The organism is Planosporangium thailandense, from assembly GCF_011947195.1.
GTDB classification, from domain to species: domain Bacteria; phylum Actinomycetota; class Actinomycetes; order Mycobacteriales; family Micromonosporaceae; genus Planosporangium; species Planosporangium thailandense.
The window spans coordinates 396,606-453,703 of record NZ_JAATVY010000003.1 but is presented as its reverse complement, the minus strand read 5'-3'; the positions used below and the strand labels follow the sequence as shown (position 1 = coordinate 453,703).

The following is a 57,098-nucleotide window of genomic DNA, read 5'->3' as shown; positions in this document are numbered from 1 at the left end:
GCTGGCGGTGGTCGGCAACAAGGTCGACGACGCCGCGGACGTGACGTTCCTGCGCGAGCAGGTCGGCGACGACCTGCTCACCTGGATCGGCCGGTCGGCCTTCGTCAAAGCGGCCGAGCGCGGCCGGATCCTGCCCATCACCGACCTGGAGCCCACCAACGCCGCCGCATTGCGGGCCATCCGGATCGCCCTGGACAGCTGTGTCAAGGACTGGGCGCGCTACACCGCACAGGCCGTGGAGTTCCACCTACGCAACGCGACCGCGTGGGCTAACGAACGCGCCGGCGAAGACCTCGCCGACCAGATCGATCCCGAGTTCGTGCTCGGCACCGATGTCGTGCCCGCCCTCCGGCAGTCCTGGCCGGTGCGCTGATCTCGACGGGACGCGGAAATGCCGGCCCGCCCGGACCGGACCGACTGTCCAGTGGCCGGACGCGCCTACCCCTGAAAGCGAGCGTTCGACGCGTAACCTGTGGCCGGAAACCGGCGAGCCGGAAAGGACCGGTGGTGTGAGCGTCGACGAGCGAGTTCCAGCGGAAGCCATCGCGCGTCCACCGCGCGCGAACCGTCGGCCCACGCGGATGGCGGGCCCCTGGGGCGTGGAGATCCTCGCCGTCGTCCTGGTCGTGGCGATCGCGGCGCGCGGCTGGCTGGGACGCTCGGTCACGTCGCCCCGCGCGCAGGAGTGGGTGACCGTCTTCGTCGCGATCGTGGTCCAGGCGATGCCGTTCGTGGTGCTCGGCACGCTGCTGTCCGCGGCGATCGCCACCCTCGTGCCGGAGCGGTTCTTCGCCCGTGCGCTGCCGAAACGGCCCGCGCTCGCGGTACCGCTGGCCGGCGCCGCCGGGCTGGCCCTACCGGGCTGCGAGTGCGCTTCCGTACCGGTCGCCGGGGCGCTGATGCGCCGCGGGGTGACCCCGGCGGCGGCGCTGGCGTTCCTGCTGTCGGCTCCCGCCATCAACCCGGTCGTGCTGGCCGCCACCGCGGTGGCGTTCCCCGGCAGGCCGCAGATGGTGGTCGGCCGGCTGGTGGCCAGCCTGGCGACCAGCGTCGCGATGGGCTGGCTGTGGCTGCGGCTCGGGCGCGACGACTGGCTGCGGGCGCCCCGGCGGACAGCCGTGACCGGCAACCGGGCGGTGGCCTACCTCGGCGCGGTACGCCAGGATGCCGCCGAGGCCGCCGGTTTCCTGGTCATCGGCGCGGCGGCGGCCGCCACCCTGAACGTACTGGTGCCACCGCGCTGGCTGCACCTGCTCGCCGCGCACCCCGTGATCTCGGTGGTGGCGCTGGCCGGGCTGGCGGTGCTGCTGTCGATCTGCTCGGAGGCCGACGCGTTCGTCGCCGCGTCGCTGGCGCAGTTCTCGCTGACCGCGCGGCTGGCGTTCCTCGTGGTCGGCCCGATGGTGGACCTGAAACTGTTCGCGATGCAGGCCGGTACCTTCGGCCGCGGGTTCGCCACGCGCTTCGCGCCGGCCACGTTCGTGGTCGGCGTGGCGCTGGCGGTCGCCGTGGGGAGCCTGCTGTGGTGAGGCGCGGCGCGGCGCAGTCGGTGGTGCTGCTGCTGGTCGGCGGTACCCTGCTGAAGATCGCCCTGGCCGGTACGTACGTGCGGTACGTGAAGGTGGGGCTGCGCGGGTACCTGGTGGCCGCCGGTGCGGTCCTGGTCGCCGTGGCGCTGGCGAGCCTCGTCCATACATTGTGGACGGCCGGGTCGCGGCGCGCCGGCCACGATCACGACGTCGACGACGGGCACGGGCACAGCCATCGCGGGTTCGATCCGTCCTGGCTGCTGGTCGCGCCCGCGCTGGCGCTGCTGCTGATCGCCCCGCCCGCGCTGGGCTCCTACGCCGCCGCACGGGGTGGCACCGCGCTGGCCGCCGGCGCCGACTCGGACTATCCCCCGCTGCCCGACGGCGACCCGGTACGCATCTCCGTACTCGACTACGCCGACCGTGCCGTCTTCGGCAAGGGCCACACGCTGGGCCGGCGCGCGGTGACCCTGTCCGGCTTCGTGATGGCCGGTGACCACGGCCACCGGTACCTGGCCCGAATGGTCATCACCTGCTGCGCCGCCGACGCCCGGCCGGTCAAGGTCGGCCTCGCCGGGGACCTGCCGCCGGACGCCGCTCCCGACGCGTGGCTGGAGGTCACCGGCACCTACACCGCGCAGACCGACACGGATCCGGTCAACGGCCAGCCCATCCCCTACCTGGCCGTGACCTCCGCCCGGTCGATTCCCGCGCCGGCCCAGCCGTACGAGTCATGACCGCCTCCCCCTGGCGGCTACGGGCCGCCGCCACCGCCGCGCTGGCCGCCGTGGCTGTGCTGCTGGCCCTGCCCACGCCGCGCACCGCCGCGCCCGCCGCCCCCGCGGGACCGCTGACCCTGACGCAGGCCTGGCCGGCGGCGCGCACGGTCAACCTGGCCGCCACCATGCCCGACGGCAGCCGGTTCTTCCCGTCCGCCGTCCTGGATCCAGGGCACCTCGTGGGCACGGTCAGCACCGCCGATGGCAACCACACCGACCTGGTCGAACTCGCGGTCGCCGACCCCACCCACCCGCGGATCCTGCAGGGCTACGACACCGCTGCCGGCACCTCCATCGACGCGGTCACCGCCGCCGGTGGACGCATCTACTGGATGACCAGTACCCCCGACGACCTGGGCCGGCCCCACACCAGCCTCTACCGCGCCGAGGCCGCCGGCGGCCAGCCCCGCGACCTCACCGACGACACCGGCCGACCCGACTACTACGGCACGCGGTACGACCTCCAGGTTGCCGACGGACGCGTCTACTGGATCGCCACCCGCAACGTCGACCCGCCGACCAGCGAACTGAGGTCCATCGCCGTCGACGGCGGTCCGGTCTCGGTACGCCCGCTCGACAGCGCGTACGCCCTGACCGCCTGGCCCTGGCTCACGTCCACCCCGCCCCTCGGACAGCCCCTCGTCCAACTCAACGCCGTCACCGGCGAGCGCCGCACCATCGCGCCCAAGCCCGGCGAGCAGCTTTCCTGCAGCCCGACCTGGTGCCGGGGCACCACCTCCAACGCCACGAGCACCGTCATCACGATGCGACGCCTCGACGGCGGCGGCGAGGTCCGGGTCAACACCGACGGCGAGGGTTCGGCCACGATGGACGTGGCGGTGCTCGACCGCTTCGAACTCCTCGCCGCGCCGCTCGGGGGCCCGACCCCGACGAGCGAGGGCGGCCAGCGCGCCACCACGAGCGAGAAACTGACCGTGTACGACCTGAAGACCCGCCGGCGCGTCGCGGTCGCCGTCGCCACCGCCGAGGGCGTACACAGCCCGTGGCTGTGGTGGTCCACCGGCGACAACGAGACGCTCACCTGGCACCTGCTCGACCTGACCACCCTCAAATGAGGTCCGGGTAGCGGTATCCAGGCCTGTAAACCCCGTGGCTGGCCGGTGTAGAAACAAGTCATGGTCGCCGCCCCGTTCGTGGCAACGAACGCGCTCGATCTCGTACGGCATGCCACCGTGCAGATCCGCTCCGGCACCCGGACCGGCAGCGGCTTCTTCATCGGCCGGTACATCGTCGTGACGTGCGCGCACGTGCTCTCCGGACCGTCCGGGGCGCTCGACGTGTACGTGCAGGGTCAGGTACTGCGGGGGCGCATCCTGCGCCGCCTGCCGCCGACGCCCGACCGCGGTGGCGACTACCCGTTCCCCGACCTCGCGTTCATCGGCGTGGAGGAGGGCGTCGACCAGCCCAGCGTGGAGATCCGCTCGCTGCTGCTCAGAGCGGGTGAGGGGCTCGGCCGGCCCTTGATGGCCTACGGGTTCAACCGGGATACACCGGACCCGGCAGCGGTCCTGGACCCGGTGGCGCTCACCCTGGTCGGGACGAGCGGGTCCTACGTCAAGGCGGCGGCCGACGGGATCGTGCGGGGCATGAGCGGGGCGCCGGTGGTCGATCCCGAGACCGGGTACGTCTGCGGCATCCTCAAGAACTTCCGACCCGAACAGCGGATGGCCTGGTACATCGACGGCTTGGAGGTGCTCAAGAGACAGGACCGGTACCGGCACGAACTCGGCCGGCACCAACCCGACAAGCCCCGGCTGCTGCGGCCCGAGCCGGGGCATCCGCTGCACGGCATGCTGGTGGCCCAGCGAATGCTGGCCGAGGAGCTGCCGTACCGGGTCGTCGAGGGCGACGTCCCGCTGTCCACCGTGTACGTGCAGCAGCGCGCCGAGGCGTGGCGGGCCGAAGCCGAGCGCGCGGCCAGCGTCAACGCCACGGTGCCCGCCGAACCGGTGGTGATCTCGCCGTACGAGATGCTCGCCCGCCACCGCAACGCGCTGATCGTCGGCGGTCCGGGCGGCGGTAAGTCGACGCTGCTGCAGCATCTCGTGCTGGAGTCGGTGAACTGGTGGCTGCGCCCCGAGCCGGCCGCCAAAGGTGAGGAACCGCCGTTCGGTCCCGCGATCGCGATCCGCTGCCCGGCCACCCGGCTGCTCACCGGTACCTCGTGGTCGCAGGCGGTCGCCGACGCGGTCAACGCGGAGCTGCACGGCTACCAGCACACGGCGCTGACCGGCGCGACGTTCGAGAAGCCGCCGCTGCCCGGAGTCGAATGGCTGATCCTCATCGACGGACTTGACGAGATCCTCGACCGCGCCAAGCGGGAGGTCCTGATCAAGATCCTGGCGACGCGGGTGGCCATGTACGGCTCGCAGGCCCGGCTGGTTGTGTGCAGCCGGCAACTCATGGAGGCCGAGTTCCGCCGGCTGCGCGCCAGCCTCACCACCGGCCACGGTTCGGATCGGCTGGGCGAGTACAACCTGCGCCCGTTCGACCGTCCGGCCGTGACCACGTTCGCCGCGCAGTGGTTCCGGCTACGCGCACCGCAGCGCCCGACCGAGCTCGCCACCGGTTTCCTGAAAAGCATCGACCGCAGCCGGCTGATGCCACTGGTGTCGATCCCGCTGCTGTGCACGATCGCCGCCGACGTGTACCAGGAGAACCCGGACGCGCCGCTGCCCGTCGGGCGGGGCGGGCTGTACCGGCGGTTCGTCGACGGCCTGCTCTACCACCGCCGCGTGCACCTGGCCGCGTACGACAAGCTGATCGAGCAGTTGACGCCGCTGGGCCGGTCGGCGAAGGATTTCGGGGAGGAGCTGTTCGACCGGCGGCGCGAGTGCCTGACGTACCTCGCGGAGCAGCGCATCAACCACGACCGGCAGCCGAGCCTGGCGTTGGTGCGCGAGTGGCTGCGCCGGGAGGGTCTGCGGGTGCCGCACGGCGTGACCGACGACCACATCCGGGAAGCGCTGCTCAGCACCGGGCTGCTGGTGCTCCGCGGCGACGGGCTGGAGTTCACCCACCAGAGCATGGCCGAGTACCTCGAGAGCGAACGCCGGGCGGAGAACTTCGACGAGCAGGAGTGGCTGGCCGGGGTCGAGCAGCGGGGCGCGGACAGCACCTCGCTGTTCACGCTGGACCGCTACGCCGAGGCCGGCAACGACCCGATGCCCGTGGTGGCCGAGCTCGCGACACCGGGCACCAGGCGGGACTTCCCCCGCCTGCCGCAGCTCGCCGCGGTACTCCAGGACGGCGCGGGCGTCTCGGCCGACCGGGCCGAGGAGGTCTGCGACCTCACCCTGCGCGCCGTGCACGACATCGAGCCGGTGTCGGAGGCGGCGCTGCCGACGATCAACCACGCGCTGCGGGCGTTTCTGCAACGGGCGCCGGACAGCACACCGCTGGTCCAGCTCGCCGGCGCCCGGCGGACGCCGATAGCCAAGCGGATCGAGGCGGCGAAGGTCCTGGTGACCGACGGCCGTCCCGACGAGCGCGACGGGGGCATGCGCGTTCTGGCGGGGCTGGCCTACCGGGACCGGGTACGCCGGGAGCACCGGCTGCAGGCGCTCCACGCGATCGCCGAGGTGGGCGACGCGCAGGAACGGGGATGGGCGGTCGCACACCTGGCGCAGGCCGTGTCGACGGCCCGCCGGTACGACACCCGGATGCGGGCGATGCTCACGCTGAACGCCGTCGGCGGGACCGGTGCGGCGATCTTCGCGCTGCTCCGGCGGGTCGTCGACCCGCACCGACGCGTCGTCGACCGCAACGACGCGATCCTGGAGGCGGACCTGCTCGACGAGGCGGCCGACCGGCCGGAGCCGCGGGTGGACCGGTACGCCCGGCGCGAGCCGTCGCCGGACGACGTGTGGACCGCCGCGGTGGCGCGCGTACCGGCCGGGCCGCTGGACGACCGGTGGAGCTTCGTCAACACCGCCCCGGCCGCGCTCTGGATGGCCGGACGCTACGACCCGCAGCAGGCGTGCGCGGCGGTCTCCGCGCTCATGCACGACCGTACGCTGTCGTGGAGCGACCGCCTCCGGATAGCCGACCGGCTCGCGCCGGGCGAGCCGCCGTACCTCGGCGACGTCGCGTTCGAGGTGCTCGCCGGGGACACCCTCGCCGCCAACGGCACGACGCGGGTCGTGCACCGCTGGCGCAGCGTGTACCACACCAACCCGCCCGCGGCGGACGCGCTGCTGCGCGGGATCGTGCAGGATCCCCGGGTCGGCGTCGACGAACGCTGCTGTGCGCTGAACCTCCTACTCCTGCGCGGGTCGTGTCCGGCAGCGGTGGAGTTCGTGTCCGCCGCCGCCGGGGATCCCGCCCTGCCGCCACCGGTCCGGGTGGAGGCGGCGACGGCGCTGGGGCGTGACGGCGAGACGCGGCACCTCGCGGTGGAACTGCTGACCCGACTTGCCGGCGACAGCGGTATCGCCCGGCGGTGGCGCTGGAGCGCACGGCTGGCGCTGCTCGGTACCCGCGGGGAGCCGTTCACCCGGTACCTGACCACCGGCGGCGACCTCGACCGCTTCGTCGACGACACGTTGTACCGGCCGGTCGACGACGCGGTGGAGGGCCTGGTCGACCGTGCCGCCGACCTGGTGGCCCGGGTCAGGGAGCGATTGCGGACCTAGCGCGGTGCCAGAGTTCCGCGGCGCCCTGGCGCAGCTCCCGGGCACCCTGCCGCAGCGCCTCGGCGCCCACCGGTACCGGGTGCCGGCAGCGGTCGGACCGCGGGTCGTGCGCGCACCCGCTGTGGTTCCACCACAGCGCCGCGACCAGGATGGCGAGCACGAAGAAGCGGCCCCGTACCGTACGCAGCCGGCGCACCGACCGGACCAGTTCCCGCATGCCGGCCCGGACGCCGATCGCGGTGGAGATCAGGCCGTCCCCGGCGCCGTACAGCACCCCGGGCGGACGCCCGCGCACCGCCCGGAACGGCAGCGCGAGCAGCGCCTGGACGCCGAGCAGCAGCACCGCCGCCGTGTACGCGGTGGCCACCGCGGCCGGCCGGAGCACGTACTCCACCAGCGCGGGGGTCACCCGGCGCACCGCGAGCGCCAGCGCGGCGTACCCGACGACGAACGCGACCACGACGATCAGGGACGCCCGCGTACCGGGCGGCAACTCGTCGAGGCGGTCGCCGAGCCACCGCACGAAGCCGTCAGCCATCGCGGGCGAGTCCGGGGCCGGTGTACGCGTCCCCGCTGTCATCGGTCGACGGCACGGCGGCACGGACGTGTTCGACCCGCACTCCGACCGGTATGTCCACACTGGGCAGCGGACCGGTACCCAGCGCCCGGGCCAGCTCCCGTCCGGTGCTCCACGGCACCCCCCGCGCGGCGTCGCGCACCGCCGCCAGCAGGTACGGGTGTGCGACCGCCAGCACGTCGAACAGCCGACCCGCGACCACCCGTACCGGATCCACGACCTGCCACGACGCGGTCAGCTCCACGTCGACGGGCGGCCCGCCGGCCGCCGGCGGCACCTCGACGGCCAGCTCGAACGGATGCGCGGTCACGTCCACGCCGTACACCAGCCGGGGACCCAGCCACCACAGCTCACCCGCGGTCAGCCCACCCGCCGGGCAGTACAGCCGGCCGCCGCGACCGAGGTACACGTGCGCGCAGCCGGGTACCGGGGCGCGGCGCGGGCGCAGCGGGAACCGGCTCAGCTCCTCGATGTAGAGGACCGGGCTATGCGCCATCGGCGCCCGTGGCGTCGGTATCCGAGCCGAGGTCCCACTCCATCGTGAGGGTCAGCGACGCCTCACCCGAGGTCTCCGCGACGACGCCGGCCAGCACGCCGCCCTTCACGACCAGTTTCATGCCGACCTGCACACCGAGGCGGTCCGGCCGCGTCGGCACCGCCTTCAGCACCGCCTGCCGCGCCACCTCGCCCAGCTGCGCCGCGGCGGCGAACCGGTCCAGCTTGAACCGGTCCAGCAGCCCCACGTCGCCGCCGAGAACCTCGACCTCCGCGAGGAGGACCTCGCCATCGGGAAGTTCCACCTCGACGATCTCGGACTCGCGCTCGTACATCTGACGCTCTCCTCGTGGTCAGTGCCGGGCCGGGTCAGTATCTCCAATCACGCTGCGGATTGGAACCCATCGATCATGGTTACCGACGCGGCTTCACGCCGGCCGCGCCCCCTCGTTGACGGTTCGTCGCTTCCGTCGTGCCCCGCCTGACAAGAACCCGACGACCGGGACAGCCGTCTCGGTTAGAGATCTGGCTACAGCCGCTCGCCGGGACCGTCGACAACGCCATCGACGAACAGCAAACGCCTCCTGAGCGCGCCCTGACGCGCTTCCAGAGCCTTGGCGTACTCCGGCGATGCAATCCACTGCCGCGCCACGTCCATTGCTCGGTAACTCCACGACGACGATGCGCCGCTCGGCAGGCCAGTCACCCTCGAGCGCGTCGGGTAGCGCGCCACGGATGACGTACCGTCCTCCGTACGCAGCGATCGAGTCCTGCGCCAGCGAGCGGTACCGAGCGGCGAGCACCTCGTCCAATATCTCGACCTCGGAGATCACATACGCGACCATGAATCCAGCCTCGCAGGTCACCCAGCGAGGTGAAACCGTGGACTGAAGCGCGCCACCACCAACACGTTCCCCCTGGTAGTGATGGTTTTCCCCGGTAGCGACAAGGCCGCATCCGGCGCCCACCGATTCGATCGCGAAACGCACCAGTACAGTGACTTTCATGAATCTACGGTTGGCTGGCGTGGCCGTGCTCGCGCTGGGCCTTGCCGGCTGCGCCGGGCCGCGCGTCGACACTGCCGACACTGCGGATGCGGGCCCCGCAGCGACGGCCGTACCCGGCACCACCATCACGGCACGCGCCGACGACGACGCCCGCGCGACCCCCTCCCCATTCGCGACCGTGTTGGCGGCCTGCGTGGCTCCGTCCGCGGGCGCGGGCCTCGCCACCGACGTCCCGTCTCCAGCGGTGACCTCGGCGTACCCGGATCTGCCCACCTCGGGCCCGCTGAACGAACAGCAGCGGGGAGAGCAGTTCCAGCGCAACAAGGCGGCGAACAACGCGTTCCGTGAGCGCAGGCCACTGTCTGCCGCGGTGCAAGCGGCCAACAAGCCCTGCGTGGACAAGGTACGCGCGGGCCTCGACCAGCTGCGGAAGCAGAACCGCTACGACGCCGCGTCCGTCGAGCAGGTCCTCACGTCCGCCGGACTGACCAGCGTCACCGCGCGGCCGCCCGGACGACTCGACCTGGGTCGGGGCGGCGGATTGGTGTTCGCGGGCTCGACCGGGCAGGGCTGTGTCTTCGGTCGGCACGCAACGGACGAGACCACCGTCGAGTTCGGCAGCGGCATCGCCGACGGTGGCTGCCTGCCGGCGCCGGACTGACCCCCGCACTGCCCGGGAACGCGTGCCGGGCGGGCTGACTGCCGATCACGCGGATCGCCGGTCACCGCAGACGCGAAACGGCCCGTCAGCTGATCTCCGGCGGGCCGCTTTCCCTGGTAGCGGGGAGAGGATTTGAACCTCTGACCTCTAGGTTGTGAGCAGTCAGTCAAGCGTCCCAACCGACGCAACCGCTCCCCCGTCGCCCGGTGCGACCAGCACGAACACCAATTGGCGTCTCACACCGTCGCGCCCGTGTCGATCTGTCACAAGCGAGATCGGCTACACATCTGGCTACACTCTGGCGCTCGACTCCCGGCATCGAGGCGTGGGTCGCGGCAAGGTTGACGCCCAATGTCCTAGGAGTAAGCCCGCCCCCCATGTAGCAAGCCCGGACCGTAGATCCGTACCGCTACGCGCCGTCGTGAGCGCTGACGAGACGAAAGTCGTTGACACGTCCCTGCGCAGCGCAAACGACGCCGCGCTCAGATACGCCCGACGAATCACCTGTTCGGATTCACCTGTACCGATGATCGATCAGGGACGTACGTCCCATGCCGGGACATATCATCGGCCACGCCAGGCGGTAGCCAGAATGCTCGCATGACTTTCCCCCCGGAACCCCCTCCTACGTACACACCACCATCGGCACCGTCGACGAAGTCGAACAAGGGGCTCATAATCGGTGTCGTCGTAGGCGCCGTCGTACTGCTCCTCCTCTGCTGCGGCGGCCTCCTCGCCAGCGTCGTCAGCAAGAAGTCTGGCCCGAAGCCCGCAGCGGTCGCGCCCGCACCCTCGGTGCTATCCCCCACCACTGCGCCGACGACTTCGGCCGCCCTGCCGACTACTCCGCCCGCAGAATCCCCAACTCCGGCAGCACCGAGCCCGACGGCACCTGCCCTCGTTGCCATGCCGAATGTGGTCGGAACGAACGCCGCAGTAGCCCAGGACCAGCTACAGAAACTCGGCTTCAAGAAGATCGAGTTCGGTTCGGCGGACAAGGACCACTCCGTGGTACTGCTGCCCTCCAACTGGACGATCACCAAGCAGTCCGCACAGGCCGGCACGCAGGTCCCGACCGACACATTGATCGTTCTCACCTGCACCAAGGAGGGATAGCAGCACACCCGCCCGTTTCGCTCGTTACCGGCGGTGCAGGCTCAACGACCACGGTCTGCACGGCCGGCAGCGCTTCCGCGCCACCGGCAACAAACACGAAAACGCCCCCTCAGATGATCTCTGAGGGGGCGTTTTCCCTGGTAGCGGGGAGAGGATTTGAACCTCTGACCTCTGGGTTATGAGCCCAGCGAGCTACCGAGCTGCTCCACCCCGCGTCGCTGGATAAACGTTATCGCACCACTCGACCAATCACCAAACCGGCAGGTCGTGGCCCGGCTCACGCGGCCCATACGGCCAGATCTTGGGGAGTTCGACACCGTATGCGGTGTCAAACTCCCCAAGGTCCACGGACCGAGTACTCAAGATCCAAAGATCTACGGGCTCGTCGGCTTATGCGACGCCGACGCCGACGCTGACGCTGACGCCGAGGCCGAAGCTGAGGCGGACGGGGATGGCGACGTGCCAGCCGCCGCTCCCCCGCCGGACGCCTGCTGTGCCGCCTGGTACTGCGTCACCGCCTGGTCGAGCGCCTTCAGCGCCTGCCCGTACTTTTCGAAGTCGCCGCTCGCCTGGGCCGCCTTCAGGTCGGTGATCGCCTGCTGGATCTGGGCGGCCGCCTCGCTCACGGCGTTGGACGTCGGAGGCGTGGTCTGGGTCGGCGGCTGGCCGTCCGGCGGCGGTGACGTCGTCGGTGGCGCCTGACCGGTCGCCTGCTTGATCAGGCTGTCGATGGCGGCCGGCAGGTTGTCCTCGTACGCCACGTACTTGCCGAAGCTGACGAGCACCTTGCGCATCAGCGGGTACGACGTGTCGGTCGTACTTCGGATGTAGAGCGGCTCGACGTACAGCATGCCGCCGGCGACCGGCAGCGAGAGCAGATTGCCGAAGACCGGTTTGGAGCTGTCCGACCGGAACTGCGTCAGATCCTTACGTACGTCCGGCATGCTGGTCATGTTCTGCTGCACCTGGCTGGGCCCGTCGGTGATGGTGCCCTCCGGCAGCTGGAGCAGCTGGAGCTGCGGTTTGCCGTCCACGAGCGACGCCGAGATCAGTGATGCCAGGTTGGGCCGGCCCTTCGGGGTCATCGCCGCGGTGAGCTGGAACCGGGGCTGCGACTGGCCCGGAAGCTGGGCCACCAGGTAGTACGGCGGCTGCTTCTGACCCTGGGCGTCCGGGGACGGGTCGTTGGGGACCTGCCAGAAGTTCGGCCCGTTGAAGAACTGGCCCGGGTCCGTGACGTGGTACCGGGCGAGCAGGTCACGCTGGACCTTGAACATGTCCTCCGGGTACCGGAAGTGCTGCTGCAACTGTGCCGGGATGTCCTTGCTCGGCAGGATCAGGTGGCCGCCGAAGGCCTGGTTCCACGCCTTGAGCACCGGGTCTGAGTCGTCGACGGAGTACAGCCTCACCGTGCCGTCGTAGGCGTCCACGGTGGCCTTCACCGAGTTGCGCATGTAGTTGATGTCCTCGCGCGCCTGCGCGACCGTCACGGTACCCGTCTGGGTGTCACTGGTCGCGTCGCGCAGGTTGACCTGCTGCGAGTACGGGTAGGTCGACGAGGTCGTGTAGCCGTCGAGGATCCAGACGATCCGCCCGTTGACCACGGCGGGGTACGGGTCGACGTCCAGCGTCAGGAACGGCGCCACCTTCTGTACGCGTTCGCGCGGCTCGCGCACGTACAGCAGCTTGGAGTTCTTGTTGAAGACGTTCGACAGCAGGAAGTTCGTCTCGTGGTACTGCGCGGCGTACAGCATGCGGCGCCAGTACGAGCCGACGCTGACCCCGCCGTCGCCCTTGTAGGTGAAGTACTGGTCGCCACTGCTCGTCGGCCGGTCGAACTCCGCGTCCCGCGTGCCCGCGCTGCCGACGATCGCGTACTCGCTCATCCGCTCGCCGTAGTAGATGCGCGGCTGGGGGGTGTTGATCTGCTCGGTCGGCGACGAGCACGACTCACCGCTGCCGGAGGTGGGCTTCTTGGTGCCGTCGTCGAGGAAGCCCGAGACGAACTCCGGCTGACCGCCGCAGACGAGCCGGTTGGCGGGTGCCGCCACGAAGCCGTAGCCGTGGGTGTAGACGGTGTGCTTGTTCTGCCAGTTGCTCTGCTGCGGGCTCAGCTGCGAGTAGTTGATCTCCCGGGCACCGACCACGTAGTCCTGGGTGCCGCTCTGGAGGGTGTACCGGTCGATGTCGAGCTTCTCGCCGAAGTCGTAGAACTTGCGCGCCTGCTGGAGCTGGGTGTACGTGTCGGAGACGACCGTCGGGTCGAGCAGCCGGATGTTGGGCACGGTCCCCTTGTCCGTGGCGAGGTCCGCCGACGGTTGGGTGTTGACCGCGTCGTAGGACGTCGCCTTGAGGTTGTTGAGCCCGAACGCCTGGCGGGTGGCGTTGATGCTGCGCTGGATGTACGGCGGTTCCTTGCTCAGCGCGCTCGGCTTGACGGTGAACTGCTGCACCGCGTACGGGTAGACGCCGCCGATCGCGACCGCCGAGATGACGAGCAGGCCCATGGCCACGCCGGGCCACAGGAGGCTGCGCATCCACGCGTTGGAGAACACGATGATCGCGGCCGCGACGACCACCGAGATCCAGGCGAGGATCTCCTTGGCCGGCAGCAGCGCGTTGATGGCGGTGTACCCCGCGCCGGAGACGTCCGCGCTGTCGTTGTGCTCGAGCAGCAGACCGCGCCGGTCCAGGTAGTACGCGACGGCCTTGAGCAGCACGAACAGCGCGACGAGCGCGGTGAGGTGGGCGCGGGCGGCCACGCTCATCCGGTCGCCGGCGCCCTGCAGTCGCACGCCGCCGTACAGGTAGTGCATCGCGAGCGCCCCGAGCACGGAGATGACGACGGCGGTGAAGGCGGCCCCGAGCAGGTACCGCCAGAACGGGTACTCGAAAACGTAGAACCCGACGTCAGCGCCGAATTCGGGATCCTTCACCCCGAACGGCTGGGCGTTGGCGAAGAGCATCCACTGCTGCCAGCGCCCCTGGGCGGACAGGCCGGCGATCAGCCCCACCAGCAGGGCGAAGCCGCCGATCCAGGTGCCGATCCGGGGAGTCAGCAACATCCGGTACCGGTCGAGGGTCTGCTGTTCGAGTGAGTGGGGGCGCAACAGCGGACGCAGCCGGTAGGCCAGGTACAGGTTGACCGCGACGATCGCGCCCATCGCGGCGCCGAACGCGGCGAAGAGCACCACCCGCGTGGTCAGCACACCGGTGAATACCTGCCGGTAGTGCACCTCGTCGAACCACAGCCAGTCGGTCCATGCATTGATCACGCGATCGAACAGCGTGAACAGGAGGAAGAGCGCGGCCAGCACGATGACCGTCGCCCGGCCCCGCCGGTTGACCCTCGACAAGGGGGTACGCATTACCACGGTTGACTCCGCACGCTCGCGTCACGAAACGCCACCAGCGTACGCACTACCGTCTCGTACAGCGTCCGGCCTGCGGCTATCTCGACGAAATCGAGGCCTAACGCGTGCAGAGCGCCGGCTGCCGGTGGTCGCGTAGCGCCTGGAGCGCGTTCAGCGCGTCGTCCAATGTGGCGACCTTCACCAGCGGCAGCCCCGGCACCGCGTTCTGGACCGCCTCCGCGCAGTTGCCGGCCGGCGTGAGGAACACCGTCGCGCCGTCGCGCTTGGCTGCGATCAGCTTCTGCGGTATGCCCCCGATCATGCCGACCTTGCCGTCGTCGTCGATCGTCCCGGTGCCCGCGATGACCCGGCCGCCGGTCAGATCGCCGGGCTCCAGCTTGTCGATGATGCCGAGCGTGAACATGAGCCCGGCCGACGGTCCGCCGATCTTGTCCAGGTCGATCTTGAGCTGGAACGGGTGCGGCTGCTTGGACTCGACGGTGACGCCGATACGCGTCGTACCCTCCTCCGAACGCGGCGTGATGGTCGCGGTACCGGTCGCACCGGCGCGGGTGTACGTGACGGTACGTGCCGTGCCGGCGGGCTTGGCCCGGATCAGATCGGTCAGCTTCGCGGCGGAGGTCACCGCGGTGCCGTCGACCGCGGTGATGACGTCACCCGCCTTGAGGATGCCGTCGGCGGGCGAGCCGGACTTCACGTCCCTGACCGTGACCTGTAACGGGTAGCCCAGCTTGACCAGCGCCGCGGTCTCCGCGCTCGTCTGGGAGTCCTTGAACTCCTGCGCGTTCTGCTGGTCGACCTGCTGGGGCGTCTGGTTGGGCGGGTAGATGAGCTCCCGCGGCACGACCGCGTAGTCGTGCTGTATCCACCCCTTGACCGCTTCGAACAGGGTCAGGTCCGGCGTCACGCTCACCGTGACGAGGCGTAGCTGCCCCTTGGAGGTACTGACGGGGGCACCGGTGACGGTGATGACGTCGTGCTTGTCGGCCTGCCCGAGCGTGTTGACGGTCGGGCCCGGCCCCAGGGCGACGTAGGGTACCCGGACCGAGAAGAACGCCTGCCACAGCAGCAGGGCGAGCAGGACACCGCCGAGTAGGACGGTGGCACCACGACGTCTCATGGCCGCGAGCCTATCCGGCACGTACCGCGACGGCCGCGAGCAGGCGTCGCGTACCGTTGAACTGTGCCCGCAGACACCCCGTTCGGATTCGGTTTGCCCGGTGGCGGCGATCTGCCGGATCCCAATGATCCGCAGCAGATGCAGCGCTTCCTGAGCCAGTTGCAACAACTCTTCGCGACGCCCGGCGGCGGCCCCGTCAACTGGGATCTCGCCCGCCAGGTCGCGCAGGCGCACCTCACCGGTGGGCCTGGGGGCGGCATGGGTCAGATGCCGTTCGGGTTGTCGCTGCCGGCGGGCGCCGGCGAGCCGGCCCAGCCCGCCGCCGAGCAGAGCGGTCCGGTCGGTGACCCCGCCATCGGCCCGGCCGAGCGCGGCGCGGTGGCCGAGGCGCTGCGTCTGGCGGACCTGTGGCTGGAGCCGGAGTCCGCGCTGCCCTCCGGCATCGCGTCGACCGCCGCCTGGACCCGTTCCGAATGGCTCAGCTCCACCCTCGACGTCTGGCGCAAGCTGTGCGACCCGGTCGCGGCGCGCATGGTGTCGGCGATGGCGGACCTGGTCCCCGAGGAGATGCGCGCCCAGCTCGGCCCCATGACGTCGATGGTGACCTCGCTGGGTGGCGCCCTGTTCGGCGGTCAGCTCGGCACCGCGCTCGGGTCCCTGGCCGCCGAGGTGCTCTCCGCCGGCGACATCGGGCTCCCGCTGGGCCCGGCGGGCGTCGCCGCCCTGGTCCCGGCCAACATCAAGGAGTACGGGCAGGGCCTGGAGATCGACGGCGACCAGGTCCGGCTGTACGTGGCGCTGCGCGAGGCGGCCCACCAGCGACTGTTCGGGCACGTCCCGTGGCTGCGCGGACATGTGCTGGCCGCGGTGGACGCGTACGCGGCCGGCATCCATGTCAACCGGGAGGCGATCGAGGAGGCCATGGGCCGCTTCGACCCGACCAACCCGGAGGGTATGCAGGAGATCGCGCTCGAAGGCGTGTTCTCGCCCGAGGACAGCCCGCAGCAGAAGGCGGCGCTGGCGCGGCTGGAGACGGCCCTGGCCCTGATCGAGGGCTGGGTCAGCCACGTCGTCGAGCGCGCCGCCGGTGACCGGCTGCCCGACGTCGTCCGGCTCGCGGAGGCGTTCCGGCGCCGGCGCGCCGCCGGTGGACCGGCCGAGCAGACCTTCGCCGCGCTCGTCGGGCTCGAACTGCGGCCGCGCCGGCTGCGCGAGGCGACCGCGCTCTGGGCGGCGCTGACCGAGCACCGGGGCGTCTCGGGCCGGGACGCGCTGTGGGGCCACCCCGACCTGCTGCCCGACGAGGACGCCTTCGCCGACCCGCAGACGTACGCCCAGTCCTCGCTCGAACTCACGAACCTGGAGAACGAGCTGGGCGACGACACGCCCTAGCGATCTTGGACACTTGTGCGACCTATAGCTGGCGCAAGTGTCCAAGATCTCCAAAGGAGAGCAGCGCGCGGGTCGCCTCCCAGCCCTCCAGGGCCGGATCCAGGCCGGTCAGATCCTCGGGGCCGCGCTGGCGCCGCCAGCCGGGCGTGACCGCGACGAGCGCCTTCCGCGGCGCCGCCGCGCGTAGCTCCTCGGGCCGGCCGGCGTCCAGGTCGACCGGCGGCAGCCAGTCGGGCAGCGGCAGCCGGCTCGCGACACCGAGCAGTCCGCCCCCGTGGGCGGGCGCCACCGCGGCTATCCGGCTCGTCAGCGGCTGAAGCAGCTTGCCGATGAGCATCCCGGGCAGATCAGGCGCGTCGGCGGCCAGGACCGCGCCCATGGCGTACCCGGCGTCCGCCGCCGCGCGCAGGGCGGCCAGTGGGGTGGGCTCGGGCAGTTCGAACACCGGCATGCCCGGCCAGGCGATGGCTGCCGCCAGGTCCCGGTCGGCCGGCCCCACGGCGATCGCCGGTTCGGCCGCCGCGAGCGTACTCAGCAGGTCGACGACATCCTCGGCGAGCGCCCGTCGCCACACCTCGCGGCCGATACCCGGCGGAGCCCAGCCGACCTCGGTCAGCAACGCTATGACAGCGCGCCTCATTCGTCGCTCATCCCGAGGCAGGCGGCTGCGGACACCCCCTCAAGGTAGCCCCGGGCGCGTTCGGTCTTCGGGTAGCGGGCGACCAGGCCCCAGAAGTCGGCGCTGTGGCTGGGCACGACCAGGTGGGCGAGTTCGTGCAGCAGCACGTAGTCGATCACCCAGTCGGGCATCTCCTGTACGCGGTGCGAGATCCGGATGGTGCCGTCGGCCGGCGTGCAGGAGCCCCAGCGGCCGTTCTGGTTGGTCACCCACCGGACGCTCACCGGGCGTGCGGCGCCGGCGTGCTCGGGCAGGTAGCGGGCGACGATCCGGGCCGCGCGGGCCTGCAGGGCGGCGTCCGTGCGGCGGCTACGCTGCTCGCGGGCGTCGAGCCGCGCGAGCATCCGGTCCACCCATTCGCGCTCCTCGGCGCGGGAGAACCGGGCGGGGATCAGTACAACCACGCGCTCGCCGTCCCGGTACGCGGACACGGTCCGCCGGCGGCGCTGGCTGCGTCGCACCTCGACGACCGGCTTGCGCACGCCGGTCCTGCGTAACCCCGGGGTACTGCCCACGTGGGCACGCTAGCCGGCAGCCGCCCATGGGGCGCAAGAGTCAATTCTCTGTCACCCGCCCGGATGAAGATGATTCGTGGTATCTCGTCGGAAAGATTCCTGGAGAGCGACTCGCCGACGGATCACCCTGAATCCACCGGCGCGTCACTCGTTATCCACCGGTACCCACACCATCACCCACAGAGTTATCCACAACCTGTGGACAACAATTAGTCGGCGTGTCTCGCATAACCAGACTTTTTGCGGGACTCAGACAAGGCAGACTCACGTGGTCGGTTCGCACCTCGTGTCACCGTGGTACTGCTGCCCCCTGTCTTCACCGACGGGGAGAGCAGGACCGCCGTACCACCCGGGGAGGGCGGGCCGGCTGATCAAGCCGCCGGCGAAACCCGTGCCGGCGGGAACCATGAGGAGGGCAACCGTGGCCGAGACCTACAACGGCTACTGCGTCAAGTGCAAGGAAAAGCGTGACTTCCAGGGCGAGGTCGCCGTATCCAAGTCCGGCATGAGGATGGCGAAGGGCACCTGCCCGGTCTGCGGTACGACCGTCAACCGGATCCTGGGCAAGGCCTGATCGCAACGTCCACACCCCGGACAGCCGACCGGAGCTACGGCCGGCCCGGACCACCCGCGCGGTGGGCCGGACCGGCCGCCAGCCCGGCCGGTGACACATAGCCGGCGACGCCTGGCCGGCGACAAATAGCTGACACTTCGGCACACCCCGTGTGAACAACCCCGGTGTACCGCTGTGGATTAGCGGTTGTCCACACCCCTGGCTGTGGACAACCGGAGCGGCACAGCGCTCGCACGAGCATGGTCTGGCGGTATGGACCGACCGACCCTGCTGCCACACCTGCGCCCCCTGTGGCGCGACCGCACCACGCTCCAGCTCGGCACCGATCCCGACCGGGCGGTGATCGTGGAGTTCACCCAGCCCGTCTCGGCCCGCATCCTCGGCCTGCTCGACGGCACCCGTACCGAACGGGCCGTCACCGCCGAAGCCGCCGCCCTGGGCATCTCCGCCGACCAGGTGGCCGGCGTGCTCACCGCACTGCGCCAGGCCGGCGTGCTCATCAGCGCGCAGGCCCTCGTACCGCGGGGCCTGCCGCACGCGCAGCGCCGCCGACTCGCCGGGGAGGCCGCCGCGCTCGCGACCCGGCAGCTCCCGCCCGCCGGGAGCGCCGCCATCGCCGCTGCCTCCGCGGCGCCGCGTACCCCCGCCCAACTGCTGCGCCGGCGCTCCGCCGCGCGGGTTCTCGTCACCGGTCAGGCACGATTGGCGGCCCCGATCGCCGCGACGCTCGCCGCCGCCGGGGTGGGTCACGTCGCCACCCGGGTCTCCGGCCCGGTCGCCAGCGACGACGTGGCGCCGGGCGGGCTGTCGGCCGCCGACGTCGGCCGGCCCGCGGCCGAGGCGGTGCCGGAGCTGGTCACCCGGGCCGCCCCGGGCGTCGTCGTGACCCCGCTACGACCCGACGAGGCGACGTTCGCGGTACGCGTCGGCGCCGACCCCACCCCGGCGGCGCTGACGGCCAGGGCGTACGCGAGACGGCGCCTGCCGCACCTCGCGGTCGCGGTACGGGACGCGGCCGTGGTCGTCGGTCCGTTCGTCCCGCCCGCGGGCTCGCCCTGCCTGGCCTGCCTCGACCTGCACCGCGGCGACCGCGACCCGGCCTGGGAGGTGCTCGCGGCGCAGCTGGCCACCGCGCCACCGCCCAGCCAGGCCTGCGCGGCGACCACGACCCTGCTGGGTGTCGGGTACGCCGTGGCCGAGGTGCTCGCGTATCTCGACGGGGGCTCGCCGCGGACCAGGGGCGCTACCATCGAGCTCGACGGCGGCTGCGGCGAAAGACGGCGCAGTTGGCAACCTCACCCCCGATGTGATTGCCGACGAACTCGCCGATCGTTGCTAAGACCAGGTAAGAATTGACGCAATGACCGACATCCCTCGCCGCGCCGTCAGCCGGTCGGCAAAGTTGGCCTCCCTCCCGATCGGGTTCGCCGGTCGGGCCGCGCTCGGCCTCGGCAAGCGCGTCACCGGGATCGCCGCCGACGTCGTCTCCGCCGAGGTGCAGCAGCGCACCGCCGAGCACCTGTTCAGCGTGCTCGGCCAGCTCAAGGGCGGCGCCATGAAGTTCGGCCAGGCGCTGTCGGTGTTCGAGGCGGCCCTCCCCGAAGAGCTGGCCGGCCCCTACCGGGCCGCGCTCACCAAGCTCCAGGAGGCCGCGCCCCCGCTGCCCGCCGCGAGCGTCCACAAGGTCATCGCGTCCTCGCTGGGCGCCGACTGGCGGGAGCGCTTCCGCGAGTTCGACGACAAGCCGTCCGCGGCGGCGAGCATCGGCCAGGTACACCGTGCGGTGTGGGCCGACGGGCGCGAGGTCGCGGTGAAGGTGCAGTACCCGGGGGCCGGCGACGCCCTCGTCTCCGACCTCAACCAGCTCAGCCGGCTGGCCAGCCTGTTCCGCGTCCTCCAGCCCGGCCTGGACGTGAAACCGCTGGTCGCCGAGCTGAAGGCGCGTATCGTCGAGGAGCTGGACTACGAGCTCGAAGCCTCCGCGCAGGAGGAGTTCGCGCACGGCTACGCCGAGGACGACATGATTTACGTGCCGTCGGTCGTGGCCACCTCACCGCGGGTGCTGGTCACCGAGTGGGTCGACGGCACCCCCCTGTCGGCCGTGATCGCCTCCGGCACCGAGGCCGAACGGGACGCCGCCGGTGAGCGCATGGCGGTGCTCCACTTCTCAGCGCCGCACATGACCGACGGGCTGCTGCACGCCGATCCGCACCCGGGCAACTTCCGGATGCTCGCCGACGGCCGGCTCGCCGTGCTCGACTTCGGTGCCGTCGCCCGCGTACCGGCCGGGATGCTCGAGCAGATCGGGCGGCTGACCCGGCTCGCGCTCGACGGCGACGCCGACGGCGTACTGGCGGGTCTGCGGGAGGAGGGCTTCGTCAAGCCCGACCTCGAGATCGACGCGCAGGCCGTGCTCGACTACCTCCTGCCGATCCTCGAGCCCATCGCGAGCGACGACTTCCGCTTCAGCCGGGCGTGGCTGCGGGCGGAGGCGACCCGGCTGGCCAACCCGCGCAGCCCGGCGTACCAGCTCGGGCGAAACCTCAACCTCCCGCCGTCCTACCTGCTGGTGCACCGGGTCACGCTCGGCTCGATCGGCGTGCTGTGCCAGCTGGAGGCGCGGGCCGGATACCGGGAGATCGTCGAGGAGTGGCTTCCCGGTTTCACGGCCGACTGATCGTCCTCGCCAAACGCGCCGGTGCCCGCCCCCGTCGGGGGCGGGCACCGGTGGTACTGCCCTAGTCGTTATTCGCCCAGCAGACGGGCGCTCTCGCGCCGCGCGCTCATCGCGATCTGCCGGGCGGAACGGTAAGCCTCAGAAGTCCCCACGTCCTGAGGCCGACGCGTTCGCGCACGTGACAACGCTTCGTTGATGAGTTGTATCCCGGTCGGGATCTTCACTGTGATGCTCCTCGGTCGGGTGTTGCTCGATACCTTGGTAGGCCGGACCGACTGCGACTTCCGCAGTCGACGGCTGGCAGGCGTACGGGTCGTCATGTCAGGCCGCCACTCCCGCGACGACGGCGGCGGTGCGAGCCGCCACCTCGACGCGCAGGACGGCATCCCGGGCGACGTCCTCCTTCCGGGGCCGGCCACGAGGCCGCTTGCGCGGCACGACCGCTCCCCGCTCGAAGATCTCGCCACCCCAGACCCCCCAGGGCTCGGCCCGCTCGAGCGCGCCGGCCAGGCACTCCACCCGCAGCGGGCAGTCCCCGCACAGGCCCTTGGCCAGCTCCAACTCGGTGGGGCTGTCGGAGAACCACAGGTCCGGGTCGAACGTGCGGCAGGGAAGCTCCGACTTCACTCCGGGCACCGAACTGCGCAGACAACCCGCGTCCACCTCGACTGTGACGTCGAGGGACGCCGTCGCCAGACTCATTCCGGTCACCTCTCTTTCTGCTCGTGGTCTCGATTACTCGTGGTAAAAGACTGAGGCCGCGGATCCCGGTTGCGGGTTCCGCGGCCTCGAGGTGAGCCGGTGGTCTAGGTGGTCCCTAGACCGGCCTTCCTCGAGGTGGAACTCCGCGGACATCGCCGAAGACCGTGTCGGCCTTCTTGGCGGCGTCCTTGGTCGTGAGCCCGTACAGGGAGCCAATGCGCCCCTGCATCTGAGCCCGCTGAGCCTGGATCTGCGACGTGCCGACGCCCAGCCCGCCGGAAACAGCCACGTGGCCCACGTTGACGTGGGCGGCAGCGGAAGCGACGAGCGAACCTGGAGCACCAGACACCTGAGTGCGGACAGGCAGCAGCGCCGACGGTCGCTCGTATACGGCCGTGAGCTTCACGTCGTCCACCTCCTGTCTGCTCTCGTTACGGGCGTTCGCGTGACGAACGCGGTGCGGCCACCCGGCGGCCGGCACCGAAGATTGCGTCGTCCGCAGGGCGTGTCAGCAGGCTATTCCGGGGCGCTCGGACCGCGCAAACGAATTTCCGAAGAGTTATCCAAGATTTTTTTGAACAAGATCATCGATGTCGGCGCCATCGATCAGCGCGAGTACCGCCTCACCGTACAGGCCAAGCTTGCGCGGCCCGATCCCCCCGATCGCGGCCATCTCCTCCAGCCGCTCCGGCCGGCGCTCGGCCAGCGCGGTCAACGTCGCGTCGGTGAACACCACGTATGCGGGGACCTTCTGCTCCGTCGCGACCCGCAGGCGCCACTCGCGCAGCCGCTCGAACAGCTCCTCGTCCATCGTCGACGGACAGGTCGAACAGCGGCCCAGCTTGCGATCGGCACCGCTGATGAGCGTGGTGCCGCAGACCCGGCAGGACATGACCGCGACCCGGCGGCGCGTCCCGTCGGATTTCGGACGTGGGCGCGTGGGTGCGCGGCCGGCCTCCGGGTCGAGGGCCGGCAGGAACCGGCACGGCCGGCGGTGCCGCCCGCCGGGCGAGCGGGCGCCGCCGTACGACAGCCAGAGCCACTCACGGGCCCGGGTGACGCCGACGTAGAGCAGCCGGCGCTCCTCCTCGACCGCCTCCGGCGTCTTCGCGTACGTGGTGGGCAGCGTCCCCTCGGCGAGGCCGACCAGGAACACCGCGTCCCACTCCAGGCCCTTCGCCGCGTGCAGGGACGCCAACGTCACGCCCTCCACAGTGGGTACCTGCTGCAACGCGGCCCGCCGGGCCAGCTCCTCATTGAAGCCTTCCAGGGTCGCCGGCCGGGCCTCCGCACCCGGCAGCGGGATCGCCGCTGCCGTCACGTACTCCTCGGCGAGGTTGACCAGCGCGGCCAGCGCCTCCCACTGCTCGCGGGCGTTGCCGCCGGGCGGCGGGGCGTCCGGCCGCCACCCGACCGCCTCCAGGGCCCCGACCACGGCCTGTCGCAGCGGCATGTCGGGCGGGGTGGTACGGGTGGCGGCCCGCAGCGCCACCATGGCCTGCCGGACCTCCCCGCGTTCGAAGAAGCGCTCCGCGCCGCGCACCACGACCGGCACGCCGACCTCGGCGAGCGCCTCCTCGTAGCTCTGGGACTGCGCGTTGGTACGGAACAGCACCGCGATCTCACTCGCCGGGGTGCCGGCCGCGATCATCGCCGCGCAGCGCTGGGCGACGGCCGTCGCCTCGGCCGGCTCGTCGGGGAAGACGCGCAGGTCGGGCTCGGGCCCGGCCGGCCGCTGCCCAACCAGCTGCAGCCGCAGCCCCGCCAGCTCACCGCGGGCCTGCGAGATAACGGCGTTGGCGAGGCCGACCACCTGCGGGGTGGACCGGTAGTCGCGCACCAGCCGGACCACGGTCGCGCCCCGGTGCTGCCGTGGGAAGTCCACCAGATAGGCCGAGCTCGCCCCGGTGAACGAGTAGATCGTCTGGCTGGCGTCGCCGACCACGGTCACGTCGTCCCGGCCGCCCAACCAGGTCTCCAGCAGCCGCTGCTGCACCGGGTTGACGTCCTGGTACTCGTCGACGACGAAGTGCCGGTACTGCGACCGGATCTGCTCCCCCACGTCGGGGTGCTCCTCCATCGCCCAGATCGCGGTGCGCAGCAGGTCCTCGAAGTCGATCACCCCGCGGGACCGCTTGACCCGTTCGTACTCTGCGTAGACCTCCGCCACCCGGGCCGGGTCCACCGGAGGCTCACGATTGGCCTTGGCCGCCGCCACCGGGTACTCCCCCGGCTCGACCATCGACGACTTGGCCCACTCGATCTCGCTGGCGAGGTCGCGGGCGACCGTGCGGTCGGCGCGCAGGCCGACCTTCGCCGCCGCCAGGCCGACCAGCCGCGCCTTGCTGTCGACCACCTCGGGCAGCTCACGGCCGGAGAACAGGCGCGGCGCGAAGTAACGCAGCTGGCGCAGGGCGGCGGCGTGGAACGTGCGGGCCTGGACGCCCTGCACGCCGAGCTGGGCCAGCCGGGTCCGCATCTCGGCCGCGGCCCGCGCCGTGAACGTGACGGCCAGCACATGCTGCGGCCGGACCTCTCCGGTGAGCACCCGGTAGGCGATGCGGTGGGTGATCGCCCTGGTCTTGCCGGTGCCCGCGCCGGCCAGCACACACACCGGGCCGGCCGGTGCCACGACCACGGCGCGCTGCTCGTCATCGAGGCCGGCGAGCACCCGGCTGGCGGTCGTCGACGGTCGGCCTTGTTCAGAACTGTGCGCCACGACAAGGAATCATCTCAGGCAGGTGCGACGTTCTCCCCGTAGCACGCATGTGAAGGGTCCGACTTTCGGAGGCGACCGTAATGATCACTATGTACTCGACGCCGTGGTGCGGCTACTGCCACCGGCTCAAGACCCAGCTCGACCGGGAGGGGATCGAGTACACGGTCGTCGACATCGAGCAGGACGAAGCCGCCGCCGAGCTCGTGATGAGCGTCAACGGCGGCAACCAGACCGTCCCGACGGTGCGCTTCGACGACGGCTCCACCCTCACCAACCCGACGATCGTGCAGGTCAAGGCCCAGCTGGCGGAGTTGGCGAACCGCTGAGCCAGGTCCGGATGAGGTAGTGCGCGATCGACGCGGCCATCGGCAGGCCGAAGTCGGTCTCGTCCCCCGCGAGGCTGCGGGCCACCTCCGCGCGGCTGAACCAGCGCGCGTCGGTGATCTCCTCGGCGTCGACCCGGACCGGCTGGTCCGGGTCGGCGACGGCGAGATAGCCCAGCATCAGCGAGCCCGGGAACGGCCACGCCTGGCTGGCGACGTAGTGGACGTCACGTACCTCGACGCCGACCTCCTCGTCCACCTCGCGGATCACCGTGGCCTCGGCCGGCTCCCCCGGCTCCACGAAGCCGGCCAGGCACGAGTAGCGGCGGGCCCACCCGGGCGCCTTCCACGCGCCGTTGTGCCCGAGCAGGCAGCGCCCCGCCGGGCCCGGCACGCCGTCGTGCACCAGCATGATGACCGCCGGATCGGTACGTGGGAACAGCGTCTCGCCGTCGTCGGCGACCCTCGTCCAGCCGCCCTGGGCGAGCGTGGTCGGCCGGCCGGTACGCGCCGAGTACCGGTGCCGCGCATGCCAGTTGACCAGCGCGACCGCCGTCATCAGCAGGCTCGCGTCCGGCTCGTCGAGGATGTGGCCGACGTCCCGGATGGTCGCCTTGTGCGTGCCCGGCGGCGCGGTGATCCCGCCGTCGACGGCGAAGTACGCCCGGCCCCGCGCGTCCTCGCCCAGAAAGTAGCGTTCGGCCGCGTCCACCTCGGCGGCCGGCGTGAACACCAGGCTCGGCGGCTCGTCGCGGACGAGGGCCCGGCCCTCGTCGACCACCACCACGAGGGCGTCGGACCAGGCCCGCTCCAGCCAGTCGGCATCGGTACGGCGATGTGCCGCCCGATCGAAGCCTCCGATGGCCGGGCGGGCCCCCGGCGGCAGCCGCAGCGGCCCCAGCTTCACGGGCTTGACCCCGTCCGGCTCCAGGCCTGCGGGCTCGGATCCGTTCTGTACAGCGGTGTTGTGCTCGCTCAAGCCGATTCGCTCCCTGCCCGCGTCAGCGGTACCAGCGCGGACAGCGACGGCTCGATCCGTTCCGCGTCACCGAGTACGACCCCGGCCAGCCTAGCCGGCGCCATGTACTGCGCGGCGGCCGCCGCGACCTCGTCGACGGTCACCTTCGCCAGCCGGGCCGCGTGCTCGGCCAGGTAGTCCAGCCGTAGCCCGAACGCCGCGTACGTGGCCGCCAGCCCGGCCAGCCCGGCCTGCGTCGACATGCCCAGCTGGAGCGTGCCCAGCGCGTACTGGCGGGCCTGCTCCAGCTCGTCCTCGGAAGGCGGCAGGGTGGCGAGGCGCCCCAGCTCGTACATAGTCTCCAGCAGCGCCGGGGCGGTCACCTCGGTCGCGACCTCGGCCGCCGCCACCAGCGACGAACCGGCCACCGCATGCTCGATCGTCGAGTGCGGCCCGTACGTGTACCCCTTGTCCTCGCGGATGTTCTCCACCCAGCGCGACGAGAAGTACCCGCCGAAGACCAGGTTCGCCAGCTGCAGCGCCGCGTGGTCGGGGTGGGTACGCGGCACCGCCGGCAACGCCAGCCGCAGCGAGGACTGCACCGCGCCGGGCCGGTCGACCAGCGTCAACGGCCCCGGCTCGAGCGGCGGCACCTTCGGCAGCTCGACGTCCTTGCCGTCGCCGACCCACGACGCCAGCGCCCGCTCGGCGGTGTCGATCGCCTTCTGCGGCGTGATGTCGCCGGCGATGACCAGCGTCGCGCCCGCCGGGTGGATCCGCTCGGCGTGCAGCTTGCGCACCGCCCCCGGGGTGACGGCGAGGACCTGCTCCGGAGTCGGGGTCTGCACCGCGTACGGGTGACGGCCGTACATCCGCTTGTACAGCGCCTCCCGGGCGAGGTGCGCGGGCTGGCTGAGCGCCATCCGGATCCGGTCGGCGAGCCGTCCCCGCTCGGTGGCGACCTCGCCCGCCGGGTAGGCCGCGCCGGTCAGCACCGACGCCATGATCTCCAACAGCCGGCCCAGCCCGCCGACGAGCGAGTTACCCGCGACCAGCAGCCGGTCGGGGTCGGCGCCCGCGGACAGCGCGCCGCCGACCCGCTGCAGCTCGGCGGCGATCTCGACCCCGCTCATGCCGTCGGTACCCGACATCAGCGTCTGTGTGAGCACGGCCGCACGCGCCAGGTTGGCCCGGGCGAACGGCACCCGCAGCCGCACCTCGACCAGCGGCACGGTCGGCCGGCGGATCGCGATGACGGTCAACCCGTTCGACAGGGTCTGTTCGACGATCTTGGGCAGCTTCATCGGGCGGTTGGGCCCGAGTGCCGGCACCTCCCTCATTTGTTCCCTCCCCCGGGGATGACCTCGACCGACGCCCGCCGCTGCGCGGTGAGCGCGGCCGCAGCCGCGACCACCTGCTCCTCGGTCACCTCAGCGATCAACCTGGGCAGTTCGTTGACCAGCTCGGGGGCGCCGCGCTGCTGTTCGAGCACGGCGACCTGCAGACACCTGCCCAGCACGGCGTCGATCTCGCGCAGCTGATGGGTCACCATCCGGGCCTGGGTACGCGCCAGCTCGCCCGACGCCAGCCCGTCGGTGGCCAGCCGCTGGCACTCCTCGTCGATCGTGGCCATGACCTTGTCGACGTCGCCGCCCGGTGGGAGGTGGGCCTGGAGCACCAGCGCGGTGGGGTCGCGTACCGCGAACGGCTCGCCCATGAACCCCAGGTACCCGCCGACGCTGGTCACGGTGCGGTCGCGCAGCACCAGGCGTTCGACGAGGCGGGAGGCGTCGCCGTCGGTGAGCACCTCGGCCAGCACCACGTACGGCAGGTAGCCGGCGAGGTCGTCGATCGGATCCGGTACCCGCCACGCGGCCGCGACGGCGGGCAGCGGGGCCAGCCGGTCGGTGTACGACTCGCGGCGCTCGGCCGTCAGGTCCGGCTCGGCGAAGTCGGGTCGGGGCGGCGCCTTACGGGCCGGTACGTCCCCGAAGTGCGCCTCCACCAGCCGGGTGGCCTCGGCCACGTCGAAGTCGCCGGTGACCGCCAGGACCGCGTTGCCGTTGGCGTAGTAGCGCTCGAAGAACTCCGCGGCGTCGGAGACCGTGGCCGACTCCAGGTCGACGAAGGAGCCGTACCCGTCGTGGGCGTTGGGGAACGTGTCGAACATGACCGGCGGCAGCTTCAGCCAGGGGAACCCGCCGTACGGCCGGTTGAGCACATTGACCCGGATCTCCTCCTTGACCACGTCGACCTGGTTGCGGAGGTTTTCCTCGGTCAGGCGGGGCCCCCGCATCCGGTCGGCCTCGAGGAACAGCGCCCGCTCCAGCGCGTTGGCGGGCAGCGTCTCGAAGTAGTCGGTGTAGTCGAAATGCGTCGAACCGTTGAAGGTGCCCCCGGAGCCCTGCACGTACCGGAAGTGTGCGAGCTTCTCGAGGTTCTCCGAGCCCTGGAACATCAGGTGCTCGAACAGGTGCGCGAACCCGGTGCGCCCCTCCGGTTCGGAGCGGATTCCGACGTCGTACACGACGGCCACGCCGACGACCGGAGCCGTGCGGTCGGGAGAGAGCACCACGCGCAGGCCGTTGGACAGGGTCAGGCGCTCGACTGGGTACTTTGTTGCCGGTACCCGGATGGCGGCACTACGAACAGACACCCTTGCGACACTAACCGGTCGCGACGGCGCCCGATCATCCCACCGGCCTTACCGAGTCCAGAACATCGTCTACAACCCAGTCGTATTTGTGGTGCGTGCCCGGAATGGACACGTACAGGACGGCCGCGCGGGGCCTTCCGACATCGACCAGCGCCAGGCCCACCAGTTCGTCGGTTGCCTTGAGGCCGGCGCGGTGGAAATGCATCCGGAACTTGGTCACCCACGCCGGCCGCCCACCGAGGGTGGTCTGCTCGTCACGCAGCATCTCCACGGTGTTGGGCTGCGGGTAGTACTCGGCCCGCACGTCCGCGGCGACCTGCCGCCCGGTGCACCGCAGGTCGAGCGAGAGCGTGTCGTTGTTGGCGGCCGGGACCGAGCCGGACAGGACCGACGCCAGGTACTCGTTCTGGAAGCCGTCGGAGTCGACGTAGGTCTCGGTCACGAAGTACTGGCCGGACCGGTACGACACGTGCAGCGTGCCCTTGGTCCAGATGTCGCGCCAGGGCAGCCACGGGTCCCCGTACGCGGCGTACGAGATGCCCGAGTCGGCGTCGACCGTACGCGGCCCGGCCGGCGGTGGCGCGGCCGGCGCGCCGCTCGCCGCGTCCTGTGACGGCGGCGGGCACAGTTTGGCTAGGTCGGGCCGGGTGTCCGACGGGCCGGCCAGCCGCCTGCCGAACGGGCCGCCACCGCCGGTCACCACGAGTACGAGCAGCGTGACGACGCCGATCGCGACCACGCCGATGGCCGCCCCACCGAACCACCACAGCATGCGCCGGTCGCGGCGTCCCGGGTCCGGCGGCGGCGCCACCCCGGCCGGTACGGGCGACGCCGGCGGCGTCGGCGGCGTCGGGCTGAGCCCGGTCACGACGCCGGAGCGGTAGCCGGTGGGACGGTCCAGCGGCGCGGTGTTCACGGTGCCGGCCCGCGGCGCGGTACCGCTCTTCTGCTCCGGCACGGGGTACGCGAACCCACCGGCGCGGTCGTCGGACCCGGCCGGTGGGCGCGCCCACGGCGATCGCTGCTCGGTCATGTCCGTCCAAGTGTCGCAGGCAACTGCCCTGTCTTCCGTGATCCTGAAGAGTTTGCGGGCCTATGACCCCGCATATCCTTCAGGATCATGGAAGCTGACGATGTGACCGCGGTACGGCAGGCGACGTCGTCCGACGCCGCTGTCGTCGCGGAACTACTGGACGCCTTCAACCGCGAGTTCGACACGCCGTCTCCGGGCGTGGAGGTACTCACCGCGCGCCTGCGAAAACTGATCGCCGGGGACCACCTCGTCGCTCTGCTCGCTGGCGAACCCGCCGTCGGCGTCGCGGTGCTCTCGTTGCGTTCCAACGTCTGGTGCGACGGCCCGGTCGCCGCTCTGGACGAGCTCTATGTACGGCCTGACCAGCGCGGACAACGGTTCGGGCACGCCATGCTGGAGGCCGCGTGCCGGCTGGCACGGGAACGCGGCGCGGAGACGCTCGAGATCAACGTGGACGGCGAAGACACCGACACCCGCCGCTTCTACGAGGCACACGGCTTCACCAACTCCGAGCCCGGGGCGACCGAGCCGATGTTCTACTACTACCGCGACCTCACCTGACCGCCGCTCATCAGCCGTGCTGGACGACGCGCACCGGGGGCGGATCGAACTGGACGACCGGGGGGTGCCCCGCCGCCGGCTCCGGTCCGGGCCACGGGCCCAGGGCCAGCACCGCCGCGCCCAGCACCCCGGCCGCGGCGACCGCGACGACGACCAGCATCTCTCCCACGTTGGCCGCGCGTCGGCCCGACGCCGCTCCCGGACCGACCATCATCGACGTACTCCCCCCGGATCCACCAGGTGACACCAGCATCTATGTAGACGTGCGGGAAGGCCCTTTCGGTTGCCAGTTGCCGGCATCTATTCCCGAATGTCAATCAGAAGCATAGATGTCTGTCGAGGAATCGGTGTCGTCGGCGGGCCCGTTCCCAGGCTTGGCGACGGGCAGGTCGGTGATGAGAGCGCCCAGCTCAGCCTCGTCCGGCAGCTCCGACGGGCGTACGGTCACTCCCTCGCGTACGTAGCAGAACGCCGCGCGGACCTGCTCCTCCGGCACCCCCGCCAGCGCGGCCCAGGCCTGCCGGTAGGCGGCGAGCTGCACCGACGCGGCGGTCGTGGCCGCCGGTGCCGACGGCCGCGCACCGGTCTTCCAGCACACCGCGTCGTAGCTGCCGTCCGCGCCGGCGAAGACCGCGTCGATGCGGCCCCGTACGACGACGCCGTCGAGGACGGTGGCGAACGGCACCGCGACGCGGACCGGCGTACGGTCGGCCCACTCGCTCGCCAGGAACCGCTCCCGCAGCAGGTCCAGGGCGTCGTCACCGGCCGCGTCGGCGTCGGCCGCGCCGGGAAGCTCGTCGAAGTCGAGCAGCCCGTCGGAGTGGAACCGCTGCTCCAGCCAACGGTGGAACGCGGTGCCCCGGCGCGCGTACGGAGCGGGGCGGGCCGGCAACGGACGGCGCAGCGCGCTGGCCAGCCGCTGCGGGTCGCCACCCAGCGTGGCCAACTGCGTGACGCTCAGGTGCGGCGGCAGCAGGACGTCGACGGGGGAATCCGGATCGGGCGTGAGCCGGTCCCGCTCGGCGAGGAGCAGATCCACCTCGTACGCCCAGGCGTGCCCCTCGTAGACCCAGTCGTCGTCGGACTCGGCGGGCGCCCGCCCGGCCAGCGCCGCGCGCACCAGCTCCGCGGCCTCCTCGAGCGACTGGCGGCGGGGACCGAGCGGATCGGCCGGCCAGGTCACCCTCGGCAACTTCGCCGCCATCGGGTTGGTCGCGCCTTCGACCGGGGCGTCGGCCCACCCGTCGACCGCGCCCGCGCCGGCCAGGCACCGGTCACGGATCTCGACCAGGAACGGCGACGGCCCGCGCGGGCGCTTGGCGGTCTCGCCCCACCAGTACCCGCTGGCCAGCAGCAGGCGGCGCGGCCGGGTCACGGCCACGTACGCCAGCCGGCGCTCCTCGCGCTCGTCGTGGGCCTCCCACGCCGCCTCGAACGAGTCGATCGCCCGGGCCACCCCGCGTTGGTCCTCGGCCTTGGACAGGTCGAGCGCCGGCAGGCCGGCCCGGTCGCCCCGCAGTTCGAACGGCAGGGTGCCCAGCCCGTGCAGCCAGTGGTCGCCGCTGTTGGGCCGCCCGGGGAACACGCCCGCGGTCAGGCCGGCCACCGCGACCACGTCCCACTCCAGGCCCTTGGCCGCGTGCGCGGTGAGGATCTGCACCGCGCCCTCGACCACGTCCACCTCACCCGGCGCGAGGCCCCGCTCCTCGGTCTCCGCCGCCGCGAGGTACGCCAGGAACGCCGACAGGGTGGGTGCCTCTGACTCACTCGCGAACCGGGCGGCGATGTCGCCGAGCAGATCGAGGTGGCCGCGGGCGAGGCCGGCGTCACCGGGGCGGACGGCCACCTCGACGTCGAGCCCGATCGTGTGCTCCACGTCGTGGATCAGGTCGGGCAGCGGCTGGTCGAGCCGGCCGCGTAGGGCCCGCAGCTCGGCGGCGAACGCGGCGAATCGGCGGTGGCCCTCCGGCGAGTACCGCTCCGGCTCCCCCAGGTCGTCGAGCGCCTCGACCAGTGCGGCTTCGTCGTCACGTGCGGAGTACACGAGCGGCTCCGCGCGTGTCCGCGACGCCGCCAGCTCACGGGCACGGCGGTGCAGCGCCACCAGGTCGCGCGGGCCGATCCGCCAGCGGGGTCCGGTGAGCAGCCGCAGCAGGGCCGCCCCCTCCGCCGGGTCGGCGAGAACCCGCAGCGTGCTCACCACGTCACGGACCTCCGGCGTGTCGAGCAGGCCGCCGAGCCCGACGACCTCGACCGGCACGCCGCGGGCCCGCAGCGCGGCCTCGATCGGTTGGATCTGCGCGCGGGTACGGACCAGGACGGCCGTCGTCGGTCGGCGGTCCACGGCGATGTCGGCGGGCTCGACGTGGTCGGGAGCGCCGGCTGCGGTCCGCCAGGCGGCCACGATCCGGTCGGCGATCCACCCCGCCTCGTCGGCGTACGTCTCCAGCAGCGCACAGTGGACGGTCGCCGAGGAGACCCGGGGCGCGACTCTGGGCGCGGCCGCCAGCCGGGGCACCCGGTGGCCGAGCGGCTCGGACAGCGCGTTGGCGACGTCGAGGATCTCGGGCCGGTTGCGCCAGCTGGTCGTCAGCGTCAGTTCGCGGGCCGGCGTGCCGTCGGGGCCCGGGAACTCGCCGGGGAACCGTTCGAGCGTGCCGGCGCTCGCGCCGCGCCAGCCGTAGATGGACTGGGCCGGGTCGCCGACGGCGGTCACCGGATGCCCGCCGCCGAACAGCGCGCGTAGCAGCACCACCTGGGCGTGACTGGTGTCCTGGTACTCGTCCAGGAGCACGACCCGGTAGCGCTCCCGCTCGATCCGGCCGACCTCGGGATGCTCGCTCGCGACCGTGGCGGCGCGGGCCAACTGGTCGCCGAAGTCCATCGCCTCCAGCAGGCCCTTGCGGTCGGTGTACCCGCGCACGAGCGGGAGCAGTTGCAGGCGCGCCTTCTGGCGGTTGAGGATCTCGCGTACGGACTTGAGCATCTTGCCCGGACGCGCCTCCACCTCGGCGAAGAAGCGGCCGGTCCAGGCCGCCAGGTCGGCCGGGGTACGCAGGTGCTCGGCCAGGTCGGCGGACAGCTTCAGGACCGCTTCGGTGACCGTCGTCGGGGTCACGAGCACGTGCGACATGTCGCCGTCGTAGGACACCACCACGCCGTCGGCGATCTGCCAGCAGGCCGCCTCGCTCAGCAGCCGGTTGGACGGCTCGTACCCGGCCCGCAGGCCGTGCTCGGCCACGACGCGGGCCGCATAGGAGTGGTAGGTGGCCACGGTCGGCTCACCGGCGATCAACTCGTCACGGCCGAGCCGGCGTACGAGCTGGGACAGCCGCTGCCGCAGTCGGTGCGCGAGTTCACCGGCCGCCTTGCGGGTGAAGGTGAGGCCCAGGATCTGCTCCGGGCGTACGTGGCCGTTGGCGACGAGCCAGACGACCCGTGCGGCCATCGTCTCGGTCTTGCCCGAGCCGGCGCCGGCCACGACGAGCAGCGGCTCGACCGGCGCCGCGATCACTTCGGCCTGCTGCGGCGTGGGCGGCGGCTGGCCGAGCAGGCGGGCCAGCTCCAGCGGCGTGTAGCGGGGTCCGAGCGTGGCCCGGGGACGGGCGACGTCGAACAGGGCGTCCTGGGTCACCGTCCCACCTCCAAGATCATCGCAAAGAGTGACTTCTTGCTGTCACGAGCGCGCGAATAGCAGCAAGAAGTCACATCTTGCGCGGATCTTGGGCGCGGGGAGTACGGGGACGGCGGGGCGCTCACGCGTCACCGTCGGTCACGTGGCGCCCGTTGCCGGAGATGGGGCAGGAGGTACGCACCGGGCACACCCGGCACTTGTTGTTCTGGACGGCCTCGAACGTGGACGCCGCCATCATCTGCGCGGTCCGGCTGACCATCTCGCGGGCCCAGCCGGGGTCTTCGGCGTCGGCCAGCGCGGCCTGGCCCTGCACCTTGGCGCCGCTGCGGGCCGCGCCGAGGTGGACCAGCGCCGCTCCACCGGCCTCGGTGGACTCACCGAACGCGCCGGCTTCGATCGCCGCCTGGTAGGCCGCCAGCTGGGGGTGGTCGGCCACCTCGGCCTCTGTCGGCGCGCTCCGGCCGGTCTTCAGGTCGACCACCACCAGGCGGCCCGACTCGTCCAGCTCCAGCCGGTCGACCCGGCCCTTGATCTGCAGGTCGTCGTCGAGCCGTACGAGGAAGTCCCGCTCGATCGCGATGAGCCGGCGGGGATTGCTGGTCAGCCAGGCGAGCAGCTTGTCCAACATGGCCTCGGCGCGCTCCCGCTCCCGCCCGGCCAGCCACCGCGCCGACAGTTCGATCGCGTCGAAGCGACCGGCCACGTAGTCGACGAGCGCGGCCCGGTCGGCGGTCGCGTCCGCGGCCAGCCGCGCGGCCGCGTGGATGAGGTTGCCGATGCTCTGCTCCGGCGACGACGCCGCCTTGCCGCCGTGACGCTCCAACAGCCAGCGCAGGCTGCACCGCTGCACCGTCTCCACGGTGGACGGTGTCACGGTCACCGGCTCGCCCGGATCGACGATCGGCCGGTCGTCGGACAGCTCGGGCAGGCCCCACCAGTCGTCGGGGTGCGCGCCGGGCACCCCGGCCGCGGCGAGGCGGGCCAACTGCGCGGCGGCCGCCCGGCGGCGGGCGGCCGGAGCGTCGGGCGCGGCGACCGCGCTGCGCAGCTCCGCGACGAGCGCGGGCAGGGTCAACGCGCGCGGCGGCGTGACCTCCGGCCGGATCTCGTCGGCGAGCTCGGTGAGGAACCGGCTGGGCTGCTCCTCGGCGTCTCCGCCGGCGACGGCCGTGACCAGCAGGTGTCGACGCGCCCGGGTGGCGGCGACGTAGAACAGCCGGCGCTCCTCGTCGAGCTGGGCGGCGATCCGTCCCGCCGTGGTCATCTCGCGGCCGGCCGCGAGGTCGACCAGCACCTCCGACCCGAGGACGCTGCCGCGTAGGCGCAGGTCGGGCCAGGCGCCCTCCTGTACGCCGACCACGGCGACGAACTCCCACTCGAGCCCCTTGGCCGCGTGGGCGGTGAGGATGCGGACGGCCGGGCCGCGCTCGGCGGCCGGGGCGATCGACTCGCCGGGCAGGTCCTGGCCGAGCACGTGGTCACAGAACGCCTCCGCACGTGCGCCGGGCAGCCGGTCGACGAAGCGGGCCGCGGTGTCGAACAGCGCCACGACCGCGTCGAGGTCGCGGTCGGCCGCCTCCCCCCGGTGCCCGCCCTGCGCGCTCACGGCAGCCCACCGGTCGGCCAGGCCGCTGGCGCGCCACACCTCCCACAGCACGTCCTCGACGGTCGCGCCGTCACGCGTCGCCGTGCGCCGGGCGGTGTCCAGCAGATCGGCTACCGCCTTGGCCGGCACCGCCCAGCGGCGGTCGGTCGTCGCGAGCACCGCCGGCTCCCGCAACGCCTCCACGAGCAGCACCCCGGACGGTCGCCGGTCGCCCGCCGCGAAGGCGAGCGCCCGAAGACCCTGCCGCAGCCGGCGCTCGGCGAGCGGGTCGGCCCCGCCCAGCGGCGAGTGCAGCAGCGCGACGGCGGCCTCCTCGTCTAGGCGCTCGGGCGCCAGGGCGCACCGCAGCAGGAGCAGCAGCGGCGCCACGGCCGCCTGGGCCTGCAGCGGCAGGTCCTCGGCGGCGGTCATGGTGGGGATGCCGGCCTGCGACAGCGCCCGCCGTAGCGGCGCGAGCTGGCGGACCGTCGACCGCACGATCACCGCCATGTCCGACCACGCGAGGCCGTGCAGCAGATGCGCCTCGCGCAGCCGGTGCACCAGGTAGGCCGACTCGCTGGTCACCGAACGGAACATCCGGACCTCGACGGTGCCCGGCGGCGCGGAGGGGCCCGGCGTGAGCACCCGGTGCCGGGACGGACCGCGCAGCCGCACCGCGACCCGGCGGCTCGCCGCGAGCAGCTCCGCACCGCACCGGTACGACCGGCCGAGGGTCACGGTCGGCGCCTCCGCCCCGGCCGTGGTGCGGAAGCGATCGGAAAACTCCGCCACCCCGGACGGGTCCGCCCCCCGGAACGCGAACGTCGACGAATCGGGATCGGCGAACACCACCAGGTGCTTGCCGCCGCCCGCGAGCGCCGCGAGCAGGTCCCGGTGCGCCGGATCGGTATCCGCGAACTCGTCGACATAGACGGCCGCGACACCTCGACGCTCGGCGGTCAGCAGGTGCGGGTCGTCGAGCAGCAGCGACGTCGCCGCCCGGACCAGCTCGGCGCCGTCGTAGCCGACCGAGCCCTGGCCGGTCGCGTCACGCAGCGCCAGCACCTGCCGGTACTGCCGGTAGAAGCGGGCGGCGGCCCACCAGTCGGGCCGGCGTAACGCCCGGGCGTGGGCGGCCAGCTCGGCCGGGCCTATGCCCCGCTCCACCGCCCGCAGCAGCAGATCGCGCAGCTCGGTGGCGAACGCGCGGGTGCGCAGCGCGGGGCGCAGCGCCTCCGGCCAGGCCTCCTGCTCGGACTCGGAGTCGAGCAGTTCACGGATCACGAGGTCCGCCTCGGCGGCGGTGAGCAGCCGGGGTGGCGGATCGCCGGCCAGCGCCGCGGCCCGCTGCAACAGGCCGAACGCGTACCCCGGGAACGTGCGGACCATCGGCTCGGCCAGGCTCCGGCGCCCGACCACGGCACCCAGCCGCGCCTCGACACGGTCCCGCAGGTGCAGCGCGCTCCGGCGGCTGTGGCTGAGCGCCAGCACGCGCTCCGGGGCGACGCCCTCGGCCACCCGGGCCACCACCGCCTCGACCAGCGTCGACGTCTTGCCCGTGCCCGGCCCGCCGATGACCAGCAACGGCCCGTCGACATGCGTGATGACCTGCCGCTGCCCGGGGTCGGCGAGGGGCGTGGCCGGGCCGGCCTCGCCCGCGCCCACCGGGCGCACGAGTCGGTAATCCCGGCGCGGCGCGCCGGGAGCTGCGGTAGCGGTGGTCACCGCGGCATCAGAACATGCTGGTACGACATATCGACGCAGGTCAGCCTACCGCGCGCTCGACGGCGTCGAACGCGGCGGCGACGGAATCGGCGACGATCAACAGGTCGAGCCCTTCCGGCCGGGCGAAGCCGGTGGACTCGAGCCCCCGCAGCCAGTCGAGCAGTCCGTTGTAGAAGCCGTCGGCGTTCAGCAGGACGACGGGCTTGGCGTGCAGGGCGAGCGTCGCCGTCGTCCATACCTCGAACAGCTCGTCGAGCGTGCCGAGGCCGCCCGGGAGCGTGAGGAACGCGTCCGACTTGTCGATCATCACCGTCTTGCGGGTCGACATCGCGTCGGTGACCAGCAGTTCGTCGGCGTCGTCGTCGGCGACCTCCAGGTCGACGAGCGACTGTGGGATCACGCCGAGCGTGTGCGCGTCCGCGGACCGGGCGCCCGCGGCGACCGTACCCATCATGCCGACCCGACCGCCGCCGGACACCAGCGTGTGGCCCCGGCGTCCGATCTGTACACCCACCTCGTACGCCAGGTCGAGCCAGCGGCGGTCGACAGTACGCGAGGAGGCGCAGAAGACGCCTATCGCCGCCACCCTAGGCCTCCGGGCCCGTGGCGGGCTCGTCGCTGATACTTTCGGCGGCCGCGGCGGCCTGCTGCTCGGCGGCCGCCCGGGCCAGCACCGCCTCCTGCTCGGCGGCGATCTCCGCGTCGGCGTTGACGATGTGCCGCACGGCGTCGTCGACGTCGTCGGTCAGGCAGAACAGCCGCAGGTCCGCCGGCGCGATCTTGCCCTCGGTGGCCATCGTGTCCCGCATCCAGTCGACCAGGCCCTGCCAGTACCAGGTGCCCATGAGCACGACCGGGAACCGGGTGACCTTCTTCGTCTGCACCAGGGTCAGCGCCTCGAACAGCTCGTCCATGGTGCCGAAGCCACCGGGCAGGACGACGAAGGCCTGCGCGTACTTGACGAACATGGTCTTGCGCGCGAAGAAGTACCGGAAATCGATGCCGAGGTCGACCCACTCGTTGAGCCCCTGCTCGAACGGCAGCTCGATGCCCAGCCCCACGGACAGGCCGCCGGCCTCGGCGCAGCCCTTGTTCGCGGCCTCCATCACACCGGGACCACCGCCGGTGATCACGGCGTAGCCGGCGCGGGCGAGCGCGGCGGCCACCTGCTCGGCCAGTTGCCACTCGCGACTGTCGGGCTTGCTGCGCGCCGACCCGAAGATGCTGACCGCCGGGGGCAGGTCGGCGAGGGTGTCGAAGCCCTCGACGAACTCGCTCAGGATCCGCAGGGCCCGCCAGGCGTCACGGGTCTTCCAGTCCCCCCGCTGCCGGGAGTCCAGCAGCCGCTCGTCGGCCGTACTCGGTGGGATCACCGCTCGCCGGACAGTGACGGCGCCCTGATGCCGCTCAGGCATCCGCCTGCCCCTGCCGTTGACACTGCCGTTCGCCATTCGATCACCGTAGCCAATGAGATTTCGCGCCGAGGTCACGGCGCGCGTCAATTTCACCCGAAGTGGACGCGCGGCGTCACGCGGACAGCCACCGCCGTAGGACGCCCGCGCCCGCCACGATCTTGGGGATCTCGACCCGCTCGTCCCGTTTGTGCGCCAGGTTGGGGTCGCCCGGACCGAAGTTCAGCGCAGGTACGCCCAGGGTCGCGAACCGGGCCACGTCGGTCCAGCCCAGCTTCGCCTGCGGCGGCTGGCCCACCGCGTCCAGGAGCTCCTTGACGATCGGGCCGGACAGCCCCGGCGCCGCGGCCGGCGCGGAATCGGTGATCTCGACGGCGAACCCGGTGAACAGGTCACGCACGTGCGCGGCCGCCTCGTCCTCGGTACGGTCCGGGGCGAACCGGTAGTTGACCTCGACCTGGCACTCGTCCGGGATCACGTTGCCGGCGATGCCGCCCGAGACGCGTACCGCGTTGAGCCCCTCCCGGTACGTGCAGCCGTCGATCGTCACCGTGCGCGGCTCGTACGCCGCGAGCCTGGTCATGATCTCCCCGGCGGCGTGAATCGCGTTTATGCCCAGCCATGACCGGGCCGAGTGGGCACGCTGCCCGACCGCCGTGACCCGCGCCCGCAGGGTGCCCTGGCAACCGGCCTCGACCAGCCCGTACGTGGGTTCGAGGAGGATCGCGAAGTCGGCGGCGAGCAGGTGCGGGTGCGTACGGGCCAGCCGGTTGAGGCCGTTGCGCTCCGACTCCACCTCCTCGCAGTCGTAGAAGACGTACGTCACGTCGTAGCGCGGGTCGGCGACCGTCGCGGCCAGGTGTAGCGCCAGCGCGACCCCGGACTTCATGTCGGAGGTGCCGCAGCCGTGGATGACGTCGCCCTCGACGACCGACGGCACGTTGTCGGCGACCGGCACGGTGTCGAGGTGCCCGGCGAGGATGACGCGCTGCGGCCGGCCCAACCGGGTGCCGGCGAGCACGACGTTGCCGTGGCGCTCCACGGTCAGGTGCGGCGCGGCGCGCAACGCCGCCTCGACCTGATCGGCGAGCTCGGCCTCGTTGCCGGAGACGGATTCGACGTCGACGAGGGCGCGGGTCAACTGGACCGGATCGGCGAGGATTTCGGGCGTCAGCACGACCTGACCCTAACGCGACCCCGCGGCGGCCGGGACGATAGCGTGACAGGCCGTGGGAGAGCGCGCCTTCGGCGCGTCGTTGGGACGACCAGGAGGACACGTGAGCAGCGATTCGCCCGCCTGGGGCCTGGGACTAGCCACCCTCACCGCCGACGGGCAGGTGCTCGACACCTGGTACCCGACCGGCAAGCTCGGGTTCGGCACCCCGGACGTGAACGCGAAGGCCGGCGAGCCGCTTCCGGTGGCAGAGCTGTTCGACTCGTCGGTGGCGGAGGCCGGGCCGATCCCGGGCCTGCGGACCGCCGCCGTCCTCACCATGATCAACTCACTGTCGGACCCGCCGAAGGACACCTATGACGTGTACCTTCGCCTGCACCTGCTCTCCCACCGCATGATCAGGCCGCACCAGGCCAACCTCGACGGCATCTTCGGGCTGCTCGCGAACGTCGCGTGGACCTCGGCCGGCCCCTGCCCGCCGGACCGGGTGGACGAGCTGCGCTGGGCGCTGCGCAGGCGCGGCGACCGGCTGAACGTGTACGGCATCGACAAGTTCCCGCGGATGGTCGACTACGTGACGCCGTCCGGCGTGCGGATCGCCGACGCCGACCGCGTACGGCTCGGCGCCCACCTGGCCAGCGGCACCACCGTCATGCACGAGGGCTTCGTCAACTACAACGCCGGCACGCTCGGCTCCTCCATGGTCGAGGGGCGCATCTCGGCCGGGGTGGTCGTCGGCGACGGCACCGACGTCGGCGGCGGCGCCTCGATCATGGGCACCCTGTCCGGCGGCGGCAAGGAGGTCATCACCCTCGGCGAGCGCTGCCTGATCGGCGCCAACGGCGGCATCGGCATCTCGCTCGGCGACGACTGCGTGGTCGAGGCCGGCACCTACATCACGGCAGGATCGAAGGTGAAGCTGCCGTCCGGCGAGGTCGTCAAGGCGCGCGAGCTGTCCGGGCGGAACAACCTGCTGTTCTGGCGCAACTCGCTGACGGGCACGCTGGAGGTGCGCGAGCGCGCCGGCCGCGGCATCGAGCTCAACGCCGCGCTGCACGCCAACGACTAAGCTTCGCGTGGGCGGCGCGGCCCGCCCTCGCGCTCCTTCTCCTCCAAGATCGCCTCGCCGGGCTCTTCCGGCTCGCTCGCCACCAGGTGAAGTTCGTCGGGGTTCAGCCGCGCCTCGGCCGGATCGACCGGTGGCACCGCCGCGTCCTCACTGCCCTCACCCATCGGTCCGCAGGTGCCGCAGCCCCACGGCAGGTCCCGGTTGATCCACGGATAGATGTAGATCGGTCCCGGCCGGGGCGGCTCCGGGGCCTGCGGCGGCGGATGCAGCGCACGCCACTCGGGAGCCGGCTTCGGCTCCGCCCGCATGTGCGGCCCGGCGTCGGCGGCCGCCTCGCCGAGCGCCGCCATGAACTCGTCCACCACGTTCCATTTCGGGACGGCGATGTCCTCCACCGTCACCCGCGGCCTCCGTCGAGGTCTCGTCATGGCCGCCTCCTGGGTCCGCACGACCAGCAGCGAATACCCCGCCGTACGCCGATCATGTGCGAAAGCGTCCGTCAATCTGGCGGCTCAGCCGAGGACGGTCGGCTCACTGATCGCGAACCGGGCCTCGACCGCGGCGTGCACGGTCTGCCGCTGGGGATCCAGGTCGAGCTGGGGCGGCGCGGGCGCGCCGCCGAAGGCGTCCACCCGCGCGGCCATCGCCATCGGCCGCGGGCCGCGCTGTCCGGCCAGGCCGGAGTCGGTCAGCTCGATCAGGCGCACCAGCCGGGCGCCCAGGGCGCCGGCGTACTCCCGCGCGCGGCCGAGCGCGTCATCGATCGCCGCGCGGCGGGCCTCGGCGTACGCGGCGCTGTCGGGCCGCAACGACCACGCCGGCCCGTACACGGTCGTCTGCTCGGCGTCGGCGAGCGCCAGCACGACATCGCCGAGCCGGGTGAAGTCGGAGAACGTCACGGCGGTGGAGACCGATCCCGTGTACGCCCGCACCCGCTCCCCCGACCGCTTCAGCTCCGGGTAGACGTGCACCCGGCTGGTCTCGCGGCGCTCGATCGCCTCGGCGTACCCGTCGAGCAGCCCGCGCAGCGTCTCGGCGCGTTCAGCCAGCCGACGCAGGGTCTCCTCCCGGTCGGAGCCGCGGGCGCCGACGGTGACGGTCACCTCCGCCAGCTCCGGTTCGACCTCGAGGAAGGCCTCGCCTCGTACCGCCACGGTAGGGGTATCGGTCATGCGGCCAGGCTAGCCAACGTAACCTACTTCGCGGCGGCAGCGCGTGGGGAGCACAGATGCGGGTGGCGGTACTGGGCACGGGCCTGATCGGCGGGTCCATCCTGACCCGGCTGCTGCGGTCCGGGATCGACGCCACCGGCTGGGACCCCGATCCCGGGACGGTGTCTTACGCCCGCGAGCACGCGATCCCGTTCGCCGAGCGGCTTCCCGACGCCGTCGACGGCCGGGACGTGGTGTTCCTGGCCGGCCCGCTGTCCCTGCTGCCCGACACCCTCGCCGAGGTGGTCAAGCACGCCGACACCGGCTGCGTCGTCACCGACGTCGGCAGCGTCAAGGCGCCGATCGCCGAGTACGCCCGCGACAACGGGTGGGCGCACCGGTTCGTACCCGGGCATCCGATGGCCGGTACCGAGCGCTCCGGGCTGGCCGCCGCCGACCCGGACCTCTTCGTGGGCGCCGCGTGGGTGCTGTGCCCGCAGCCCGGCGTGCCGCTGGATCCGTTCCGCCGACTGAGCGGACTCGTCACCACGGCGCTGGGCGCGAAGGTCGTACCGCTGGCGCCGCGGACCCACGACGCGATCGTGGCGCTGTCGTCGCACATCCCGCACCTGCTGGCCGGCAGCCTCGCCGGGGCGGTGGCCCGGTCGGCGCTGCGCGAAGGCGTCCTGAGCCTCGCGGCCGGCAGCTTCCGTGACGGCACCCGGGTGGCGGGCACGCCGAGTGTGCGCACCGTTGACATGCTGGTCAACAACCGGGACGCGATCGGCGAGAGCCTCCGGCTCGTACAGGCGTTCCTCGCCGAGCTGGCCGAGGCGCTGGCGGGCGACGACGTCGCCGCGCTCACCGGCGCCTTCGACGAGGCGCGCGGGGTACGGCGGGAGCTGTTCGAGCGGTCCACCCGGACCTCGACCGACCGTTTCCCGCGCGACGCCGCCGCCGAGGAGTACGAGTTCCTGGTCAAGCTGGGCGCCGACGGCGGTCACCTGACGGGGTGCGCCGTGGACGGTTCGACGGTGAGCTACACGGCGGCGCGGCCGGTCACCGGCTGAGCCGCACGGCCGGTCACCGGCTGAGCCGCGCGACCGCCGCGTCCACCCGCTCGTCGGAGGCGGTCAGCGCGATCCGGACGTGGCGTGCCCCGGCCGGCCCGTAGAACTCGCCGGGCGCGGCGAGAATGCCCCGGTCGGCGAGCCAGTCCACGGTGTCCCAGCCGTCCTCGCCACGGGTGCACCACAGGTAGAGGCCGGCCTCGGAGTGGTCGATGGTGAAACCGGCCGCCGTCAACGCCTCCCGCAGCCTGGTCCGCCGCCGCGCGTACCGCTCGCGCTGCTCGGCCACGTGCGACTCGTCGCCCAGCGCCGCGACCATCGCCGCCTGCACCGGCGTCGGCACGATCATGCCGGCGTGCTTGCGCACCGCCAGCACCTCACGTACGAGGGCCGGGTCGCCGGCCACGAAGCCGGCGCGGTAGCCGGCGAGGTTGGAGCGTTTCGACAGCGAGTGCACGGCCAGCACGCCGGACAGGTCGTCGCCGCACACCGACAGGACGGAGACCGGTTCGGCCTCCCACGGCAGCGGCAGGTAGCACTCGTCGCTGGCCACGACCGCGCCGCGCTCGCGCGCCCAGTCGACGACCTTGCGCAGGTGCTCGGCGGGCAGCACCCGGCCGGTGGGGTTGGCCGGCGAGTTGACCCAGACGAGCTTCACCCGCGCCGGCCCGACCGCGAGCAGCGAGTCCGAGCGCACGACGGTCGCACCGGCGAGCCGGGCGCCGACCTCGTACGTCGGGTAGCACACCGACGGGATCACGACGACGTCGCCGGGCCCGATGCCGAGCAGCGTCGGCAGCCAGGCCACCAGCTCCTTGGAGCCGATCGTCGGGAGCACGTCGAACTCGCCGGTGGCCCCGCACGACCGCGACACCCAGTCGGAGATCGCGGCGCGTAGCTGCGGGGTGCCGGCGGTCAGCGGGTAGCCGGGGGCGTCGGACGCCCCGGTCAGCGCCGCGCGTACGAGCGGCGCCACCGGGTCGACCGGGGTGCCCACGGACAGGTCGACCAGTCCGTCGGGGTGCTTGGCGGCCAGCGCCTTGGCCGGCTCCAGCCGGTCCCACGGGAAGTCGGGCAGCCGGGCGGACAGACCCGGCTGCGCGACCGTTGACTCCGGTGTCAGTGCTCGCCCCCGCGCGGTGGCTGGGCGGCGACAAAGGGCGCGTCCTTGCTGATCTTGCCTACCTTGGAGGCCCCACCGGGCGAACCGAGGTCCTCGAAGAACTCGTAGTTCGCGCCCGTGTACTCCTTCCACTGGTCCGGCACGTCATCCTCGTAGAAGATCGCCTCGACCGGGCAGACCGGCTCGCAGGCGCCGCAGTCGACGCACTCGTCCGGGTGGATGTAGAGCATCCTGTTGCCCTCGTAGATGCAGTCGACCGGGCACTCCTCGATGCACGCCTTGTCGAGCACATCGACGCACGGCTCGGCGATTATGTAGGTCACGGCTCATCCCTCCGCACTGAACGCCGCACCGGCCCCCGGACGCGGCCCGTACGAGCCTAGTATCCCGCCCGGGAGGTGGTCGATCGTGCTAGGGCCACACGATGTCGGGCATCGTGTCGTGGTGCGGCGCCGGGTGGGAGTTCGAGCCGATCGTCCGGTCTTTTCCGATATTTTGGGCGAACTCGTCGACCTCACCGAGAGGGATCTCACAGTCCGCACCGTGGAACGGGTCGTGCGCGTGCCCCGCGCCGAGATCACCCACGCGAAACGGGTACCCGACCGGCGGCGCCCGACCGCGACGGAGACCCTCGAGCGCGTCGCCGCCGCCGGCTGGCCGGCGCCCGAGCAGGCCCGCCTCGGCGAGTGGCTGCTGCGGGCCGCCTCCGGTTGGACGGCGCGCGGCAACTCGGCCCTGCCGCTCGGCGACCCGGGTCGTACGCTGCGCGCCGCCGTCGACGCCGTCGAGACGTGGTACGCCGACCGGGGCCTCCCGCCGAAGATCACCGTGCCCGACCCGGTCGGCGGCCGGATCACCGTCGAGGTGACCGACCGGGGCTGGACACCGGCGCCCCCGACGCTCGTACAGACGGCGGCGCTGGCCGACGTGACGGCGGCTGCGGGCGCCGAGATCGAGGTACGCCTGGACGCCGCGCCGCCGGACGCCTGGCTCGCGGCGGTGGCCGGCTACAAGGGCACGCTGCCGGACGCCGCGCGCCGGATCATCACCGGCGTGCCACTGGCGCGCTACGCCGGCATCTACGCCCCGGACGGCAGCCCGATCGCGGTCGGCCGTGGAGTCATCGCCGACGGGCACCCGGAGTGGCTGGGCCTCTCCCTGGTGACGGTGGACCCGGCGCACCGCCGCCGTGGCCTGGGCCGGGCGGTCGTGGCGTCGCTCGCCCGGTGGGCGGCCGGGGCCGGCGCCACCCGCGCCTACCTGCAGGTGGAGGAGCGCAACACGGCGGCCGTCGCGATGTACGCGCCGCTCGGCTTCCGCACGCACCACGCGTACGTGACCTGGACCGCACCGCCCGCCTAGCCCGCGATCTTGGACACTTAGCGGTGCCATGGGCCCGCCAGGTGTCCAAGATCGGCGGAGAGATCAGCGACGGACCACCCGGCGCGGCCGCGCCCGCAACTGCTCCGCGTACCGCTTCCACGACTGGGACTTGTAGTCCTGCCCCAGCGCCGTCACGACGAGGAACCCGAGCACCGCGCCGGCGATCGCCACCGCCAGGAAGAACACGATCTGGTTGATGAAGAAGTCGACGCCGTCACGTACCGGCGTCGACCCCGCCAGCAGCGGACCGACCAGCACCGACAGCACGCAACCGGCCAGGGCGCCGAGCGCCAGGTCGCCGGCCACCCGCGACATCGGGTGCGGCCGGGCCCACCAGAACGCGGCCACCGCCATCACGACGGCGACCACGACCAGCGCCCCCAACCCGATCCGTGTCGTGAACCGGTCGTCGTGGCCGGCGAACAGCCGCGCCGTCCAGCGGGCAATCACGTTTGTCACAAAAAGCGCGCCAGCGAGAATGCCGGCCGGCAACCATCGTCGCGTCACCGGATGCCTCCCGTACCGAGGTGGCCGCTCGGCCACGTACGGGAGGATGGCGCACCGGGCCGGACGGAGTCCAGCGGAAGATCCTGGGAATTTGCCGTGACTACCCTGGACGCCGGATCGACCGGATGACCAGCCAGTACGCCGCCACGGCGAACGACGTCGGCCCGACGATCAACGTCGCCACCGCGACCCAGTTGTTAGCGGCCAGCACGAGGTCACCCTCGTGGGTCTTGCCGGCGGCGACCAGCATGACGGCCGTGTAGACGGCGAACGGCGCCAGTATCGCGAGGACCTTGCCGGTCACCGCCCGGGTGAACCACGCCAGCGCCGCGTTGCCGACGACCGCCAGCACCAGCGCGACCGGCATCCGCACGTAGTGCGCGTGCCCGCCGCTGGTCCAGGTCCAGGCCAGCGGCGTGAGGAACGCCTCCCAGAGCGCCGACATGGCCGCGAGCCCCACGGCGATCACCCCGCCGACCCAGGCCAGCCACCCACCGCCGGCGCCCGATGACGGGGCGGTCGGCGCACCCACCGGCACGTGCGCGTCGGTCATGGTCATGCGCCCGCGGGGCTGGTCATGGCCACGTCGAGGCCGGCGAACAGGTCTTCCTCCCAGCCGTTCGGGCCGTTGCCGGGCCCCTTCTCCCCCATCGCGAGCCGGTAGTGCTCGACGCCCAGGGACTGGCCGGTGGGGTCGCCGGCGAGCGAGTACAGCCAGGACGTGGGCGGGATCTGGGTGGCGTGCACGCGGATGGCGGCCAGCTTCGCCTCGGCGAACTTCTCCGCGTCGATCCGGGCCGCGATCTCGGAGTCGGGACAGCCGAACGGCAGGTCGTCGACGTTGTCGATACCCGCGAACGGGTTGTCGCTGGACCGGGCGAACGCCTCCATCCCGGCCGCGAGCGCGCTGCGCGGCACCGCCGTCCAGTACACCTTGGCCGGCGCGAGATCACCGGCGAGCTGATGCGCCCGCATCGCCACCCGGTGCGCCTGGATGTGGTCGGGGTGGCCGTACAGGCCGTTCGGGTCGTAGGTGACCAGGACCTGCGGGCGCACCTCACGGATGACGTCGAGCAGCAGGCCGGCTGCGACATCGAGATCCGCCTGCCAGAACGCGCGCGGGTGGTCGTTGGTGGGCAGCCCCATCATCCCGGAGTCGCGGAAGCGGCCGGCGCCGCCGAGGAAGCGGTGGTCGGTCACCCCGAGGGCCGCGCACGCGGCGTCCAGTTCGGCGATGCGGTACCCGCCGAGCTGGTCGGCCGCACCGGCGGCCAGCCCCGTGAGCTCGGGGACGTGGATCTCGCCCTCCTCGCCGAGAGTGCAGGTGACGAGCGTGACGTGCGCCCCCGCGGCGGCGTACCGGGCCATCGTCGCCCCCGTGCCGATCGTCTCGTCGTCCGGATGGGCGTGTACCAACATGATCCGCTGGGCGGCGGTGATCTCCCCGGCTGCACTCACGCGTGCAACTGTACGCACCGCGTGACACCCCACCCGCATGACAACCCGCTGACCGGCGAGGGAACATTTGCGGGTGGATTACCCGGAGCTGGCAGCACGTACCCGTCGATTCACCTACGGCGCACCGCGGGCGGTGGCAGTCACCCCCAACGGCGCGCACGTCGTCTTCCTGCGATCGTCCGGGCCGGAGGATCCGGCCGACCAACTGTGGGTGTTCGACGTCGCCACCGGACAGGAGCGCCTGGTGGCCGACCCGGCGCGGCTGCTGGCGGGGACTGCGGACCTACCCGCCGCCGAGCGCGCGCTGCGCGAGCGGCTGCGGCTGTCGGCCAGCGGCATCGGCTCGTACGCCACCGCCCCGACCGGAGCGTCCGCGGTCTTCGCGCTCGCCGGCCGGCTCTTCCACACCGACCTCGCCGCGGGCGACGTACGGGAGATCCCGTCCGCGGGCGCGGTCGTCGACCCCCGCATCGACCCGACCGGCCAGCGCATCGCGTACGTCTCCTCGGGGGCGCTGCACGTGGTCGACCTGGACGGCAACGACCAGGTACTCGCGGCCGAGGACGGGGTGACCTGGGGGCTCGCCGAGTTCATCGCGGCCGAGGAGTTCCACCGCTTCCGCGGGTACTGGTGGTCGCCGGACGGCCGGGCGGTGCTGGCCGCCCGCGTCGACGAGGCCCGGGTGCCGCGCTGGCACCTGCACGACCCCGCCAACCCCGAGCAGCCGTCGACGACCGTGGCGTACCCGCACGCCGGCGGCCGCAACGCCGAGGTCACCCTGCACCTGCTCGACCTCGACGGCGGCTGGGTCGACGTGCACTGGGACCGGGAGACCTACCCGTACCTGGTCAACGTCTCGTGGAGCGAGAGCGGCGGCCCGCTGATCACCGTGCTGCGCCGGCTCCAGCAGCACGGCCTGGTGCTGTCGGTCGACCCGCGTACCGGGGAGACCCAGGTCCACGCCGAGCTCGCCGACCCGCGCTGGGTCGAGCCGGTACCCGGTACGCCGGCGCACCTGCCCGACGGCCGGGTGCTGGTCGGCGGGGAGCTTGCCCACGACGGCTACGACGCCCGGTGCCTGTTCGCCGACGGCAGCCTCATCACCCCGCCCAACCTGTACGTGCGGCGCGTCAGCGGGCGCATAGACAACGACCTGATCATCGAGGCGACCGACGGCGACCCCAGCGAGCAGCACATCTTCCGGGTCCGCACGACGGCCGGCGGCTCCGGGGTCGACGCGCGCCGGGTCACCACGGCCGCCGGCTGGTACATCGCGCACGCCGCCCGGGAGACCCTGCTCATCGGCGAGCTGTCGCTGGAGCACGCCGGCACGCGGTACCGCGTGTACCGGCGCGACGAGCCGGTCGGTGAGCTGAGATCGATGGCGGCCACCCCGCCGTACACGCCCCGCCCGGTCCTGCAGCGGGTCACCGACCGGCAGCTACCCACGGGTGTGCTGTACCCGCGCAACCACGTGGCCGGCCGCCGGCTGCCGGTACTGGTGGACATCTACGGCGGGCCCGGCCACCAGGAGGTGGTGGCCGTACGGTCGCGCTGGGTCGAGCGCCAGTGGTGGGCCGACGCCGGCTTCGCGGTGGTGGTCATCGACAACCGGGGTACGCCCGGCGTGTCGCCCAGCTTCGACAAGGCGATCCACCGGCGCTTCGCCGACGTGATCCTCGCCGACCAGGTGGACGCCTTGACCGGGCTGGCCGACAAGCACCCCGACCTGGATCTGTCGCGGGTGACGATTCGCGGCTGGTCGTTCGGCGGCTACCTGTCGGCGCTGGCCGTCCTGCGCCGGCCGGACGTCTACCACTGCGCGGTCGCCGGCGCCCCGGTCACCGACTGGACGCTGTACGACACCGCGTACACCGAGCGCTACCTGGGCCTGCCCGACGACGGCGGCGACGTGTACGTCCACAACTCGCTGCTCGAGATCGCGGCCGAACCGCCGATCGAACCGGGCGACGCGCGGCCGATGCTGCTCATCCACGGGATGGTCGACGACAACGTGGTGGCGGCGCACACGCTGCGGCTGTCGGGGGCGCTGCTGGCGGCCGGGCGGCCGCACTCGATGATCCCGTTGACCGGCGCGACCCACATGGCGGCCGGCGGCCTGAGCGAGCGCCTGCTACGCCTGGAGCTGGATTTCATCCGCCGCTCGCTGCCGTCATGATGGGGCCATGGCAGACCTGCTCTCCGCAGACGAGGTGACCAGCGCCCTGGCCGACCTGGACGGCTGGTCCGGCGACACCAGCGCGATCAGCCGTACCCTCACCGCGCCCAGCTTCCCCGCCGCGATCCGGCTCGTGGTCGAGGTGGCGGAGGCCGCCGAGGACGCCGACCACCACCCGGACATCGACATCCGCTGGCGGACGGTGACGTTCACGCTGAGCACCCACTCGGAGGGCGGCGTGACGGGCAAGGACATCTCGCTCGCCCGCCGCATCGACGAGCTGGCGGAGGCGCACGCCGCGACCAATCCATGATCACGGAAACTTTTCCATGCCGGATCACGGAAAAGTTTCCGTGATCATGGAGCGGGCATATGGTCGAAGTCATGACCCACTTCGACGCAGCGACCGCGGCGGTGGAGGCGGCGCTCGCCGCCGGCGCACGGTACGCCGACGCACGGGTGATGCACCGACGCCACGAGTCGATGAACGCCCGCAACGGCGAGATTGAGGAGCTCAGCCAGGACGAGGACGCCGGCATCGGGGTCCGCGCGCTGGTCGGCTCCAGCTGGGGATTCTTCGCCGTACCCGACCTGACCGACGCCGCCGCGCGTACGGCCGGGGCCACCGCCACCGCCATCGCCAAAGCCAGCACCGGGGCCCCGGGGCCCGCGGTCGATCTCGTCTCCGTGACCGCCAGCGTCGACTCGTGGGCCAGCGCCTGCGAGATCGACCCGCTCGGCGTGGCCCTGTCCGACAAGGGTGACCTGCTGGCCGAGGCGACGGCCGAGTCCCACCAGCACGGCGCCGACGTGGCGGAGGGGATCTACCAGATCTGGGACACCCGCAAGTGGTTCGTCTCGTCCGAGGGGCACCGCATCGACCAGCACATCCGGGAGTGCGGCGCGGGGATCTCGGCGACGGTGATCGGCGACGGCGAGACCCAGCGCCGGTCGTACCCGTCCTACCGAGGCCAGTACGGCACCCGAGGCTGGGAACTGATCGACGAGATCGACCTGCGCGCCCACGCCGCCCGCATCGCCGACGAGGCGCGGGCGCTGCTCACAGCGCCGCTGTGCCCCCAGGGCGAGACCACGCTGATCCTCGGCGGCGAGCAGTTGGCGCTGCAGATCCACGAATCCGTCGGGCACGCGATCGAGCTCGACCGCATCCTCGGCTGGGAAGCCGCCTTCGCCGGCACCTCCTGGCTGGACCTCGCGCAGCTCGGCAGCATGCGGTACGGGTCCGAGCTGATGAACATCACCATCGACCCGACGATCCCCGGCGCGCTCGGGTCATTCGGCTACGACGACGAGGGCACGCCCGCCGCGCCGCGGCACGCCGTACAGAACGGGACCTGGGTCGGTGTGCTCGCCGGCCGGGACTCCGCGTCCGTCGCCGGACTCGACTACGCCGGCAGCGTACGGGCCGACGGCTGGGCGCGGCTGCCCATGGTGCGGATGACCAACGTGGGTCTCCAGCCCGGGCCGCACACCCTCGAGGAGATCATCGACGCGACCGACGAGGGTGTGTTCATGGACATCAACCGCTCCTGGTCGATCGACGACAAGCGGCTGAACTTCCAGTTCGGCTGCGAGGTCGGGTACGAGGTCAAGAAGGGGCGGCTCGGCCGGATGCTGCGCAATCCCACGTACACGGGCATCGGGCCGCAGTTCTGGCAGTCGATGGACATGCTCTCGTCGGAGATCGTCGCCTGGGGCACGCCCAACTGCGGCAAGGGCCAGCCCGGTCAGGTCGGCCACACCGGCCACCCGGCGGCGCCGGCGCGGTTCGCCAACGTACGGGTGGGGGTGCGCGGATGACCACTCATGTGGAGACGCAGCTGGATGTCGCCGGCGAGGTACTCGACCTGGTGCGCGCGGTGTCCGGGGCCGACGCCGAGGCGGAGGTGCTGGTCACGCGCCAGGAGCTGGCGCTGACCCGGTTCGCCAACTCGTACATCCACCAGAACGTGGCCGACACGGTCACGAGCGTGCGGCTGCGGCTGCACCTGGACGGGCGTACCGCCGTCGGGTCCAGCACCCAGCTCGGGGACGGCCTGCGCGCGCTGGTCGAGCGGACCGCCGCCGCGACCCGGCTGAGCCCGCCGGATCCGGGCTGGCCCGGCCTGACCCCGACGGCGCCGGCCGCGACGTCGGGAAACGTCGACGAAGCCACGGTGGCCGCGACGCCCGAGGAGCGGGCCCTGCGGGTACGCGCGTTCATCGACGCGGCGGGCGGCCTGACCACCGCCGGGTACTTCCGGGTCAACTACGTCAGCGCCGCGTTCGCCAACTCGGCCGGCCAGTCGCTGGCCGGCGCGACGACGGAGGCGGCGATGGACGGCATCGCCCGGACCGGCACCTCGGACGGGGTCGCCCGGCTCGCCTCGTACCGGATGGCCGACATCGACGGCGCCGTGCTGGGCGCCCGCGCCGCGGCCAAGGCGCTCGCCAGCCAGGACCCGGTCGAGCTGCCACCCGGTCGCTACGAGGTGGTACTGGAGTCCGACGCGGTGGTGGACCTCCTGCGCAACTTCGCGATGTACGGCTTCAACGGCAAGGCGTACCTGGAGCGCCGCTCGTTCGCCCAGCCGGGCGAGCAGCAGTTCGACCCGGCCGTGACGATCGTCGAGGATGTCACGGCGCCCCGGGCGCTGGGGCTGCCGTTCGACTCGGAGGGCACCCCGAAGCGCCGCCTCGAACTGGTCGCGGCCGGCGTGACCCGCAACGTCGCCCACGATCGGCGTACCGCGGCGCAGGCCGGTACCGAGTCGACCGGCGACGCGTTCCCGGGCGCGCGGGCGATGGGGCCGATCCCGCTCGGGATGACCATGGTGCCGCCGGGGCCGGAGACGCCGGCGGGCGAGGCGGCCGGTCCGGCCGCGGACGCCTCGGTACTCGCGCTGGTCGCCGGGGTGCGGCGGGGCCTGCTGGTGACGGACTTCTGGTACACCCGGGTGCTCGACCCCCGCCCGCTGGTCGTCACCGGCCTGACCCGCAACGGGGTCTGGCTGATCGAGGACGGCGAGATCACGCAGCCGGTGAAGAACTTCCGATTCACGCAGGCGTACCCGCAGGCGCTCGCCCCCGGGGCGGTGCTCGGCGTCGGATCGCACCTGGTCGCGCAGCCGGGTGACTGGGGCAGCGAGTCGTTCGTGGCCCCCGCGGTACGCCTGGCCTCATGGAACTTCACCGGCGGCGCCTCCGGCTGAGGCCTTTCCAGATTCCGCGCAAGGTGTCACACATTGCTGCCTCGACGCGCGAGATGGCAGCAAAATGTGGCACCTTGCGCGGATCTTGCGCATTCGCCGCACCCTAAGAGTGATCTTGCGCACACCCTAGGAGGATTGCTCCGCTCCCCGCTTCCGCAACGGCGTGGCGACGCGCGAGACTGCTTGTCACGTGTTCTCGATCACACTGCCCGGACGTGTCTTCGATCACAGTCGGCGTAACGTGTGCATCGACGCACAGCGGCGGGTAGGCCGGCGATGACCTGCGCAGGACAGCCGTCTTCCCCCGCGTCCCACGGCCAGACCGAAGACGACGAGACGCATCACTCACCCTGTCCAGGGAGCGGAGCAACGATGACGACGACGGCAACGACGCCGGCCGGGGCACGGCCACGCGCCGCGATTGCGGCGAAGACGTTGCGCACAGACCGGTGGTGGCTGGCGCCACTGTTGACCGTGAGCCTGCTCGTACTGTGGGTCGCCTACGCCACGGTGCGCGCCTTCATGCAGAAGTGGTACTTCGTCAGCGACTATCACTACCTCACGCCGTTCTACTCACCGTGCGTGTCGAAGGGCTGCACAGCGGAGGCCGCCGAGTTCGGCCGCTTCCTGCCGGACTGGCCGATCATCCCGTTCGCCGCGGTGACCCTGCCGTTCCTGCTGCTGTTCCGGCTCACCTGCTACTACTACCGCCGGGCCTACTACCGCTCGTTCTGGATGTCGCCGCCGGCCTGCGCGGTGCCCGACGGGCACAGGACGTACTCCGGTGAGACCCGCTTCCCGCTGATCTTCCAGAACGCCCACCGGTACTTCTTCTACGCGGCGGTCCTGATCTCGATCATCAACACCTGGGACGCCATCCGAGCCTTCCACAGCCCGCAGGGCTTCGGGTTCGGCCTCGGCAACCTCGTCCTGCTGGTAAACGTGATCCTGCTGTGGGCGTACACGGTGTCGTGCCACTCCTGCCGGCACATCGTGGGTGGGCGGCTCAAGCACTTCTCCAAGCACCCGCTGCGCTACCGCGCCTGGGGCTTCGTGTCGAAGCTCAACGCCAAGCACATGCAACTGGCGTGGACCACGCTCGGCACGCTGATGGTGACCGACGCGTACGTCATGGCGGTCTCGGCCAACTGGATCTCCGACCTGCGCTTCATCCACTGAGGGACGCAATGACCAACATCGAGCGACACAACTACGACGTCGTCGTGATCGGTGCCGGCGGCGCGGGCCTGCGGGCGGCGATCGAGGCCCGGCTGGCCGGCAAGAAGACGGCGATCATCTCCAAGTCCCTGTTCGGCAAGGCGCACACCGTCATGGCCGAGGGCGGCGCGGCCGCCGCCATGGGCAACGTCAACAGCCGCGACAACTGGATGGTCCACTTCCGCGACACCATGCGGGGCGGCAAGTTCCTCAACAACTTCCGGATGGCCGAGCTGCACGCCAAGGAGGCCCCGGACCGGATCTGGGAGCTGGAGACCTACGGCGCGCTGTTCGACCGCACCAAGGACGGCAAGATCAGCCAGCGCAACTTCGGCGGCCACGAGTACCCGCGCCTGGCGCACGTCGGCGACCGTACCGGTCTGGAGCTGATCCGTACCCTGCAGCAGAAGATCGTCTCGTTGCAGCAGGAGGACTTCGCCGCGACCGGCAACTACGAGTCGCGGATCCGGGTCTTCGCCGAGACCACGATCACCGAGCTGTTCGTCGAGAACGACCGCATCACCGGCTGCTTCGGGTACTACCGGGAGTCCGGCGAGTTCGTGCTGTTCGAGGCGCCGGCGGTCGTGCTCGCCACCGGCGGCATCGGCCGGTCCTTCAAGGTCACCTCGAACTCCTGGGAGTACACCGGCGACGGCCACGCGCTCGCCCTGCGGGCCGGCGCGGCGCTGATCAACATGGAGTTCGTGCAGTTCCACCCGACCGGGATGGTCTGGCCGCCCTCGGTCAAGGGGATCCTCGTGACCGAGTCGGTGCGCGGTGACGGCGGCGTGCTGCGCAACTCGGAGGGCAAGCGGTTCATGTTCGACTACGTCCCGGACGTGTTCCGCAAGCAGTACGCCGAGACCGAGGAGGAGGCCGACCGCTGGTACACCGACCCGGACAACAACCGCCGCCCGCCGGAGCTGCTGCCGCGTGACGAGGTGGCCCGGGCGATCAACGCCGAGGTGAAGGCCGGGCGCGGCTCCCCCGCCGGTGGCGTCTTCCTCGACGTGTCGACCCGGATGCCGGCCGAGGTGATCATCAAGCGGCTGCCGTCGATGCACCACCAGTTCAAGGAGCTGGCCGACGTCGACATCACGAAGCAGCCGATGGAGGTCGGCCCGACCTGCCACTACGTGATGGGCGGGGTCGAGGTCGACCCGGACACGGAGGCGGCCGCGGTGTCCGGGCTCTTCGCCGTCGGTGAGGTCTCCGGCGGCATGCACGGCTCCAACCGGCTCGGTGGCAACTCCCTGTCCGACCTGCTGGTCTTCGGCAAGCGCGCGGGCGAGTACGCGGCGCGCTACGCCGACGAGGCCGCCCGGCCCGTCAAGGTCTCGCCGGCGGCCGTCAACGCCGCCGTGGAGACCGCGCTCGCGCCGCTGGGCCGCGGTGAGGGCGGCGAGAGCCCGTACGCGCTGCAGAGCGAGCTACAGCAGACGATGAACGACCTGGTCGGCATCATCCGGCGCCGGTCGGAGCTGGAGGAGTCGCTCGCCCGGCTCGCCGATCTCAAGGAGCGGATCAAGAAGGTCGGCGTGGGCGGTGGCCGTCGCTACAACCCCGGCTGGCACCTCGCGCTCGACCTGCGCAACATGGTGATCGTCTCGGAGTGCACGGCCAAGGCGGCCCTGGAACGCGAGGAGTCGCGCGGCGGGCACACCCGCGAGGACTTCCCGAAGATGGACCCGAGCTGGCGCCGGGTCAACCTGGTCTGCTCGCTGCGGGGCGAAGACGTCCAGCTCGAGCGCAAGCCGCTGCCGAAGATGCGCCCGGAGCTGATGGAGCTGTTCGACCGGGCCGAGCTTTCGAAGTACCTGACGGACGAGGAGTTGGCGGAGTTCGATGCTCTCGCCGGGAAGGCGGGTGCGTGATGGGCGAGGTTCGCAACTTCCGGGTCTGGCGCGGTGACGCCGACGGCGGTCAGCTCGAGGACTTCCAGGTCGAGGTCAACGACGGTGAGGTCGTGCTCGACATCATCCACCGCCTGCAGGCCACCCAGGCGCCCGACCTCGCGGTCCGCTGGAACTGCAAGGCGGGCAAGTGCGGCTCCTGCTCGATGGAGATCAACGGCAAGCCGCGGCTGGGCTGCATGACGCGGATGTCGACGTTCGAGGCGACCGAGACGGTCACCGTCACCCCGCTGCGCACCTTCCCGGTGATCCGCGACCTGGTCACGGACGTGTCCTTCAACTACCAGAAGGCGCGGGAACTGCCGGCGTTCGCCCCGCCCGCGGGGGTCGCCCCGGGCGAGTACCGGATGCAGCAGGTCGACGTGGAGCGCTCGCAGGAGTTCCGCAAGTGCATCGAGTGTTTCCTCTGCCAGAACGTCTGCCACGTCGTCCGCGACCACGAGGAGAACAAGAAGGCCTTCTCCGGCCCGCGCTTCTTCATCCGGGCCGCTGAGCTGGACATGCACCCGCTCGACGCCCGGACCGACCGCAAGGACCTGGCGGTTGAAGAGCAGGGCATCGGGTACTGCAACATCACGAAATGTTGCACAGAGGTGTGCCCCGAGCACATCAAGATCACGGATAACGCGATCATCCCGATGAAGGAGCGCGCGGTGGACCGCCGGTACGACCCGATTGCATGGCTGGGCTCGAAGATCTTCCATCGGGATCAGCTCGACAGACCTGCGGGACACACGACCACCGGGGTCGCAACAGCCGAACGACCGGCGTCGTCGCGTCAGCCCGACGCGGGCAGCCCCTCGACGCCGGCGGAGCACGCCGCCTCGCACCAGGCCCAGGGCGAGATCAGCATGAACTGGCACCGGGAAGCCCCCGCCGGGCAGGCCGCGCCGGTCGGCTCCGACGGCAGGCTGCCGGTCACCGAGTTCACCGGACAGATGGCGGGCGCGCAGTCGCCGTTCGGCGACGACGTACCGTTGCCGCTGCCGGTCGACGACATCAACTACCAGCACCCGTCGCGGACCGACGAGGGCTGAGCCGATCCACCCGGATCACGTGGCGGCGATGCGCCGCATCGCCGCCACGTAACGGCTCGTCGCCACGTCCTGGACCAGCCAGCCCAGCCGCCCGGCCAGCCGGGTGTACCAGCGGCCCGGCCGACTGAAGGCCCTGATGTCCAGCC

The 57,098-nt window shown here is 71.9% G+C and carries 52 protein-coding genes, 1 tRNA gene and 1 pseudogene (2 of these 54 cut by a window edge); 23 read left to right on the top strand and 31 right to left on the bottom strand.

The genetic code is table 11. From position 1 onward, the window contains the following. The 5 genes from HC031_RS07600 to HC031_RS07580 all read left to right on the top strand — a co-directional run. Positions 1–373: the final stretch of a nucleotide-binding protein gene (locus HC031_RS07600; protein ID WP_167924425.1), read on the top strand. Its footprint begins 617 nt before the window's first position; the window shows 373 of its 990 coding nt (coding positions 618–990); its start codon lies off the left edge, out of view; the stop codon is at positions 371–373. 208 nt (positions 374–581) lie between these two features. Further along, on the top strand, positions 582–1,529 hold the full coding sequence (locus HC031_RS07595; RefSeq protein WP_167924510.1) for a permease: 948 nt from the start codon (positions 582–584) through the stop codon (positions 1,527–1,529). Beyond that, a complete protein-coding gene (locus tag HC031_RS07590) occupies positions 1,523–2,266 on the top strand; it encodes a TIGR03943 family putative permease subunit (RefSeq protein WP_338090523.1) in 744 nt (247 codons plus the stop codon). The genes HC031_RS07595 and HC031_RS07590 overlap by 7 nt, the downstream gene beginning before the upstream one ends. Next, on the top strand, positions 2,263–3,384 hold the full coding sequence (locus HC031_RS07585; RefSeq protein WP_167924424.1) for a hypothetical protein: 1,122 nt from the start codon (positions 2,263–2,265) through the stop codon (positions 3,382–3,384). The genes HC031_RS07590 and HC031_RS07585 overlap by 4 nt, the downstream gene beginning before the upstream one ends. Positions 3,385–3,444: 60 nt before the next feature. Then, complete coding sequence (locus HC031_RS07580) at positions 3,445–6,963, top strand: serine protease (RefSeq protein WP_167924423.1); 3,519 nt, start codon at positions 3,445–3,447, stop codon at positions 6,961–6,963. On the opposite strand, the gene HC031_RS07575 is transcribed toward HC031_RS07580, so the two are convergent. The 5 genes and pseudogenes from HC031_RS07575 to HC031_RS34700 all read right to left on the bottom strand — a co-directional run. After that, positions 6,941–7,501, bottom strand: a complete 561-nt coding sequence (locus HC031_RS07575; RefSeq protein ID WP_167924422.1) for a hypothetical protein — start codon at positions 7,499–7,501, stop codon at positions 6,941–6,943. The two genes, HC031_RS07580 and HC031_RS07575, sit on opposite strands and share 23 nt — an antisense overlap. Then, positions 7,494–8,036 (bottom strand): hypothetical protein, encoded by a 543-nt coding sequence (locus HC031_RS07570; RefSeq protein ID WP_167924421.1) that lies wholly within the window; start codon positions 8,034–8,036, stop codon positions 7,494–7,496. Before HC031_RS07570 ends, HC031_RS07575 begins: the two co-directional genes overlap by 8 nt. Further along, on the bottom strand, positions 8,026–8,370 hold the full coding sequence (locus tag HC031_RS07565; protein ID WP_167924420.1) for a CU044_2847 family protein: 345 nt from the start codon (positions 8,368–8,370) through the stop codon (positions 8,026–8,028). The genes HC031_RS07570 and HC031_RS07565 overlap by 11 nt, the downstream gene beginning before the upstream one ends. 194 nt (positions 8,371–8,564) lie before the next feature. After that, on the bottom strand, positions 8,565–8,768 hold the full coding sequence (locus tag HC031_RS32930; RefSeq protein ID WP_338090522.1) for a DUF1330 domain-containing protein: 204 nt from the start codon (positions 8,766–8,768) through the stop codon (positions 8,565–8,567). Between the two features lie 28 nt (positions 8,769–8,796). After that, positions 8,797–8,880: pseudogene (locus HC031_RS34700) on the bottom strand (hypothetical protein); the annotation flags it as partial. A gap of 160 nt (positions 8,881–9,040) precedes the next feature. Between HC031_RS34700 and HC031_RS07555 the strand changes: the two are divergent. Together HC031_RS07555 and HC031_RS07550 are read left to right on the top strand one after the other, a co-directional pair. After that, a complete protein-coding gene (locus HC031_RS07555; RefSeq protein ID WP_167924419.1) occupies positions 9,041–9,703 on the top strand; it encodes a hypothetical protein in 663 nt (220 codons plus the stop codon). 906 nt (positions 9,704–10,609) lie between these two features. Further along, a complete protein-coding gene (locus tag HC031_RS07550; protein ID WP_167924418.1) occupies positions 10,610–10,819 on the top strand; it encodes a PASTA domain-containing protein in 210 nt (69 codons plus the stop codon). 138 nt (positions 10,820–10,957) lie between these two features. On the opposite strand, the gene HC031_RS07545 is transcribed toward HC031_RS07550, so the two are convergent. From HC031_RS07545 to HC031_RS07535, 3 genes are all read right to left on the bottom strand, one after another. Further along, positions 10,958–11,034: transfer RNA gene (locus HC031_RS07545), tRNA-Met, on the bottom strand. 159 nt (positions 11,035–11,193) lie between these two features. Then, positions 11,194–14,187 carry a UPF0182 family membrane protein gene (locus HC031_RS07540; RefSeq protein WP_167924417.1) on the bottom strand — a complete coding sequence of 998 codons (2,994 nt, stop codon included), beginning with the start codon at positions 14,185–14,187 and terminating at the stop codon, positions 11,194–11,196. Between the two features lie 103 nt (positions 14,188–14,290). Continuing rightward, on the bottom strand, positions 14,291–15,313 hold the full coding sequence (locus HC031_RS07535) for a YlbL family protein (protein WP_167924416.1): 1,023 nt from the start codon (positions 15,311–15,313) through the stop codon (positions 14,291–14,293). A 138-nt stretch (positions 15,314–15,451) separates the two neighbouring features. On the opposite strand from HC031_RS07535, the gene HC031_RS07530 reads away from it, so the two are divergent. Next, a complete protein-coding gene (locus tag HC031_RS07530; RefSeq protein ID WP_167924508.1) occupies positions 15,452–16,705 on the top strand; it encodes a zinc-dependent metalloprotease in 1,254 nt (417 codons plus the stop codon). A gap of 22 nt (positions 16,706–16,727) precedes the next feature. Here the strand turns inward: HC031_RS07530 and HC031_RS07525 are convergent, their stop codons facing one another. After that, a complete protein-coding gene (locus tag HC031_RS07525; RefSeq protein ID WP_167924415.1) occupies positions 16,728–17,345 on the bottom strand; it encodes an NTP transferase domain-containing protein in 618 nt (205 codons plus the stop codon). Further along, positions 17,342–17,899, bottom strand: a complete 558-nt coding sequence (locus tag HC031_RS07520; RefSeq protein ID WP_420813602.1) for a M48 metallopeptidase family protein — start codon at positions 17,897–17,899, stop codon at positions 17,342–17,344. The genes HC031_RS07525 and HC031_RS07520 overlap by 4 nt, the downstream gene beginning before the upstream one ends. Positions 17,900–18,305: 406 nt before the next feature. On the opposite strand from HC031_RS07520, the gene HC031_RS07515 reads away from it, so the two are divergent. The 3 genes from HC031_RS07515 (at position 18,306) to HC031_RS07505 (ending at position 21,150) form a co-directional block, all read left to right on the top strand. After that, on the top strand, positions 18,306–18,473 hold the full coding sequence (locus HC031_RS07515) for a DUF5679 domain-containing protein (RefSeq protein ID WP_240942176.1): 168 nt from the start codon (positions 18,306–18,308) through the stop codon (positions 18,471–18,473). Positions 18,474–18,725: 252 nt separating this feature from the next. Next, positions 18,726–19,829, top strand: coding sequence for a hypothetical protein (locus tag HC031_RS07510; protein WP_167924414.1), 1,104 nt, complete (start codon positions 18,726–18,728; stop codon positions 19,827–19,829). Positions 19,830–19,833: 4 nt separating this feature from the next. After that, positions 19,834–21,150, top strand: coding sequence for an ABC1 kinase family protein (locus HC031_RS07505; RefSeq protein ID WP_167924413.1), 1,317 nt, complete (start codon positions 19,834–19,836; stop codon positions 21,148–21,150). Between the two features lie 321 nt (positions 21,151–21,471). Here the strand turns inward: HC031_RS07505 and HC031_RS07500 are convergent, their stop codons facing one another. From HC031_RS07500 to HC031_RS07490, 3 genes are all read right to left on the bottom strand, one after another. Beyond that, positions 21,472–21,852, bottom strand: a complete 381-nt coding sequence (locus HC031_RS07500) for a WhiB family transcriptional regulator (RefSeq protein ID WP_167924412.1) — start codon at positions 21,850–21,852, stop codon at positions 21,472–21,474. Between the two features lie 115 nt (positions 21,853–21,967). Beyond that, positions 21,968–22,258: a hypothetical protein gene (locus tag HC031_RS32435; RefSeq protein WP_205862355.1), complete on the bottom strand. Its 291-nt coding sequence runs from the start codon at positions 22,256–22,258 to the stop codon at positions 21,968–21,970. 153 nt (positions 22,259–22,411) lie between these two features. After that, a complete protein-coding gene (locus HC031_RS07490; RefSeq protein WP_338090521.1) occupies positions 22,412–24,571 on the bottom strand; it encodes an ATP-dependent DNA helicase UvrD2 in 2,160 nt (719 codons plus the stop codon). 80 nt (positions 24,572–24,651) lie between these two features. On the opposite strand from HC031_RS07490, the gene HC031_RS07485 reads away from it, so the two are divergent. Then, positions 24,652–24,897 (top strand): mycoredoxin, encoded by a 246-nt coding sequence (locus tag HC031_RS07485; protein ID WP_167924410.1) that lies wholly within the window; start codon positions 24,652–24,654, stop codon positions 24,895–24,897. Here the strand turns inward: HC031_RS07485 and nudC are convergent. The 4 genes from nudC to HC031_RS07465 all read right to left on the bottom strand — a co-directional run bounded on the left by nudC (position 24,863) and on the right by HC031_RS07465 (position 29,541). Continuing rightward, entirely contained in the window at positions 24,863–25,780 is a 918-nt protein-coding gene (nudC, locus tag HC031_RS07480; protein ID WP_420813610.1) for an NAD(+) diphosphatase, read from the bottom strand. The genes HC031_RS07485 and nudC overlap by 35 nt on opposite strands. 89 nt (positions 25,781–25,869) lie before the next feature. Next, a complete protein-coding gene (locus tag HC031_RS07475) occupies positions 25,870–27,192 on the bottom strand; it encodes a M16 family metallopeptidase (RefSeq protein WP_167924409.1) in 1,323 nt (440 codons plus the stop codon). Beyond that, entirely contained in the window at positions 27,189–28,508 is a 1,320-nt protein-coding gene (locus HC031_RS07470) for a M16 family metallopeptidase (RefSeq protein ID WP_338090520.1), read from the bottom strand. Before HC031_RS07470 ends, HC031_RS07475 begins: the two co-directional genes overlap by 4 nt. A 34-nt stretch (positions 28,509–28,542) precedes the next feature. Beyond that, a complete protein-coding gene (locus HC031_RS07465; protein ID WP_240942175.1) occupies positions 28,543–29,541 on the bottom strand; it encodes a hypothetical protein in 999 nt (332 codons plus the stop codon). A gap of 87 nt (positions 29,542–29,628) precedes the next feature. Here HC031_RS07465 and HC031_RS07460 point away from each other — a divergent pair, with 87 nt between their 5' ends. Further along, positions 29,629–30,102: a GNAT family N-acetyltransferase gene (locus HC031_RS07460; RefSeq protein ID WP_167924408.1), complete on the top strand. Its 474-nt coding sequence runs from the start codon at positions 29,629–29,631 to the stop codon at positions 30,100–30,102. Between the two features lie 10 nt (positions 30,103–30,112). Here the strand turns inward: HC031_RS07460 and HC031_RS07455 are convergent, their stop codons facing one another. The 6 genes from HC031_RS07455 to dapE form a co-directional block, all read right to left on the bottom strand. Next, complete coding sequence (locus tag HC031_RS07455; protein WP_167924407.1) at positions 30,113–30,316, bottom strand: hypothetical protein; 204 nt, start codon at positions 30,314–30,316, stop codon at positions 30,113–30,115. Between the two features lie 99 nt (positions 30,317–30,415). Beyond that, positions 30,416–33,736, bottom strand: a complete 3,321-nt coding sequence (locus HC031_RS07450) for a UvrD-helicase domain-containing protein (RefSeq protein WP_167924406.1) — start codon at positions 33,734–33,736, stop codon at positions 30,416–30,418. A gap of 121 nt (positions 33,737–33,857) precedes the next feature. Beyond that, the gene (locus tag HC031_RS07445; RefSeq protein WP_167924502.1) at positions 33,858–36,986 is read right to left on the bottom strand and encodes a PD-(D/E)XK nuclease family protein; all 3,129 of its coding nucleotides are present in this window, start codon (positions 36,984–36,986) and stop codon (positions 33,858–33,860) included. A 100-nt stretch (positions 36,987–37,086) separates the two neighbouring features. After that, entirely contained in the window at positions 37,087–37,632 is a 546-nt protein-coding gene (locus HC031_RS07440) for a TIGR00730 family Rossman fold protein (protein WP_167924405.1), read from the bottom strand. A gap of 1 nt (position 37,633) precedes the next feature. Further along, complete coding sequence (locus HC031_RS07435) at positions 37,634–38,497, bottom strand: LOG family protein (protein ID WP_167924404.1); 864 nt, start codon at positions 38,495–38,497, stop codon at positions 37,634–37,636. 76 nt (positions 38,498–38,573) lie between these two features. Then, positions 38,574–39,635 carry a succinyl-diaminopimelate desuccinylase gene (gene dapE, locus HC031_RS07430; RefSeq protein ID WP_167924403.1) on the bottom strand — a complete coding sequence of 354 codons (1,062 nt, stop codon included), beginning with the start codon at positions 39,633–39,635 and terminating at the stop codon, positions 38,574–38,576. A gap of 100 nt (positions 39,636–39,735) precedes the next feature. Between dapE and dapD the strand changes: the two genes are divergently transcribed. After that, positions 39,736–40,701: a 2,3,4,5-tetrahydropyridine-2,6-dicarboxylate N-succinyltransferase gene (gene dapD / locus HC031_RS07425; protein WP_167924402.1), complete on the top strand. Its 966-nt coding sequence runs from the start codon at positions 39,736–39,738 to the stop codon at positions 40,699–40,701. On the opposite strand, the gene HC031_RS07420 is transcribed toward dapD, so the two are convergent. Then, entirely contained in the window at positions 40,698–41,102 is a 405-nt protein-coding gene (locus HC031_RS07420) for a hypothetical protein (protein WP_167924401.1), read from the bottom strand. The genes dapD and HC031_RS07420 overlap by 4 nt on opposite strands. 111 nt (positions 41,103–41,213) lie before the next feature. Beyond that, positions 41,214–41,873 carry an SIMPL domain-containing protein gene (locus HC031_RS07415; RefSeq protein WP_167924400.1) on the bottom strand — a complete coding sequence of 220 codons (660 nt, stop codon included), beginning with the start codon at positions 41,871–41,873 and terminating at the stop codon, positions 41,214–41,216. A 56-nt stretch (positions 41,874–41,929) separates the two neighbouring features. On the opposite strand from HC031_RS07415, the gene HC031_RS07410 reads away from it, so the two are divergent. Next, positions 41,930–42,922, top strand: coding sequence for a prephenate dehydrogenase (locus HC031_RS07410; protein ID WP_167924399.1), 993 nt, complete (start codon positions 41,930–41,932; stop codon positions 42,920–42,922). A gap of 13 nt (positions 42,923–42,935) precedes the next feature. Here HC031_RS07410 and dapC read toward each other — a convergent pair whose 3' ends face one another. Then, positions 42,936–44,012 (bottom strand): succinyldiaminopimelate transaminase, encoded by a 1,077-nt coding sequence (gene dapC / locus HC031_RS07405; RefSeq protein ID WP_205862425.1) that lies wholly within the window; start codon positions 44,010–44,012, stop codon positions 42,936–42,938. Positions 44,013–44,041: 29 nt separating this feature from the next. Then, entirely contained in the window at positions 44,042–44,368 is a 327-nt protein-coding gene (gene fdxA / locus HC031_RS07400) for a ferredoxin (protein WP_167924398.1), read from the bottom strand. Between the two features lie 85 nt (positions 44,369–44,453). On the opposite strand from fdxA, the gene HC031_RS07395 reads away from it, so the two are divergent. Next, positions 44,454–45,407, top strand: coding sequence for a GNAT family N-acetyltransferase (locus tag HC031_RS07395; protein ID WP_167924397.1), 954 nt, complete (start codon positions 44,454–44,456; stop codon positions 45,405–45,407). Between the two features lie 63 nt (positions 45,408–45,470). Here HC031_RS07395 and HC031_RS07390 read toward each other — a convergent pair whose 3' ends face one another. From HC031_RS07390 to mshB, 3 genes are all read right to left on the bottom strand, one after another. Continuing rightward, positions 45,471–45,887, bottom strand: coding sequence for a hypothetical protein (locus HC031_RS07390; RefSeq protein WP_167924396.1), 417 nt, complete (start codon positions 45,885–45,887; stop codon positions 45,471–45,473). A 148-nt stretch (positions 45,888–46,035) separates the two neighbouring features. Further along, complete coding sequence (locus HC031_RS07385) at positions 46,036–46,488, bottom strand: hypothetical protein (protein WP_167924395.1); 453 nt, start codon at positions 46,486–46,488, stop codon at positions 46,036–46,038. 2 nt (positions 46,489–46,490) lie between these two features. Continuing rightward, the gene (gene mshB / locus HC031_RS07380; RefSeq protein WP_240942238.1) at positions 46,491–47,354 is read right to left on the bottom strand and encodes an N-acetyl-1-D-myo-inositol-2-amino-2-deoxy-alpha-D-glucopyranoside deacetylase; all 864 of its coding nucleotides are present in this window, start codon (positions 47,352–47,354) and stop codon (positions 46,491–46,493) included. A 112-nt stretch (positions 47,355–47,466) separates the two neighbouring features. Between mshB and HC031_RS07375 the strand changes: the two genes are divergently transcribed. The 7 genes from HC031_RS07375 (at position 47,467) to HC031_RS07345 (ending at position 56,952) form a co-directional block, all read left to right on the top strand. Further along, complete coding sequence (locus tag HC031_RS07375) at positions 47,467–49,572, top strand: prolyl oligopeptidase family serine peptidase (RefSeq protein WP_167924393.1); 2,106 nt, start codon at positions 47,467–47,469, stop codon at positions 49,570–49,572. Between the two features lie 7 nt (positions 49,573–49,579). Continuing rightward, entirely contained in the window at positions 49,580–49,885 is a 306-nt protein-coding gene (locus HC031_RS07370) for a 4a-hydroxytetrahydrobiopterin dehydratase (RefSeq protein WP_167924392.1), read from the top strand. Between the two features lie 71 nt (positions 49,886–49,956). Further along, positions 49,957–51,393 carry a TldD/PmbA family protein gene (locus tag HC031_RS07365; protein ID WP_167924391.1) on the top strand — a complete coding sequence of 479 codons (1,437 nt, stop codon included), beginning with the start codon at positions 49,957–49,959 and terminating at the stop codon, positions 51,391–51,393. Next, complete coding sequence (locus HC031_RS07360) at positions 51,390–52,784, top strand: TldD/PmbA family protein (protein WP_167924390.1); 1,395 nt, start codon at positions 51,390–51,392, stop codon at positions 52,782–52,784. Before HC031_RS07365 ends, HC031_RS07360 begins: the two co-directional genes overlap by 4 nt. A gap of 372 nt (positions 52,785–53,156) precedes the next feature. Beyond that, the gene (locus HC031_RS07355) at positions 53,157–53,963 is read left to right on the top strand and encodes a hypothetical protein (RefSeq protein ID WP_167924389.1); all 807 of its coding nucleotides are present in this window, start codon (positions 53,157–53,159) and stop codon (positions 53,961–53,963) included. Positions 53,964–53,971: 8 nt separating this feature from the next. Beyond that, entirely contained in the window at positions 53,972–55,876 is a 1,905-nt protein-coding gene (locus tag HC031_RS07350; protein WP_167924388.1) for a fumarate reductase/succinate dehydrogenase flavoprotein subunit, read from the top strand. Then, entirely contained in the window at positions 55,876–56,952 is a 1,077-nt protein-coding gene (locus HC031_RS07345; RefSeq protein WP_167924387.1) for a succinate dehydrogenase/fumarate reductase iron-sulfur subunit, read from the top strand. The genes HC031_RS07350 and HC031_RS07345 overlap by 1 nt, the downstream gene beginning before the upstream one ends. 15 nt (positions 56,953–56,967) lie before the next feature. Here the strand turns inward: HC031_RS07345 and HC031_RS07340 are convergent, their stop codons facing one another. Then, positions 56,968–57,098, bottom strand: partial view of a DUF1990 family protein gene (locus HC031_RS07340; RefSeq protein ID WP_167924386.1) — the 3' portion only. Its footprint extends 364 nt past the window's final position; the window shows 131 of its 495 coding nt (coding positions 365–495); its start codon lies off the right edge, out of view — the gene reads right to left on this strand; it ends in the stop codon at positions 56,968–56,970.

Bases quoted from the DNA above. Each gene is read 5' to 3' on its own strand.
- HC031_RS07595 (WP_167924510.1), top strand. From the start codon at position 582: ATGGCGGGCCCCTGGGGCGTGGAGATCCTCGCCGTCGTCCTGGTCGTG.
- HC031_RS07585 (WP_167924424.1), top strand. From the start codon at position 2,263: ATGACCGCCTCCCCCTGGCGGCTACGGGCCGCCGCCACCGCCGCGCTG.
- HC031_RS07580 (WP_167924423.1), top strand. From the start codon at position 3,445: ATGGTCGCCGCCCCGTTCGTGGCAACGAACGCGCTCGATCTCGTACGG.
- HC031_RS07575 (WP_167924422.1), bottom strand. From the start codon at position 7,501: ATGGCTGACGGCTTCGTGCGGTGGCTCGGCGACCGCCTCGACGAGTTG.
- HC031_RS07570 (WP_167924421.1), bottom strand. From the start codon at position 8,036: ATGGCGCATAGCCCGGTCCTCTACATCGAGGAGCTGAGCCGGTTCCCG.
- HC031_RS07565 (WP_167924420.1), bottom strand. From the start codon at position 8,370: ATGTACGAGCGCGAGTCCGAGATCGTCGAGGTGGAACTTCCCGATGGC.
- HC031_RS07555 (WP_167924419.1), top strand. From the start codon at position 9,041: ATGAATCTACGGTTGGCTGGCGTGGCCGTGCTCGCGCTGGGCCTTGCC.
- HC031_RS07550 (WP_167924418.1), top strand. From the start codon at position 10,610: ATGCCGAATGTGGTCGGAACGAACGCCGCAGTAGCCCAGGACCAGCTA.
- HC031_RS07540 (WP_167924417.1), bottom strand. From the start codon at position 14,187: ATGCGTACCCCCTTGTCGAGGGTCAACCGGCGGGGCCGGGCGACGGTC.
- HC031_RS07535 (WP_167924416.1), bottom strand. From the start codon at position 15,313: ATGAGACGTCGTGGTGCCACCGTCCTACTCGGCGGTGTCCTGCTCGCC.
- HC031_RS07530 (WP_167924508.1), top strand. From the start codon at position 15,452: ATGCAGCGCTTCCTGAGCCAGTTGCAACAACTCTTCGCGACGCCCGGC.
- HC031_RS07525 (WP_167924415.1), bottom strand. From the start codon at position 17,345: ATGAGGCGCGCTGTCATAGCGTTGCTGACCGAGGTCGGCTGGGCTCCG.
- HC031_RS07515 (WP_240942176.1), top strand. From the start codon at position 18,306: ATGAGGAGGGCAACCGTGGCCGAGACCTACAACGGCTACTGCGTCAAG.
- HC031_RS07510 (WP_167924414.1), top strand. From the start codon at position 18,726: ATGGACCGACCGACCCTGCTGCCACACCTGCGCCCCCTGTGGCGCGAC.
- HC031_RS07505 (WP_167924413.1), top strand. From the start codon at position 19,834: ATGACCGACATCCCTCGCCGCGCCGTCAGCCGGTCGGCAAAGTTGGCC.
- HC031_RS07500 (WP_167924412.1), bottom strand. From the start codon at position 21,852: ATGAGTCTGGCGACGGCGTCCCTCGACGTCACAGTCGAGGTGGACGCG.
- HC031_RS07485 (WP_167924410.1), top strand. From the start codon at position 24,652: ATGATCACTATGTACTCGACGCCGTGGTGCGGCTACTGCCACCGGCTC.
- HC031_RS07475 (WP_167924409.1), bottom strand. From the start codon at position 27,192: ATGAGGGAGGTGCCGGCACTCGGGCCCAACCGCCCGATGAAGCTGCCC.
- HC031_RS07465 (WP_240942175.1), bottom strand. From the start codon at position 29,541: ATGACCGAGCAGCGATCGCCGTGGGCGCGCCCACCGGCCGGGTCCGAC.
- HC031_RS07460 (WP_167924408.1), top strand. From the start codon at position 29,629: ATGGAAGCTGACGATGTGACCGCGGTACGGCAGGCGACGTCGTCCGAC.
- HC031_RS07455 (WP_167924407.1), bottom strand. From the start codon at position 30,316: ATGATGGTCGGTCCGGGAGCGGCGTCGGGCCGACGCGCGGCCAACGTG.
- HC031_RS07435 (WP_167924404.1), bottom strand. From the start codon at position 38,497: ATGGCGAACGGCAGTGTCAACGGCAGGGGCAGGCGGATGCCTGAGCGG.
- HC031_RS07415 (WP_167924400.1), bottom strand. From the start codon at position 41,873: ATGACCGATACCCCTACCGTGGCGGTACGAGGCGAGGCCTTCCTCGAG.
- HC031_RS07410 (WP_167924399.1), top strand. From the start codon at position 41,930: ATGCGGGTGGCGGTACTGGGCACGGGCCTGATCGGCGGGTCCATCCTG.
- HC031_RS07385 (WP_167924395.1), bottom strand. From the start codon at position 46,488: ATGACCGACGCGCACGTGCCGGTGGGTGCGCCGACCGCCCCGTCATCG.
- mshB (WP_240942238.1), bottom strand. From the start codon at position 47,354: ATGTTGGTACACGCCCATCCGGACGACGAGACGATCGGCACGGGGGCG.
- HC031_RS07370 (WP_167924392.1), top strand. From the start codon at position 49,580: ATGGCAGACCTGCTCTCCGCAGACGAGGTGACCAGCGCCCTGGCCGAC.
- HC031_RS07365 (WP_167924391.1), top strand. From the start codon at position 49,957: ATGACCCACTTCGACGCAGCGACCGCGGCGGTGGAGGCGGCGCTCGCC.
- HC031_RS07360 (WP_167924390.1), top strand. From the start codon at position 51,390: ATGACCACTCATGTGGAGACGCAGCTGGATGTCGCCGGCGAGGTACTC.
- HC031_RS07355 (WP_167924389.1), top strand. From the start codon at position 53,157: ATGACGACGACGGCAACGACGCCGGCCGGGGCACGGCCACGCGCCGCG.
- HC031_RS07350 (WP_167924388.1), top strand. From the start codon at position 53,972: ATGACCAACATCGAGCGACACAACTACGACGTCGTCGTGATCGGTGCC.
- HC031_RS07345 (WP_167924387.1), top strand. From the start codon at position 55,876: ATGGGCGAGGTTCGCAACTTCCGGGTCTGGCGCGGTGACGCCGACGGC.